General features: G+C 66.1%; 38 protein-coding genes, 2 rRNA genes and 1 riboswitch (2 of these 41 cut by a window edge). Of the genes, 13 read left to right on the forward strand and 27 right to left on the reverse strand.

Annotation, left to right across the window (positions count from 1 at the left end):
- The 9 genes from ACZLIB_RS22515 to ACZLIB_RS22555 all read right to left on the reverse strand — a co-directional run.
- Positions 1-508, reverse strand: the beginning of a protein-coding gene (locus tag ACZLIB_RS22515) for a DUF885 domain-containing protein (protein WP_478468800.1). 1,265 nt of this gene lie to the left of the window's left edge; only the first 508 of its 1,773 coding nucleotides appear in the window; its start codon is at positions 506-508; the stop codon falls past the left edge of the window.
- A gap of 258 nt (positions 509-766) precedes the next feature.
- Entirely contained in the window at positions 767-1,114 is a 348-nt protein-coding gene (locus ACZLIB_RS22520) for a lipid-A-disaccharide synthase N-terminal domain-containing protein (RefSeq protein WP_005414908.1), read from the reverse strand.
- On the reverse strand, positions 1,114-1,836 hold the full coding sequence (locus ACZLIB_RS22525) for a glycosyltransferase family 2 protein (protein WP_005420380.1): 723 nt from the start codon (positions 1,834-1,836) through the stop codon (positions 1,114-1,116). Before ACZLIB_RS22525 ends, ACZLIB_RS22520 begins: the two co-directional genes overlap by 1 nt.
- An 89-nt stretch (positions 1,837-1,925) precedes the next feature.
- On the reverse strand, positions 1,926-2,891 hold the full coding sequence (locus ACZLIB_RS22530) for an NAD-dependent epimerase/dehydratase family protein (protein ID WP_049424262.1): 966 nt from the start codon (positions 2,889-2,891) through the stop codon (positions 1,926-1,928).
- A gap of 46 nt (positions 2,892-2,937) precedes the next feature.
- Complete coding sequence (locus ACZLIB_RS22535) at positions 2,938-3,678, reverse strand: suppressor of fused domain protein (RefSeq protein WP_032128474.1); 741 nt, start codon at positions 3,676-3,678, stop codon at positions 2,938-2,940.
- Positions 3,679-3,804: 126 nt separating this feature from the next.
- The gene (locus ACZLIB_RS22540) at positions 3,805-4,728 is read right to left on the reverse strand and encodes a ParB/RepB/Spo0J family partition protein (RefSeq protein WP_008267278.1); all 924 of its coding nucleotides are present in this window, start codon (positions 4,726-4,728) and stop codon (positions 3,805-3,807) included.
- Positions 4,728-5,525 (reverse strand): ParA family protein, encoded by a 798-nt coding sequence (locus ACZLIB_RS22545; protein WP_478468801.1) that lies wholly within the window; start codon positions 5,523-5,525, stop codon positions 4,728-4,730. Before ACZLIB_RS22545 ends, ACZLIB_RS22540 begins: the two co-directional genes overlap by 1 nt.
- 112 nt (positions 5,526-5,637) lie before the next feature.
- A complete protein-coding gene (gene rsmG, locus ACZLIB_RS22550; RefSeq protein WP_012512505.1) occupies positions 5,638-6,276 on the reverse strand; it encodes a 16S rRNA (guanine(527)-N(7))-methyltransferase RsmG in 639 nt (212 codons plus the stop codon).
- A 39-nt stretch (positions 6,277-6,315) separates the two neighbouring features.
- Positions 6,316-6,915, reverse strand: coding sequence for a 4'-phosphopantetheinyl transferase family protein (locus ACZLIB_RS22555; RefSeq protein ID WP_180847340.1), 600 nt, complete (start codon positions 6,913-6,915; stop codon positions 6,316-6,318).
- 84 nt (positions 6,916-6,999) lie between these two features.
- Between ACZLIB_RS22555 and ACZLIB_RS22560 the strand changes: the two genes are divergently transcribed.
- A complete protein-coding gene (locus ACZLIB_RS22560) occupies positions 7,000-7,251 on the forward strand; it encodes a GlsB/YeaQ/YmgE family stress response membrane protein (protein ID WP_005411656.1) in 252 nt (83 codons plus the stop codon).
- 72 nt (positions 7,252-7,323) lie between these two features.
- On the opposite strand, the gene xth is transcribed toward ACZLIB_RS22560, so the two are convergent.
- From xth to ACZLIB_RS22580, 4 genes are all read right to left on the reverse strand, one after another.
- A complete protein-coding gene (gene xth, locus ACZLIB_RS22565) occupies positions 7,324-8,091 on the reverse strand; it encodes an exodeoxyribonuclease III (protein WP_478468803.1) in 768 nt (255 codons plus the stop codon).
- Between the two features lie 119 nt (positions 8,092-8,210).
- On the reverse strand, positions 8,211-9,620 hold the full coding sequence (locus tag ACZLIB_RS22570) for a coniferyl aldehyde dehydrogenase (RefSeq protein WP_478468804.1): 1,410 nt from the start codon (positions 9,618-9,620) through the stop codon (positions 8,211-8,213).
- Positions 9,621-9,665: 45 nt separating this feature from the next.
- Complete coding sequence (locus tag ACZLIB_RS22575) at positions 9,666-9,896, reverse strand: hypothetical protein (protein WP_478468805.1); 231 nt, start codon at positions 9,894-9,896, stop codon at positions 9,666-9,668.
- A 70-nt stretch (positions 9,897-9,966) separates the two neighbouring features.
- Positions 9,967-10,146 carry a hypothetical protein gene (locus tag ACZLIB_RS22580; protein WP_478468807.1) on the reverse strand — a complete coding sequence of 60 codons (180 nt, stop codon included), beginning with the start codon at positions 10,144-10,146 and terminating at the stop codon, positions 9,967-9,969.
- A gap of 74 nt (positions 10,147-10,220) precedes the next feature.
- On the opposite strand from ACZLIB_RS22580, the gene ACZLIB_RS22585 reads away from it, so the two are divergent.
- Positions 10,221-10,643, forward strand: a complete 423-nt coding sequence (locus ACZLIB_RS22585) for a hypothetical protein (RefSeq protein ID WP_478468808.1) — start codon at positions 10,221-10,223, stop codon at positions 10,641-10,643.
- A gap of 14 nt (positions 10,644-10,657) precedes the next feature.
- Positions 10,658-11,335 (forward strand): hypothetical protein, encoded by a 678-nt coding sequence (locus ACZLIB_RS22590; RefSeq protein ID WP_478468809.1) that lies wholly within the window; start codon positions 10,658-10,660, stop codon positions 11,333-11,335.
- A 140-nt stretch (positions 11,336-11,475) separates the two neighbouring features.
- Here ACZLIB_RS22590 and ACZLIB_RS22595 read toward each other — a convergent pair whose 3' ends face one another.
- Positions 11,476-13,140, reverse strand: coding sequence for an MFS transporter (locus ACZLIB_RS22595; protein ID WP_422352856.1), 1,665 nt, complete (start codon positions 13,138-13,140; stop codon positions 11,476-11,478).
- Positions 13,141-13,271: 131 nt separating this feature from the next.
- Positions 13,272-14,699 (reverse strand): DcaP family trimeric outer membrane transporter, encoded by a 1,428-nt coding sequence (locus ACZLIB_RS22600; RefSeq protein ID WP_049399159.1) that lies wholly within the window; start codon positions 14,697-14,699, stop codon positions 13,272-13,274.
- A gap of 245 nt (positions 14,700-14,944) precedes the next feature.
- Here ACZLIB_RS22600 and acs point away from each other — a divergent pair, with 245 nt between their 5' ends.
- The 4 genes from acs (at position 14,945) to ACZLIB_RS22620 (ending at position 19,215) form a co-directional block, all read left to right on the forward strand.
- A complete protein-coding gene (gene acs, locus ACZLIB_RS22605) occupies positions 14,945-16,888 on the forward strand; it encodes an acetate--CoA ligase (RefSeq protein WP_032128463.1) in 1,944 nt (647 codons plus the stop codon).
- A 121-nt stretch (positions 16,889-17,009) separates the two neighbouring features.
- Complete coding sequence (locus ACZLIB_RS22610) at positions 17,010-17,675, forward strand: response regulator transcription factor (protein WP_005420420.1); 666 nt, start codon at positions 17,010-17,012, stop codon at positions 17,673-17,675.
- Positions 17,676-17,843: 168 nt separating this feature from the next.
- Complete coding sequence (locus ACZLIB_RS22615) at positions 17,844-18,215, forward strand: hypothetical protein (protein WP_478468811.1); 372 nt, start codon at positions 17,844-17,846, stop codon at positions 18,213-18,215.
- A gap of 246 nt (positions 18,216-18,461) precedes the next feature.
- Positions 18,462-18,551: riboswitch (yybP-ykoY riboswitch) on the forward strand.
- 88 nt (positions 18,552-18,639) lie between these two features.
- Positions 18,640-19,215: a manganese efflux pump MntP gene (locus tag ACZLIB_RS22620; protein ID WP_032128462.1), complete on the forward strand. Its 576-nt coding sequence runs from the start codon at positions 18,640-18,642 to the stop codon at positions 19,213-19,215.
- 72 nt (positions 19,216-19,287) lie between these two features.
- Here the strand turns inward: ACZLIB_RS22620 and ACZLIB_RS22625 are convergent, their stop codons facing one another.
- From ACZLIB_RS22625 to glyQ, 6 genes are all read right to left on the reverse strand, one after another.
- Positions 19,288-22,734 carry a hybrid sensor histidine kinase/response regulator gene (locus ACZLIB_RS22625; protein WP_032128461.1) on the reverse strand — a complete coding sequence of 1,149 codons (3,447 nt, stop codon included), beginning with the start codon at positions 22,732-22,734 and terminating at the stop codon, positions 19,288-19,290.
- Between the two features lie 135 nt (positions 22,735-22,869).
- Positions 22,870-25,017, reverse strand: a complete 2,148-nt coding sequence (locus ACZLIB_RS22630; protein WP_049462250.1) for a S46 family peptidase — start codon at positions 25,015-25,017, stop codon at positions 22,870-22,872.
- Positions 25,018-25,188: 171 nt separating this feature from the next.
- Positions 25,189-29,049, reverse strand: a complete 3,861-nt coding sequence (locus ACZLIB_RS22635; RefSeq protein WP_478468813.1) for a translocation/assembly module TamB domain-containing protein — start codon at positions 29,047-29,049, stop codon at positions 25,189-25,191.
- Positions 29,046-30,842 (reverse strand): autotransporter assembly complex protein TamA, encoded by a 1,797-nt coding sequence (locus ACZLIB_RS22640; RefSeq protein ID WP_478469962.1) that lies wholly within the window; start codon positions 30,840-30,842, stop codon positions 29,046-29,048. The genes ACZLIB_RS22635 and ACZLIB_RS22640 overlap by 4 nt, the downstream gene beginning before the upstream one ends.
- 256 nt (positions 30,843-31,098) lie before the next feature.
- On the reverse strand, positions 31,099-33,174 hold the full coding sequence (gene glyS, locus ACZLIB_RS22645) for a glycine--tRNA ligase subunit beta (protein WP_164080011.1): 2,076 nt from the start codon (positions 33,172-33,174) through the stop codon (positions 31,099-31,101).
- A gap of 71 nt (positions 33,175-33,245) precedes the next feature.
- Positions 33,246-34,157, reverse strand: coding sequence for a glycine--tRNA ligase subunit alpha (glyQ, locus tag ACZLIB_RS22650; protein ID WP_006403404.1), 912 nt, complete (start codon positions 34,155-34,157; stop codon positions 33,246-33,248).
- An 83-nt stretch (positions 34,158-34,240) separates the two neighbouring features.
- Here glyQ and ACZLIB_RS22655 point away from each other — a divergent pair, with 83 nt between their 5' ends.
- Genes ACZLIB_RS22655 through ACZLIB_RS22665 form a run of 3 tightly spaced genes read left to right on the forward strand, consistent with a single transcriptional unit; the run spans position 34,241 to position 37,756 of the window.
- The gene (locus ACZLIB_RS22655) at positions 34,241-36,076 is read left to right on the forward strand and encodes a GspE/PulE family protein (protein WP_106469549.1); all 1,836 of its coding nucleotides are present in this window, start codon (positions 34,241-34,243) and stop codon (positions 36,074-36,076) included.
- Positions 36,048-36,794, forward strand: coding sequence for a glutamine amidotransferase (locus ACZLIB_RS22660; protein WP_032128456.1), 747 nt, complete (start codon positions 36,048-36,050; stop codon positions 36,792-36,794). The genes ACZLIB_RS22655 and ACZLIB_RS22660 overlap by 29 nt, the downstream gene beginning before the upstream one ends.
- 50 nt (positions 36,795-36,844) lie before the next feature.
- The gene (locus tag ACZLIB_RS22665) at positions 36,845-37,756 is read left to right on the forward strand and encodes a BPSS1780 family membrane protein (RefSeq protein ID WP_110714191.1); all 912 of its coding nucleotides are present in this window, start codon (positions 36,845-36,847) and stop codon (positions 37,754-37,756) included.
- 86 nt (positions 37,757-37,842) lie between these two features.
- Here ACZLIB_RS22665 and tatC read toward each other — a convergent pair whose 3' ends face one another.
- The 4 genes from tatC to ACZLIB_RS22685 form a co-directional block, all read right to left on the reverse strand.
- Positions 37,843-38,592 (reverse strand): twin-arginine translocase subunit TatC, encoded by a 750-nt coding sequence (gene tatC / locus ACZLIB_RS22670; protein WP_478468815.1) that lies wholly within the window; start codon positions 38,590-38,592, stop codon positions 37,843-37,845.
- Positions 38,589-39,050 carry a Sec-independent protein translocase protein TatB gene (gene tatB / locus ACZLIB_RS22675; protein WP_032128454.1) on the reverse strand — a complete coding sequence of 154 codons (462 nt, stop codon included), beginning with the start codon at positions 39,048-39,050 and terminating at the stop codon, positions 38,589-38,591. Before tatB ends, tatC begins: the two co-directional genes overlap by 4 nt.
- Before the next feature lie 15 nt (positions 39,051-39,065).
- Entirely contained in the window at positions 39,066-39,293 is a 228-nt protein-coding gene (gene tatA / locus ACZLIB_RS22680) for a Sec-independent protein translocase subunit TatA (protein ID WP_032128453.1), read from the reverse strand.
- A gap of 75 nt (positions 39,294-39,368) precedes the next feature.
- Entirely contained in the window at positions 39,369-40,262 is an 894-nt protein-coding gene (locus ACZLIB_RS22685) for a lipid-binding SYLF domain-containing protein (protein ID WP_049399149.1), read from the reverse strand.
- A gap of 165 nt (positions 40,263-40,427) precedes the next feature.
- Between ACZLIB_RS22685 and hemH the strand changes: the two genes are divergently transcribed.
- From hemH to ACZLIB_RS22700, 3 genes are all read left to right on the forward strand, one after another.
- A complete protein-coding gene (gene hemH, locus ACZLIB_RS22690; RefSeq protein WP_049462244.1) occupies positions 40,428-41,390 on the forward strand; it encodes a ferrochelatase in 963 nt (320 codons plus the stop codon).
- Complete coding sequence (locus tag ACZLIB_RS22695; RefSeq protein ID WP_478468816.1) at positions 41,387-42,241, forward strand: alpha/beta fold hydrolase; 855 nt, start codon at positions 41,387-41,389, stop codon at positions 42,239-42,241. The genes hemH and ACZLIB_RS22695 overlap by 4 nt, the downstream gene beginning before the upstream one ends.
- A gap of 290 nt (positions 42,242-42,531) precedes the next feature.
- Positions 42,532-44,637, forward strand: a complete 2,106-nt coding sequence (locus ACZLIB_RS22700; RefSeq protein WP_478468818.1) for a methyl-accepting chemotaxis protein — start codon at positions 42,532-42,534, stop codon at positions 44,635-44,637.
- Between the two features lie 451 nt (positions 44,638-45,088).
- Here the strand turns inward: ACZLIB_RS22700 and rrf are convergent.
- Together rrf and ACZLIB_RS22710 are read right to left on the reverse strand one after the other, a co-directional pair.
- A 5S ribosomal RNA gene (rrf, locus tag ACZLIB_RS22705) occupies positions 45,089-45,203 on the reverse strand.
- Between the two features lie 127 nt (positions 45,204-45,330).
- Positions 45,331-47,657 (reverse strand): 23S ribosomal RNA (locus tag ACZLIB_RS22710) (it continues 553 nt past the right edge of the window).

Consider the following 47,657-nt stretch of genomic DNA (forward strand, 5'->3'; position numbering starts at 1 on the left):
GCGGCACATCGTTCAGGCGGGCGATGTAGTTCTGGTAATCCTGCGCGGTCTTCATCTCGCGCCGGGCCATGAAGGACAGGTTGGACCAGAACGAGGAGTCGGCGTTGAACGGCATCTCGTAGCCACGCAGGCGCACTTCTTCGGCCAGGTTGAACACCTGATCGCGGTAGATCGCGTAGTTGATCTGGTTGTCGGGCGAGAGCGTCTTCGGGTCGATCTTCTTCAGTGCAGCCAGGGTCTCGTCCCACACCTTCAGGCGCGCCTGCTGCGCGGCCGGGCCGACGTCGGGCATGCGGGTGGCGTTGGCTGGCGCGTCCTCGTCCTCGCTGGCCTCGCCGCCGCCCTCCTGGCGCCACTTCCATTCCTTCTCGTACAGCGCGCGGAAGGCGGCATCGGCGGGCGATTCGGTGGCCACGCTGGCCGGTGCGGCGGCGGCGGGCGGCGCGGCCAGGGCCATGGCGGGGGTGGACAGGGCGAGCAGCAGGGCAACGGCAAGACGGGTTTTCACGAGCACAGGTTCCCGGGAAGGCAGACCCCGATGATGGCACCGCCCACGGCCCGTGGCATGGGACGAAGGTCCTGCCTGCGCAGCAGACCGGGGCCCCGGTAGCGGCCAACCTTGGTTGGCCCCCCAACCCCAGCGCCGACCAAGGTCGGCATCTACCGTAGCGTGGCAGACCGGGGCTCCGGTAGCGGCCAACCTTGGTTGGCCCCCAAACCCAGCGCCGACCAAGCTCGGCAGCTACCGGATGAGGCCCCGAAGACCTTAGTGGCTGGCCTTGTCCCGCTTCCAGCCCCGGTGCTTGATGTCCAGCTGCAGGCTGTACAGCGCGGTGAACGCCGGGAACAGGTTCTGCAGCACGCCCACCGAGTCCTGCTTGGCCGAGAACAGGAAGTAGCTCAGCGTCATCAGGCTGCCGACCACGCTCATGTACCAGAACAGGCGTGGGATCACCGGCTTGCCCGCACGCTTGGAGGCGATGAACTGGACCAGCCAGCGGCCCCCGAACATCAGCGCGCCGGTATAGCCGATCAGCTTCCAGCCGGTCACATGCAGGCCGGTCCAGTACAACCAGGTCAGCGGCTGGTCGAGCCAGTGCAGCTCCAGATCCATCAACGCTCCTCCACCGCGGTGCGCTTGCTGCGGGTGATCAGCCAGGCCACGCCACGCAGGTCACGGATGCCGACCAGGGCGCGGCCGAGGTTGTTGTACTTGGAGACACCGGCGGTACGGTGGCGGTGGTTGACCGGCACGCTGGTGGTCTTCCAGCCGGCGCGCTGCATCAGCGCCGGCAGGTAGCGGTGCATGTGGTCGAAGTAGGGCAGGTCGAGGAACGCGCTGCGCTCGAACAGCTTGATGCCGCAGCCGGTATCGGGCGTATCGTCGCGCAGCATGCGTGCACGGATGGCATTGGCCCACTTGCTGGCCCAGCGCTTGCTGCCGCTGTCCTGGCGGTTGACGCGCCAGCCGGCAAACAGCTTCACCTGCGCCTCGGCCGCATCGCGCGCCGCCAGCAGCTTGGGAATGTCGGCCGGATCGTTCTGCCCGTCACCATCCAGGGTCGCGATCCACGGCGCACGTGCGTGCTTGACGCCGGTGCGCACGGCGGTGCTCTGCCCGCTCTGGTTCACATGGTGCAGCACGCGCAGTTCCGGGGTGGTCGCCTTCAGGCCCTGCAGCACCGCCAGGGTGTCATCGCGCGAGTGGTCGTCGATGTAGACGATCTCGAACGGAAGCCGTCCACGCAGTGCGGCGGTGATTTCGGCAACCAGCGGGGCGACATTGTCGCGTTCGTTGAACACCGGGACGACAACGGAAAGCTCGGGTTGGCTCATAAGGCACTCGGCCAAAGGGGGACAAAGACCGCGCATTCTCCGAAGCCGAGGTTATCCGAAGATGAATCCGGCTGTGTGAGGATCCCTCCTCAGGCGCGGTCGCCAAAATACTCGCGGCACCACTGCACGACGGGGGGCAACCCAGCTTCGATCGGGGTCACCGCGTCGAAGCCGAATGCGTCATGGGCGCGCCGGGTATCGGCCATCGTGCGCACCATGTCGCCCGGCTGCATCGGCTTGTAGACCTTCTGCGCGGGGCGACCGGCGGCCTGCTCGATCACGCTGATGAAGCGCTCCAGCTCGACCGGCGTATGGTTGCCGAGGTTGAACACCCGGTGCGGTACCGGACCATCGGCCGGATGCGCGAGCGCGCCGAGAATACCGGACACGATGTCGGAGACATGTGTGAAGTCGCGCTGCATGCGGCCTTCGTTGAACACGTCGATCGGCCGCCCGGCCAGCACCGCGCGCGAGAACAGCAACGGTGCCATGTCCGGCCGGCCCCACGGGCCATACACGGTGAAGAAGCGCAGGCCGGTGGCATGCAGGCCGTACAGCTGCGCGTAGGTGTAGGCCATCAGCTCGTTGGCCGCCTTGGTGGCCGCATACAGCGAGCGCGGCTGGTCCACGCGCTGGTCCTCGGAGAACGGCGGCGTGGCCGAATCACCGTAGACCGAGCTGCTCGACGCATACACCAGATGCTGCACGCCACGGTGGCGGCACAGCTCGAGCATGTTGACGAAGCCGACCAGGTTGCTGTCGACGTAGGCCTGCGGATTTTCCAGCGAATAGCGCACGCCCGCCTGTGCAGCCAGATGGATCACCGCGGTCGGCTTCACCTCGTCGAACAGCGCAGCCAGGCCCTGCTGGTCGGTCAGGTCCAGGGTGCGCAGGTCCAGCGTCGGGCACAGCGCGGCCACGCGGTCGCGCTTGATCTGCGGGTCGTAGTAGTCGTTGAAGTTGTCCAGGCCGACCACCGGCTGGCCCGCCTCCAGCAGCGCGCGGGCGGTGTAGGCACCGATGAAGCCGGCAGCGCCGGTAAGCAGGATGGTCATGGCAGGGGCCCGGAAGCAGAAATTCAGGCCCCTGATGTTACCGGTCTCAGAACAAACCGAAACGCTTCCTGGCGACGTTGACCCGGCCCGGCTCGATCACATCGTTGATCTGCTTCGCATCGAAGCGGTCGAGCAGGGCGTCGGCGCCCTTCTTCAGCTTCAGGTCCATCTCTTCCGGATACAGCGGAACCAGGCTCATGAAGCTGATGGTCCTGCCATCCTCCAGCTCCAGCGTGGCGAAGTCCTCCGGAGCAGTCACCGGCATCAGCACGATGGCACCGTCGAAGCCTGCTCCGGGCGCATAAGGCTCGCTGGGATGGCCGTTGGGAATGGTGTGGCCGAAGCCCAGCCACGTGTCGTACTCGTGCGGCAGCCGCGCCATGCCCTTCAGCAGGCGCACCGGCCAGTAATTGCGCTCGTCCTCGAAAGCGTCCTGGGACATCGGCCAGTCGGCCGGCAGGGTCACCATCAGCTCCATGTAGCGCGGCACATCCGCGTCCACGTCGGCGGGCACGGTCATCGGCAGGTCGCTCATGCCGGAGGTGACCAGGCGCAGGTACGGGCAGTGGTCATTGGCCGGCACCACGTGCACGTCAATGTGCACCAGGTCGGAAATGAGTTCGTGCAGGACCGTGGCGATCGGTCCGAGATGGCGCTCGATATGGCCGCTGATCGCTTCGATGTGCTGCTCTTCGCCGATGGCGAGCACAAAGTCCTTTTCGCGCCGGTGCCTCAGTATCTGGGTACCGTCCGGGCTGACGTCCTCGTACTCGTATTCGTTGCTCATGTCCTGTTCCCTGGATGAGGCCACGGACCGGAGAGCAGTGCATCCCCCGGCACGCGCGGCGGTGCGTTCCCTGTCATCTGCAGGACGCGGCGGGAACAGGCCGCACCCCCTGGCGCTGCGCCGGGCTCAGCCCTGGCGCGTACGCAGCTTTTCCAGCACGCCGTCCAGGGTATCCAGATCGGTGTAGTGGATGATCAGCTTGCCCTTGCCACCGCGGCCGTGGTTGATCGCCACCTTGGCACCCAGTGCTTCGGACAGTTCGGTTTCCAGCGAGGCGATGTCGGCCTGCTGCACCTTCGGCGTCGCCACCGGGCGGTTGCTCGGCACCTTGCCGGCGGCGAAGGCCTGCGCACGGCGCTCGACCTCGCGCACCGACCAGCCTTCATCGGCCGCTTCCTGCGCCAGCTTGCCAGCCAGCTCGGGGGCCAGGGTCAGCAGCGCGCGGGCATGGCCCATTTCCAGGCGGCGGGTTTCCAGCAGCAGGCGGATTGCCACCGGCAGCTCCAGCAGGCGCAGCAGGTTGGACACCGCCGCACGCGAGCGGCCGACGGCCTCGGCAGCCTCGGCATGGGTCAGGGTGAATTCGCTGATCAGGCGCTGCAGCGCTTCGGCTTCTTCCAGCGGGTTGAGGTCTTCGCGCTGGATGTTCTCGATCAGCGCCATCGCGATGACGGTGCGGTCTTCCAGCTCGCGCACCACCACCGGCACTTCGTCCAGGCCGGCCAGCTGCGATGCGCGCCAACGGCGTTCACCGGCGACGATCTCGTAGTTGCCCGCCGGCAGCTGGCGCACCAGGATCGGCTGGATCACGCCCTGCGACTTGATCGAATCAGCCAGCTCGGAGAGCTTGCCCTCGTCCATCTCGCGGCGCGGCTGGTACTTGCCCGGCTGCAGCTGGCCGACGGCCAGCTTGCGCAGCACCTCACCCGGCAGCGGCTCGATCACCGCAGTGGTGGCCTGCACCTGGCTGACCGCCCCCTTGGGACCGAGCAGGGCATCCAGGCCACGGCCGAGGCCTCGCTTCTTGGCTGCCGGCTTGCTGCTGGTCATCAGGCGGTCTCCACGGCCTTGGCGGCCTTGTTGCGTTCGTTGTTGCGGCGGATGATCTCGCCGGCCAGGCCCAGGTAGGCCACGCCACCGCGCGAGGCACGGTCGTAGCCGACGATGCTCTGGCCATGGCTGGGTGCCTCGGCCAGGCGCACGTTGCGCGGCACGATGGTGCGGAACACGCGGTCGCCGAAGTGCTCGGTGAGCTCGGCCGAGACCGCGTTGGCCAGGTTGTTGCGCACATCGAACATGGTGCGCAGCACGCCTTCGATCTCCAGCGCCGGGTTGAGGTTGGCACGCAGCGCTTCGATGGTTTCCACCAGCGCGCTCAGGCCTTCCAGTGCGTAGTACTCGCACTGCATCGGTACGATCACCGAATCGGCGGCGGCCAGCGCGTTGAGCGTCAGCAGCGACAGCGCCGGCGGGCAGTCGATCAGGATGTAGTCGTACTCGTCGCGGATCGGTGCCAGCGCGCGCTTCAGGCGCTGCTCGCGCTCGCTCTGCGCCATCAGCTGGATCTCGGCCGCAGTCAGGTCGATGTTACCCGGCAGCAGGTCGTAGCCTTCGGCGGTCTGCACGCGCACATCGGCGGCGCTGGACTCGCCCAGCAGCAGATCGTAGGTGGAGGAGACCAGCTCGCGCTTGTCCACGCCACTGCCCATGGTCGCGTTGCCCTGCGAATCCAGGTCGACCAACAGCACGCGCTTGGGTGCGTTGGCCAGGGAAGCGGCCAGGTTGACGGCGGTCGTGGTCTTGCCGACGCCACCCTTCTGGTTGGCGATGGCGATGATGCGGGCCATGCGGGTGTGCCTCGTCGACGTGTGCTGGGACCGGTCATTATGCGTACAACCGGGCCCTTGCGGAAATCGTGGATCGCCAACCTCTTGTTCCACAAGGGGCTGGCGACGGGAATCAGGGACCTGTAACAGTGACCAGGTGGCGTTCGCCGGCCAGGCCGGGCACGCTCAGCGGGGTCACCTCGCGCACCTGCCAGCCAGCCGGCAGCTCCGCGATCTCTTCATGCGGGTAGACGCCCTTCATGGCCAACAGCACGCCGCCGGGGCGCAACAGATGGCCACCGACGCGGACGATGCCGGCCAGGGTGTCCATCGCACGCGCGGTCAGCTGGTCGTAGTGGCCAGCTTCGTCCAGCGCCTCGGCGCGCGATTCGGCCACGCGGGCATTGCCCAGACCGAGCTGGCGCACGGCCTCGCGCATGAAGCGCGCCTTCTTGCCGTTGCTCTCCACCAGAGTGACCTGCAGGCCCGGGCAGGCGATCGCCAGCGGGATGCCAGGCAAGCCGGGGCCGGTGCCGAGGTCGGCCAGGCTGCCGTCAGCCACGAACGGCTGCATCGCCAGCGAGTCGAGCAGGTGACGGGTGACCATCTCCTGCGGGTCGCGGATTGCGGTGAGGTTGTAGGTGCCGTTCCAGCGGTGCAGCAGGGCCAGGTAGCGCAGCAGCGGCGGCGCCAGCGCGGCGTCCAGGCCCATGCTGGCCAGGCCCTGTTCCAGCGTGGCAGCCACGCTGGCGGGAAGTGGGTGTTCGCTCATGCCGCCATTATCGCCGGTTTTGCGCGCTGATTCCCCGCTTCAGTGTGGATACCAGGCCAATGCCGCACGGAACTGGCCGGTGGCCTGCCATTCGTGCAGGTGCCAGCGCGCGGCCTCACCCAGTTCCGGGTCGCACCAGCGCAGGTGCAGGGCGCCATCGGCCCCCGGTGCCAGCTGCAGGCGGTGCAGGCCGAACGAGATGCCTTGCCCGTGCGCCTTCAGGATGGCTTCCTTGACGCACCACACGCGGAAGAACCAGTGCTCGCGCCCGGCCTCGTCCAGGCTTTCCAGCCAGGCCACTTCCTCGGGGTGGAAGAAGCGCTGCACGATTTCCAGAAGACGCGGCCGCGGGCGCAGCAGTTCCAGGTCCACGCCCAGCCGCACGCCCTCGCCCAGCGCCACCAGCAGCACCTCGCCGCTGTGGCTCCAGCCGGTGCCGTAGTGGGCCAACGCGCCGCTCAGCTCCGGCCGGCCCTTGTCATCGCGGACCAGCGGCAGCGTCTCCGGGTCGGCGCCCAGCGCCTGCGCCAGCACCTGCCGCGCCTGCGGTTCGCCGCGCTGGCCCGGCACGTGCGGGCGCCGCCAGACCGTCACCGGACCAAAGCGCCACGGGCCGTCGAGGGTGGCTGGCAGGCTCATCCGCACGCGCCCATCACGCAATTCCACGACGGGTTCACGGCCGTGCGCGTCAACTGGTCACAGTTCCCCACCGGAGGTTCGATCATGGGCATCATCATCTGGCTGATCGTCGGCGGCATCGTAGGCTGGCTGGCCAGCATCATCATGAAGCGCGATGCCCAGCAGGGCATCATCCTCAACATCGTGGTCGGCATCGTCGGCGCGCTGATTTCCGGCTGGCTGTTCGGCGGCGGCATCAACGAAGCGATCACCATCCGCACCTTCCTGTTCTCGCTGATCGGTGCGGTGATCCTGCTGGCGATCGTCAACCTGTTCACCCGCAAGAGCATACGCTGACGCGGCAGTCGTGCCGGACGCTGGCCGGCAGACGCATCACAACGGGCCCGGCAATCGTCGGGCCCCGTTCGTTCAACCGATCTGCACCCACGCCGGCGCGTGGTCACTCGGGCGTTCCCAGGTGCGCGGCTCACGATCAATGCCCGAGGCGATCGCGCTACCCTTCAGCGCATCGGAGACCAGGGTCAGATCGATGCGCAGGCCCAGGTTGCGGCGGAAGCCCGCGGCACGGTAATCCCACCAGCTGAAGGTGCCCGCCTCGTCATTGTGCAGGCGGAAGCCATCGTGCAGGCCCAGCTGCAGCAGCTTGTTGAGCGCGCCGCGCTCGGCGGTGGAGGTGAGGATGTGGTTGTCGTTCCACACCTCCGGGTCGTGCACATCGCGCGCGTCCGGGGCGATGTTGAAGTCGCCCATCACGATCAGCTTCGGGTGCCGCTGCAGTTCTTCGGCGATCCAGGCATGCACCGCTTCCAGCCAGCGCAGCTTGTAGTCGTACTTGTCGGTGCCGATGTCCTGGCCGTTGACCACGTACAGGTTGATCACCCGCAGGTCGCCGAAGGTACCGGCGATGACGCGCTTCTGCTCGTCCTCGAAGCCGGGAATGCCGATCTGCACGTCCTGCGCCGGCTCACGCGACAGCAGCGCCACGCCGTTGTAGGTCTTCTGGCCGGCGAACACGCTGCGGTAGCCCGCGGCGATCAGCGCCGAATCGGGGAACTTGTGGTCCTCCAGCTTGGTTTCCTGGATACCGACGATGTCCGGGCCGAAGTCCTTGAGCCACTGCTCCAGGTGCGGCAGGCGGACATTGAGCGAATTGACGTTCCACGAGGCGATCTTCATGGGGGCCATTCTACCCGGGTGGGCCTTGATGGGCGCCCATATACCCCCGTAGACGCCAACCTTGGTTGGCGCCAGCAATCACCGTGTGCCAACCAAGGTTGGCAACTACCGGAACCCGATCACCGCAAGAGGAACTTCAACAACCCCGCAATCTTCGAATACGGCGGCCGCAGCCGGTCACTGGCAGCCCAGCGCGACTGCCACAGCACCGGCAGCCGCTTGCTCATCGCATCGAACCCGGCCCGGCCGTGGTACGCGCCCATGCCGCTGGCGCCCACGCCGCCGAACGGCAGCCCGTCGGCAGCGAAGTGCAGCAGCGTGTCGTTGACCGTCACCCCACCGGCCACCACCTGGCCGAGGATGCGCTCGACCGTGGCCCGGTCATGGCTGAAGGGATACAGCGCCAGCGGCCGGTCGCGGGACAGTACGTCGGCCAGCGCAGCATCCAGATCCGGGTAAGCCCGCACCGGCAGGATAGGCCCGAAGATCTCCTCGCGCATCAGGTCCAGGTCGTCCGGCGGGTCCAGCACCACGGTCGGCACCAGCAGGCGCTCGCGGTCGGCGCGCGCCTCATCCACCTGCGCCAACGGAATCACCGGCACGCCGCGTTCGCGCGCCTGCGCCAGATAACCCTGCAGGCGCCGGTACTGGCCTTCGTTGATGATGCGCGTGTAGTCGTCGGCGCTGCTGAAATCGCCGTAGCGCTCGCGTACCTGCTGCTGCAACGCCTGCACGAACTCACGCTGGCGCGCGGTATCGATCAGCACGTAGTCCGGTGCGATGCAGGTCTGCCCGGCGTTGAACCATTTTCCGGTGGCGAGCCGCGCTGCGGCTTTATCCAGCGGGAAATCGCGACAGACAATCGCCGGCGACTTGCCGCCCAGTTCCAGCGTGACCGGTACCAGATGTTCGGCCGCTGCGGCCATCACCTTGCGGCCAACCGCCGTCGAGCCGGTGAACAGCAGATGGTCCAGCGGCAGCGACGACACCGCTGCGGCCACGTCCGCCTCGCCCTGCACCACCGCCACCCGATCGGGCGGAAACACACTGGCCAGCAGATCAGCCAGGAACGCGCTGGTGCGCGGCGTGTGTTCCGAAGGCTTGAGCAGCACGTGATTGCCGGCGGCGATGGCGGTGGCCAGTGGCACCAATGCCAGCGTGACCGGGTAGTTCCAGGGCGAGATCACCCCGACCACGCCCAGCGGCGTCGGCCGCAGCTGCGCGCGCGCCGGCCACAGTCGCCAACCGGCGCCCACCCGCTGCGGCTTCGACCAGCGCCGCAGATGGCGGCGCAGGTGGTCGATGGCCGACAGCACGCTCATGCCATCGGCCAGTTTCGATTCAACGTGGGCGCGATGGCCGAAGTCTTCGGCGATGGCCTGGGCCATTTCGTCCAGACGCGGCTTCAACGCCTCGCGCAGGCGGCGCAGGTCGGCCTCGCGCTGGTCGAGTGTGGGCCGCTGCGACTGCCAGGCGCTGCGCAGGGTGTGCAGGATGGCGGGGAGCTCGGTCGGCGTGGTGGTGGTCATGGGCCGATTGTAGAGTCGAGCCGTGCTCGACTCGCATGCCAACCTTCACGCCGTGGCGCGTGGCCACATTGGCCGGGATGGGTTCAATAACGTCATCCGATCCAAGAACACTAAGAAAACGTGCAATTTCGTACTTGCTTCATAGCCAAGCTGGTTTATCCGCATCAGGGTAATGATCTTGCCGAAACCAGATGATGGAAAAATGCGAATGATCTCCGCATGCTTGGCTGGCTGGGTTCTGATTAATGGAACCGCCATCGCAGCAAGTCCACCCATTGATTACACCCGGGTCGTCAAAGCCAAGACCTCAAAAATGCAGGGATATTGGGTTCGATTCTTTGAATCCTCAAGTTCCCCATGCTTCGCGATCCAGATCTTCAATTCTGCCTCGCTGGATACGCCCATCCACCAGAAGGAAATCTGCTCGATCGGGGGAATGAAATTTTCGAATGATTTCAGTTCCGTCGAAATCACGAACGTCGAGTTCAAAGCCGATCGTCTGAGCCTGGAAATCGAAATCATACATGCTCCTCCCAGCTTTGATGATGTACGAACCTGCTCAGTCCCGATACGAAATGGCACCATTGGAGATCTGGTGTGTTGAGTCGGCTGCTGACTCCTCCAGCTTCGATGCTTGTTATTGGTGTTGCTCTGCTCAGCAACACCACCAAGGCCACCGAACACCCTATCGACTATTCGAAGGTCACCAATGCGGAACTGGGAGGGGCAGGGAATCTCCTGGTCAGATACCTGCTGACAACAGACAATCCGTGCCTGACGATCCAGTACCTGAAACCCGGTCATCCAGGCGTCTTCCTGCGCGAACGGACCATCTGTTCTCTCGGCGAGACCCGATTTGATCGCGACTTCGCCTTGGTCGACTTCAAGACCCTCGATTTCCACGATGATCGTCTGGATGTAGAAGTGGAATTCACTCCCTCGCGAAGGGGGCGCAAGGCGATCAGGCGGTGCTCCATCGCCCTGCAGCCTGATTCCATTGGCGATCTGGTGTGCAATCGATGATGGTGGCTCTAGCGATGGCCGCAGTACTGTCTCTGTCTGCGGCGTCGACTGCACCGCCGCCGCCCCATGCCCATTTCGTGCTGGATGCAGAGCGAGAGTACATTCCGATGGTTGGCGACAGCCTGGCGTCGCTTGTGGGCGAGCTGGACGGCGAGCCCACCTCTGGCGCCACCATCGATCGGGTGCTGGCTGCATTGGAGGAGCGACTGAACCGCATCTCATGCAAGCCAACAGAGCCCGATGACGCGCAATCGCTGCCACGTGACGTCACCTGCAGCGCACCTGATGCAGAGCACCTTTTTTCCTACTACGCGGCCTTGCGGCGGGCAGAGACGCCGGCAGAACACGATGGTCATGGCCGTCGCTTTCTGGATGCCTATGAGATGTTGCTCAAGGACTCACCGGATGTCGCCCTCACGCGGCCACGCAAAGATGAAGCGGTGGACGGGCTGTTGCACTTGCTCTTTCCGTTCGAAGCCTGGAACGAGAGGCTGAACATCCCTCGCAATGAGGTGCACTTCCCGTTCGTTCCTGTATGCAACCTCGTTGTCGCTCGCGCTGCGCGTTGTCCGGGAGCCGACCAGTTGCGCAGGCAGATCCGCCAGGCAGGCGATGAGAGCGCGCAGCGTCGGTTCTGCATCGAAGCGTTTTCAAGGCGACAGCTTGAGCTGAGCGATGGATGCTCGGAGTAGCACGTCCTGCGGTTGGGGTCGGAGCCCATTCGCGCGCGAAAGGGATCCGACCCCAGTCGCCACCCCACAAACAGAAAGGCCGCGGTCTGCACCGCGGCCCCTGAAACCCGGTGGGTGCCGACCGTTGGTCGGCACGCCGGTTACTTGGTGATATCCACGTCCTTGGTCTCGCGCAGGAACAGGCCGCCGATCACCACCGACATCAGCGCGATGATGATGGGGTACCACAGGCCGTAGTACAGGTTGCCGGTACCGGCCACCAGTGCGAACGAGATCGCCGGCAGGAAGCCACCGAACCAGCCGTTGCCGATGTGGTACGGCAGCGACATCGAGGTGTAGCGGATGCGGGTCGGGAACAGTTCGACCAGGTAGGCGGCAATCGGGCCGTAGACCATGGTCACGTACAGCACCAGCAGCCACAGCATGAAGATCGTGCCGGCGATGTTGATGCGTGCGCCATCGGCCTTGGCCGGGTAGCCGGCGGTGGTCAGGGCGGTCTTCAGTTCCGCACCGAACGCATCGGCCTTGGCCTTGCCCTCTTCCTTGGTCAGGCCAGCGGCTTCATACGAAGTGACGCTGGCACTGCCCACGTTCACCATCGCCAGCGAACCGGCGGCGGCGGGCTGCACGTCGTACGGCACGCCGGCCTTGGTCAGCGCGGCGGTGGCCACGTCGCAGGAGCTGGTGAACTTGCGCAGGCCAACCGGATCGAACTGGAACGAGCAGGTGGCCGGATCGGCCACGACCAGGGCCGGCGAGCTGCTGCGGGCTTCTTCGATGGCCGGGTTGGCGAAGTGGGTCAGGCCCTTGAAGATCGGGATGTAGGTGACGGCGGCCAGCAGGCAGCCGGCCAGGATGATCTTCTTGCGGCCGATACGGTCGGACAGCCAGCCGAAGAAGATGAAGAACGGCACGCCCAGCGCCAGCGCGGCGGCGATCAGCAGGTAGGAAGTGGTGGCATCGACCTTCAGCATGCTGCTGAGGAAGAACAGCGCGTAGAACTGGCCGCCGTACCACACCACCGCCTGGCCGGCCGCAGCACCCAGCAGGACCAGCAGCATCAGCTTCAGGTTGCCGCCCTTCAGGCTGTCACGGAACGGCGTCTTGGAACCCTTGCCCTCGGACTTCATCTGCTGGAACAGCGGCGACTCGCTCAGCTGCAGGCGGATCCACACGGACACACCCAGCAGCAGGATCGAGACCAGGAACGGAATACGCCAGCCCCAGGCTTCGAAGGCTTCGTTGCCGAGGAAGTAGCGGCAGGCCAGGATGATCAGCAGCGACATGAACAGGCCGAGCGTGGCGGTGCACTGGATGAAGCTGGTGTACAGGCCGCGCTTGTCGTCCGGCGCATGCTCGGCCACGTAGGTGGCGGCACCGCCGTACTCGCCGCCCATCGCCAGGCCCTGGGCCAGGCGCAGGATGATCAGGATCACCGGTGCGGCGAAGCCGATCGAAGCGTAGTTGGGCAGCACGCCGACCAGGAAGGTCGAGATGCCCATGATCAGGATGGTGACCAGGAAGGTGTACTTGCGGCCGATGCGGTCGCCGAGGCTGCCGAAGAAGGCCGCGCCGAACGGACGCACGAAGAAGCCGGCGGCGAAGGCCAGCAGGGCGAAGATCATGCCCGTGGTTTCATTGACACCACTGAAGAACTGCTTGGCGATGATGGCGGCGAGTGAGCCGTACAGGAAGAAGTCATACCACTCGAAGACCGTACCGAGGCTCGAGGCGAAGATGACCTTCTTGTGGCCCTTGGTCAGGGTGCCCGCTGGATTGTGCGGGCTTGATGCAGTGCTGGACATGGGACGTTTTCCCTCTGTAGATGCCGACCTGGGTCGGTGGGTGCCGACCGTTGATCGGCACACAATTCGGTAGGTGCCGACCGTGACCGGCACCCTATCTCGGTAGGTGCCGGCCGCTGGCCGGCACGCTCTTAGAAGCTGTACTTGGTGGTGAACTGCAACCGGGTGATGTCACCCTTGTTGCCGTTCTCCACTTCGCGACGGCCGTACATCAGCTCCGCACCGATATCGACCTTGGGCAGCGGCGAGTAGAAGATGTTGCCGCGGATGCTCTGCACGCTCTTGGTCACCAGCGGGCCGAGGATGCTGTCGTTGTCGTAGTCGCTGCGCGCGTAGATCAGGTTGGTGCGCAGCTTCGGCGAGAACGCATGCCGCCAGCCCACGTAGCCGGCAAGCACGCCGGTCGGGTTGAGCTCGTCGCGGGCAACGTCGTAGGCACTGTCGGCGGTGATGCCCAGGCCGATGTAGCGGGCGATGCCTTCGCCGCCGGTCAGCTGGTAGTGCAGCGAATCGCTGTCGCCCATCACCCACTTGCCGCCCAGGGTCAGGCCGCCGGCCACCTTGTCGGCCTTGGCGCCGGTGGCCTGGTTGTCGACCTTCAGCTGGCGGACGATGCCGCCGACACCGAAGGTGCCCCAGTCGCCCTTCCAGCCATAGCGCATGGTCAGATCAGGCAGGCTGCCACGATCGGAGTTGGCGCTGGCGTTGGTCCAGGCGCCGGTGACCGGGTTGCGGGTACCGGTGAGCGTGGTGGTTTCCGGGTTTTCCAGCGCGACGCTGAAGCCACCCTGGGTGTAGCGCACCTGGGCCTGGCGCACGAAGATCACGCCGTCGGTGGGACCGACGAAGTCGACCGCTTCCGGCAGTGCGGCCGCGTCCATGAAGTTGGACCAGGTCTGGCCGGCCATCCAGTTGTTCCAGTACATGTAGGCGTGGCGCAGGGTCACACCGTAGGTATTGGTCGCGGTCTGGTTGCCCAGCGAGTTGCCGAAGAAGTCCATCTCGAAGAACGCACCGGCCTTGTTGCCCGATTCGCTCACGTTGTCGATGCCCAGGTTGAAGCGCGAGAACTTGGCGTGGGCATTGAAGTCGGTACCCGAACGCTTGCCGCTGCCGCCGGCGCCTTCCACCGGGGTCTGGCCCGGCAGGTACAGCGAGCGGCCGGTGGCGTCGTCGGCCAGCTGGCCATCGCTGGTCTGGGTGGCGAGGAAATCGGCCTTGATGAAGCCGCCGATCTTGACCGTGGTGCCCGGCGCGGCGCCCGGGGTGATGGTGGTGACCTGGATCGGCTGCTTGCCCGCCGGCACCGAGGCGACCGGCTTCTGCTCGGCCTGCACCGTGCGGACTTCGGTCACCGCCTGCTGGGTCTGGCTGATCTGGGTCTGTTGTTGTTGCTGCGAAGACAGCAGCAGCTGGACCTGGCGTTCCAGTTCGGCAACGCGTGCTTCCAGCGCTTTCTCTTTGGCGGTCTCAGCGAACGCCATGCCCGGTGCGACCAGGGCGACCAACAGGCAGGCCGCCAAAGGTTTGCGCACGGCTTTCAACGTACGGTGGCTCATGTTGCCCTCTCTCCCAAGTGGCAAGGTGATGCCGCGCGTGGGGCACGGTCGAGCCGAGACTGCGGGGCGATTATGTATAGCGGCTATTCGCCATTGGTCGAACCCGGCCCTGCTGGGCGCTCACTTTCGACCATGGTCTAACCAGAGTGGTGACGCGGCCGGGGGTGGATGGGGCAAACTGAGGGGGATCGGTCGCTGCGATGCTGCGACCGCACATACAAAGTCAACGTGCAAGTGAGGGTGCCATGGCTGATATCTACCCCGTCGATCCGCAGTTCGCCGCCAAGGCACGCATCGACAAGACGTCGTACGAACAGCAGTACCAGGCTTCGGTGACCGACCCGGATGGTTTCTGGGGCAAGGCCGCCGAGCGCCTGGAGTGGATGCGCAAGCCGACGAAGATCAAGAACGTCAGCTACGACCTGTCCGATTTCCACATCAAGTGGTTCGAAGATGGCGAGCTCAATGCCAGTGTGAACTGCCTGGACCGCCAGCTGGAGAAGCGTGGCGACAAGACCGCCCTGCTGTTCGAGCCGGACGGCCCGGACGCACCGGCGCAGCACGTGACCTATCGCGAGCTGTACGAGCGCACCTGCCGCCTCGGCAACGCGCTGCGCAACCTCGGGGTCAAGAAGGGCGATCGGGTCACCATCTACCTGCCGATGATCGTCGACGCCGCCGTGGCCATGCTGGCCTGCGCACGCATCGGTGCGATCCACTCGGTGGTGTTCGGTGGCTTCGCACCGAACTCGATCGCCGACCGCGTCAGCGACTGCCAGAGCAAGCTGATCATCACCGCAGACGAGGGTCTGCGCGGTGGTCGAAAGATTCCGCTGAAGGCCAACGTCGATGCCGCGCTGAAGCTGCCCGGCACGAACACGGTTGAAACCGTGCTGGTAGTGCGCCACACCGGTGGCGCGGTGGACATGCAGGCGCCGCGCGATCGCTGGTTCCACGATGTGGTGGACAGCCAGCCGGCTACCTGCGAACCGGAACGCATGAACGCGGAAGACCCGCTGTTCATCCTCTACACCTCCGGTTCCACCGGCAAGCCGAAGGGCGTGCTGCACACCACCGGCGGCTACCTGCTGTACGCTGCCTACACCCATGAAGCGGTGTTCGATCTGCGCGAGGACGACATCTACTGGTGCACCGCCGACGTCGGCTGGGTCACCGGCCACAGCTACATCGTGTACGGCCCGCTGGCCAACGGCGCGACCTCGCTGATGTTCGAAGGCGTGCCGAACTACCCGGACACCTCGCGCTTCTGGAACGTCATCGACAAGCACAAGGTGAGCATCTTCTACACCGCCCCGACCGCAATCCGCGCACTGATGCGCGAAGGCGAGGAGCCGGTGAAGAAGACCTCGCGCGCGTCGCTGCGCCTGCTCGGCAGCGTCGGCGAACCGATCAATCCGGAAGCCTGGCGCTGGTACTACGAGGTGGTCGGCGACAGCCGCTGCCCGATCGTCGATACCTGGTGGCAGACCGAGACCGGCGGCATCCTGATCTCGCCGCTGGCCGGCGCGATGGACCTCAAGCCGGGCTCGGCCACCCTGCCCTTCTTCGGCGTGCAGCCGGCGCTGGTCAATGCCGATGGCGAGATCCAGGACGGCCCAACCGAGGGCAACCTGATCATCCGCGATTCCTGGCCGGGCCAGATGCGCACGGTGTACGGCGACCACCAGCGTTTCATCGATACGTATTTCCGCACCTACCCGGGCAGCTACTTCACCGGCGACGGTTGCCGCCGCGACGAAGACGGCTACTACTGGATCACCGGCCGCGTCGACGACGTGATCAACGTGTCCGGCCACCGCATCGGCACCGCCGAAGTGGAAAGTGCGCTGGTCTCGCACCCGAAGGTGGCCGAAGCGGCCGTGGTCGGCTTCCCGCACGACGTGAAGGGCCAGGGCATCTACGCCTACGTCACCCTGGTGGCCGAAGAAGCACCGAGCGATGAGCTGCAGAAGGAACTGGTCGCCTGGGTGCGCAAGGAGATCGGCCCGATCGCCACGCCGGACCACCTGCAGTGGGCGCCGGGCCTGCCCAAGACCCGCTCGGGCAAGATCATGCGCCGCATCCTGCGCAAGATCGCCGAGAACGCACCGGACCAGCTTGGCGACACCTCGACCCTGGCCGATCCGTCGGTGGTGGCGTCGCTGGTGGACGAGCGCAAGGTGCGCTGATGGCGTGACCGCAGGCGCAGGACGCGCCAGGGACGTGGCCGGGAGGAGGGACCCGGCCGTGTCCGACCCGTCCTGCACCTGCCATCACGTCGCTCTTTTTCCTGATCGATAAGCTCGACCCATGACCACCCTCCTGATTGCCGATGACCACCCGCTGTTCCGCGAAGCCCTGCGTGGGGCGGTACAGCGGGTCATCCCCGGCGTGCAGCTGTTCGAAGCCGACAGCGTGGAAGCGCTGTACGCGCTGGCCGACCAGCACAACGACGCCGACCTGGTCCTGATGGATCTCAACATGCCCGGTGCGCAGGGTTTCAACGCGCTGGTGCACATGCGCTCGCTGCATCCGCAGCTGCCGGTGGTCGTGGTGTCCGCGCGCGAAGAAGCCACGGTGATGCGCCGCGCGCTCGACCACGGCGCGCTGGGCTTCATTCCGAAGTCTGCGGATTCGGACACCATCGGCCACGCGCTGGGCACCATCCTCGATGGCGAGACCTGGGCACCGCCGGAAGCGCACAACGTGCCGCCCACCGGCAGCGAGGAACGCGAAGTCGGCCAGCGCCTGCGCGAGCTGACCCCGCAGCAGTTCCGCGTGCTGCAGATGCTGGGCGCCGGTCGCTTGAACAAGCAGATCGCCTACGACCTCAACGTGTCCGAAGCGACGATCAAGGCCCACGTCACCGCCATCCTGCGCAAGCTGGGCGTGACCAACCGCACCCAGGCCGTGCTGATGGCCGGCAAGCTGGCGATCGACGACGACGCCATCGTGCTGCCGCCGGAAGAAGACTGAAGGTAGTGCCGGCCGCTGGCCGGCATTGGCCTGAAGCCGCCTGAAATCGCTTCGGTAGGTGCCAAGCTTGCTTGGCACTTTTGCCCAGCCCCGCCGATGACGCAATCAGCTCTGGCGGGATGATGGATTCGGTCTCAAGCTGGACGTTCCAACTTCCCGCCCGGAACGATGGACACCTGGACACTGATCGATACCGACGGCTTGAAGATTGGTGTAGTCCAGCGCTTCCGATATGAATCCTGGCGCGTGAGTGGCAGGTTCATGCCTGATCTCGGCTATTCAAGGTACCAGCGGCTCTTCGCCGATCTTGAATGTGCAGCCAATGAGCAGTTGCTCACCCATGTCGACGATCTCGAGAGAAGCATCGCTGCATTGCGCATTCGTGCAGTGGGGCCCAGCGGGGAGGACGATCCGCAGCGGGTCTCGAATCTGCAGATCATGCGTGACTGGTGTCAGTTCCAGATCAGTTCAATGACCCGCCCAGCCGATGAGCAACCTCTCACCCTGCCCTCAACAGAATCGAAAGTATCCGCACGTTGATCGCTTTCGTTCGCGAAGGCTGTCCGGATGGTCCCAGGCCTCCAGGCATGGCACAGCACCATCAGGCACTGCTCCGGTAGGTGCCAAGCTTGCTTGGCACGCTTTTGATGGTGCACCTGCCGGCCAGCGGCCGGCACTACCAGGCACCGCTGCGCTCTCGATATAGCCATCGCTATACAAACCAGCCCTGCCTGCGCGTTTCGCTGGAAATGCGCCATGCGCGAATCGCGATGCTAAGCTGCGCGTCCCCTTGGGGAGTAGCCGGATTCCTACGCAGGAATCGTCCACGTCAACATACTCGGCCAGTGCGCCGTGGCGTGGACAACCATGATGGTTGGCGAGACCAGCGGCCCGCGCGCGCAACGTCAGGTTGGGCGCGAGCGCAGGCCGTGCGTCCGTCCTAGCCCGACCTCAGCCGCCGCCCATGTCCCCCATTTCGATCCTCCTGATCGGCTTTGCCATGTCCACCGATGCCTTCGCCGCGGCGATCGGCAAGGGTGCGGCCATGCGCAAGCCGGTGTTCCGCGACGCACTGCGTGCCGGCATCATCTTCGGCGTCATCGAGGCGATCACGCCCATCATCGGCTGGCTGCTCGGCCGCGCCGCCCTGCAGTATGTCGAAGCCTTCGACCACTGGATCGCCTTCGGCCTGCTCGGCGCACTGGGCATCCACATGATCTACAACGGCCTGCGACCGGACAGTGCCGACGAAGACGAAGACCCCTCGCAGCACCACGGCTTCTGGAAGCTTGCGCTGACCGGATTCGCCACCAGCATCGACGCGATGGCGGTGGGCATCGGCCTGGCTTTCATGGACGTGCATATCGGCGTGATGGCAGCGGTCATCGGCCTGTGCACGCTGACCATGGTCACTGTCGGCATCATGCTCGGCCGCGTGCTGGGCAGCATGGTCGGCAAGCGTGCCGAGATCATCGGCGGCGTGATCCTGGTGATCATCGGCGCGACGATCCTGTACGAACACCTGCACGGCCTGGGGTAACGCTTCCGCGATTACGTGGTTGCCGGCCAGCGGCCGGCACTACCTGACGTCACATCCACGCATGGCGTGGATCTACTGCGCATCGCGCAGCGCGCCCAGGAAGGCGCGCAGCGAGGCCGGCTTGATCGGCTTGGTCAGCACGCGGTAGCCCCGTTCGCGCGCCATCCGCTTCAGCTCGTCGCGACCATCGGCAGTCAGCAGCGCGCCAGGCAGCGGGTAACCGGCGGCTTCGCGCAGCGCCACCAGCGCATCCAGGCCGTCCATGCGGTCGTGCAGGTGGTAATCCACCAGCATCACCTGCGGGCGCTCGACGATCTTCTCCAGCGCCTGGTCGACGGTGGCCGCAGTGATCACCTGCACCTGCCAACGGCCCAGCAGCGCGCGCATGCCATCAAGGATCTCCTCGTCGTTGTCCACGCACAGCACGCGCAGGCCCGCCAGCGAATCGCTGCGTACTGGCGCGGCGACGGTCTGTGCGGGTGTGGCCAGCTCGGTGTAGCCCGGCAGCGGTGCCACCCGCGGCAGGATGATCGAGAACATCGAGCCCTTGCCGACCCGGCTGCGTGCGTTCAACCGATGGTCGAGCAGGCGCGAGATGCGCTGGCAGATCGACAGGCCCAGGCCCAACCCCTGTTCGCCCCAGTCGAATGGTTGCTGGTAGCGGTGGAACTCGTCGAAGATCTGACGCATATGGTGCTCGGGAATGCCGGGGCCGGTATCCCACACCTGCAGTTCCACTTCATCGCCGCGTTGCCGCACGGCCAGCACGATGCGGCCCTGGCGGGTGTAGCGCAGCGCATTGGCCAGGAAGTTCTGCAGCACGCGGCGCAGCAGGCGGCGGTCACTGCGCACCCACGCAGGGCGTGCGAACAGGTCCAGGCGCAGGCCGCGGCCAGCCGCGACCGGGGTGTACTGCGCGGCCAGCTCACGCATCAACGCGCTCACGTCGAACTCGCCGATCACCGGATGCAGGCCGCCGGCATCCAGCCGCGACACATCCAGCAGGCCATCGAGCAGCTCTTCGGCCGCACGCAACGAAGCGTCCACACGCTCGGCCAGATGCTTCTGCTCGTCACTCACGTGATCACTGTCGCGCAGTGCCGAAGCGAACAGGCGCGCTGCGTTCAACGGCTGCAGCACGTCGTGGCTGATCGCCGCCAGGAAACGGGTCTTCGACTGCTGCGCGACCTCGGCCTCATGCGAGCGCTCGGCCACGCGCTGCTCCAGCGTCTCGTTGGCTTCCAACAGTGCTTTTTCCGCATGCTTGTAGTCGGTGATGTCGTTGTAGCTGGTCACGTAGCCGCCACCGGGCAGTGCCTGGCCGCGCATCTCGATCACCTTGCCGTCGCTGCGGGTGCGCTCGAACACGTGCGGTGAACCGGCGCGCATGTAGCCGATGCGGCGGTTGATCTGCACTTCGATATCGCCCTCGCCCAGCTCACCGCGCTCGGCGTTGTAGCGGATCAGGTCGGCCACCGGGCGGCCCACGTAGAGCATGCCGTCGGGGTAGCCGAACATGTCCTGGTAGCGGCGATTCCATGCGGTCAGCCGCATGTCCGGATCGACCACGCTGACCCCGGCGCTGATGTTCTCCAGCGTGGTCGACAGGATTTCGCGGTTGAAGCGCAGCTCCTGCCCGGCTTCGTCCAGCACGGCCACCACTTCGCCCAGATCCATGCCCGAGCCACGCAGCAGGCTGGTCAGCAGCAGGCGTGCCGATGCCGCACCGATCGATGCGGCCAGCAGGCGCTCGGTGAACTGCACCCACGGCCGGTCGGCAGGTGCCGAGGATTGCAGCTCACGGCCCAGTGACTGCGCCTGTTCGAAGAACGAGCGCCGTGCGTGACGTTCACCGACCACCCGCGAGGCCAGTGCCAGCAGGTCACCCACGTGCACGTGACCCGGCCAGCCACCGGCCACCGATGGACGCTCGGCATACGGATCGAGGAACGGCGCGGCGCGAAGCCGCTCGTCGACGCCGGGCCGCCAGCGCGCGGACACCAGCATCATCGTCGCCGCGTTGACCAGCAGCGACCAGAACGTGCCGTGGGTCAGCGGGTCCCAGCCGGTCATGCCGAACAGCTGCTGCGGGCGCAGCCACTCGATGCCGAACGGGCCGTGCTGCACCCAGCCAGCATCGACCCAGCCGGCCATCGTCATCGCCGGCAGCAGCAGGGTGTACAGCCAGGTGGCAAAGCCGAGCAGCATGCCCACCTCGACGCCGCGCCGGCTGGCACCACGCCAGTACAGGCCGCCGATCAGGCCCGGCGCAAACTGCGCCACCGCTGCGAACGCCATCAGGCCATACGAGGCCAGCGTGCTGTCGTTGCTGCTGGTGCGGTAGTAGCTGTAGGCCATCAGCGCCAGCAGCAGGATCGCCAGGCGGCGGATCCACAGCACGCGCGAGGCGACGTCGGCGGCCTCCTGGTGGTCACCGCTCCGGCGCAGCAGCACCGGCATCACCAGATCGTTGCTGACCATGGTGGCCAGCGCGATCGACGACACGATCACCATGCCGGTGGCCGCCGAGAAACCGCCCACATAGGCAATCAGCGCCAGCGCGTTGCGGCCCTCGGCCAGCGGCAGCGCCAGCACCATCGAATCGTCGGCAACACTGCCACCGGTGCCGAACAGGGTCACGCCGGCGGTGGCGATCGGCAGCACCATGCCCGAGATCAGCACCAGGTAGCCGCCGAACATCCAGCGCGCGCGGCGCACGTCGCGCACATCGCCGCACTCGACCACGGCCACGTGGAACTGGCGCGGCAGGCAGATGATGGCGAGGAAACTGAGCAGGGTCTGCGAGATGAAACCCACCGGCGGCAGGCCGGTGAACAGCGTATGCACCGATTCGACCACCGCGTCGGTGCGGTTGCTCAGCCACAGGTAGGCGAACACGCCCACGGCCAGCATCGCCAGCAGCTTGATCACCGATTCGAAGGCGATCGCCAGCATCATGCCGTGGTGGTGTTCGGTGGCATCGACCTGGCGGGTACCGAACAGGGTGGCGAACAACGCCATCAGCAGCGCCACGTACAGCGCGGGATCGGTGAAGAAGCCAGTGGGGCCAGTGTTGCCGGTCAGTACCTGCAGGCTCATCGCCACTGCTTTGTACTGCAGGGCCAGGTACGGAATGATGCCGATCAGCGCGATGATCGCCACCAGCGCCGCCAGCCGCCGCGAGCGACCGAAGCGCGAGGAAATGAAGTCGGCGATGGACACCACGTTCTGGCTGCGTGCGATCAGCGCCAGGCGCTCGATGATGCGCCAGCCGAACAACAGCAGCAGCAACGGACCGATATAGATCGGCAGGTAGCCCACGCCGTTGCGCACGGCGGTACCGACCGCACCGTAGAACGTCCACGACGAGCAGTACACGGCCAGCGCCAGGCTGTAGACCACCGGCCGCAGCCACGGCCGGTCGGGGTACATCGGCCGACGGTCACCCCACCACGCCACGCCGAACAGCAGCGCGGCATAGGCAACCGAGACCAGCAGCAGGATCCAGCTGGAGACCACGCGCGCGTTTCCGTCGGAAGAACCCGCAGTGTAGGCCAGGCGTGGCCGGGGGTGCGGGCTCGTTGGGGGCAACCACCCCCACCAAGGTGGGGGCCTACGCGGTGCGGGCCACGACCATTGGTCGTGGCCGGCTTCTTACTGGGCCGGAACGCCCATTTCCTTCAGCAGTTCCGGCGCCGGGTAGACCTTGGCCAGCAACCAGCGCAGGTAGCGCATGTCCACGTGCACGGCGCGCTTGTAGCGCGGGTCGAACCACCAGCTGGCGCTGACCGATTCCCAGTTGCTGTCGAAGTTCAGGCCGATCAGTTCGCCCTTGGCGTTGAGCACCGGCGAGCCGGAGTTGCCGCCGGTGGTATCCAGGTTGGTCAGGAAGTTGACCGTCTGGGTCTTCAGCGCCGGGTCGGCGGTGCTGCCGAAGTCACCCTTGGCGATCGCGGCCAGCAGCGGCTTGGGGGCATCGAACGGATAGGCGTTGGTGTTCTTCTCGACGATGCCGGCCACGGTGGTCACCGGCGAGTAGGTCACGCCGTCGCGCGGATGCAGCGCTTCGACCTTGCCGTAGCTGATGCGCAGGGTGCGGTTGGCATCCGGGTACACCGCACGGCCCTGCTTGGCACGCCAGGCGAACAGCGCCTGCATGTACGCCGGGCGCAGGCGCAGCTGCTCGCCTTCGCGGGTCTTGCTTTCGTTCTCGATGCGCAGCTGCGCGGCCACCAGCGGGGCGGCCACGGTGATCAGCGGATCGGCAGCCAGCGCCTTGCCTTCGCGCGCAGCAGCGAAACGGGACAGGCGCTGTGCCTCTTCACCCAGCTGGGTGCCGGCGTACAGGGTGTCCAGTGCCTTCGCCAGCTGCTCCGGGGTACGGCCGAAGGCCGTATCGAACTCGGCCACGCGCTGCGCGTCCGGCAGCTGCTGGTAACGGGTCAGCAGGGTGGTCAGCAGCGCCTTCTCGACCTCCGGCGCGTAGCGGCGCTGGACCTGCTTGAGCACGCCTTCGATCATCGCCTGGTCGCGCTGCTGGAAACCACTCTCGCGCTGCGCGTCCGGCTTGGCCGATTCGATGCGCAGGCGTTCCAGCAGCAGCGCCGAGCGCAGCAGCTGGCTCTGTGCGGCCATCTGGTCCAGCAGCAGGTCACGCTCGCCCACCGCCGCACCCTGCGACAGGTTGGTCAGCAGCGCCTTGATGTCGCCCTGGTACTTGCGGTCGGTGGCAGCCAGCATCGCCGTCTCGTCGGCGGCACGCTGGGCCTTGGCGTCGCTGCGCAACAGGCCTTCCAGCTCACCAGCGGCGCGCTTGCGGTTGTTCTTCAGCGACTGCAGCTGCGAGGCGTAGCGGGTGCGCGCCTGCGCGTCCTTGGCGCTGGCGGCCTCGATGGTGTCGATCATCTGCTGGAACACCGATACGCGGCGCGGCAGCACGGTATCGATCTGGCCAGCGAATTCGGCCGCGGTACGGTGGCGATAGGTGATGCCCGGGTAACCGGCCAGCATCGCGTAGTCACCTTCCTTCGGACCTTCCACCGACATCTGCAGGTGCGCCGGCGCCTGGTAGGGCACGTTGTCCTTGCTGTACGCGGCCGGCTTGCCGTCCTTGCCGACATAGGCGCGCAGCAGGGTGAAGTCGCCGGTGTGGCGCGGCCACATGAAGTTGTCGATCTCATCGCCGTAGTTGCCGATCGCACGCGGCGGCGCGTAGACCAATCGCACGTCGCTCAGCTCCAGCTGGGCAATGCGGTAGAAATCGGTGCCGTAGTACATGTTGGCCACCGAGCAGCGCACGCTGCCGTCCTTCTCGCACTCGGCCACGATCTGCTTGCTGGCCGCATCCACCGCATCGAAGTAGGCACGGCCGGTCTTGCCACGCGCCTGCGCCAGCACCTGGTCGGTCACCTTGTCGAAGCCGACGGTGACCAGCACGCGGAAGTCCGGGTTGGCCGGGCGCTCGTCGGCGCGGTCCCTGGCGATGAAGCCACCATTGATCAGGTCGTGCTCGGGCGAGCTGTTGTACTGGATCACGCCCATCGCCACGTGGTGGTTGGTCAGCAGCAGGCCGTCCGACGATACGAACGAGCCGGTGCCGCCACCGGCACGCACCACCGCGCTCAGCGGCGGTGCGGTGACATTGGCCAGGTCGGCCGGATTGCCCTTGAAGCCTGCGGCCTGCAGCGGCTTGGCCAGCTCCGGCAGCTGGGTCGGCATCCACATGCCTTCATCGGCGTGGGCGCCGGCGGCGAGGGTCAGGCCCAGGGCCAGGGCGGTGGGAAGGGCTTTGCGTGGTGACATGGGGCAATCCGGTACGACAGAACAGCCCGGGACCATAGCCGCTGGGGGCGGAAGGGGCAACGGCCGATGGTTGGGGGCGTCGTGCACGGTAGTGCCGGCCGCTGGCTGGCAACCCACGCAACTCGGGAGATACGGTGCAGTTGCCGGCCAGCGGCCGGCACTACCGCATCGTTACTTCTCCCGCCGCCAGTTGATCGACCCACGGTTTTCCACCGTGCTCGATTCCACTTCCACGTCGAAGCCGCGGCGCAGCAGGTACTTCAGCGTGATCACCGAACCGGCACCGACCAGCGACACGCCGTAACCGACGTACAGCTTGGGCGAGATGTACTTGCCGACGCCGATCACCGAGCCACCCAGCGCGCGCGACTGGCTCACGCCGGCATCGTCCAGGCCCAGCTTGGCACCCAGCTGCGAGGCCAGCAGGCCGCTGCCGGCCGACAATGCCGCCGAGGCCGCATTGACCTGCTGCGTCTGGTCGCTGCTGGCGCCGGTCAGGCTGCGTCCCAGCACCAGATAAGCCAGGGCTTCGGACTGCGACATCGCCGGATCAGACCACACGTCCGCACGCGGCTGCTGCGCACGCCCGGTCACGTCGATACCCGCGGTGACATCACCGATCCGGCGCTCGGCACGGATGTTGATGCGCGGGTCGGACACCGCGTTGTAGTTCCAGGTGAGGTTGCCGCGGGTAATGGTCAGGTCCTGGCCATAGGCCTTGTAGCGGCCACTCACTTCCAGCCCACCATTGGCGGTCATTTCGCGGCCAGGCTTGGCCCAGACCTGCATCTTGCCGGTCAGCGCGCCCTTCAGGCCGAAGCCGGTCATCTTCACCTTGTCACCGAGGCTGACGGTCAGCTCCATATCCAGCGGCGAGGTACGCGACTCTTCCGGATCGGCCGGGTCGAGCACCACCACGTCTTCGGACACCGAGGTGCCGCGGTCCAGGCGCTCCAGATCGATGTCGGCCTCGGGCACGTGCACGGTGCCACGCAGCTCCATCGCGGCCTTGGCCAGGGTGAAGTCGAGGTTGGGATTGGCGACGATGCGCAGCTCGCTGGTGTTGGACAGCAGCACGTTGTCGCCGTGGATCTTCAACTGCAGCGGCTGTGCATCGCCGAACCACGACAGGCCACCATCCACGTACAGCGTGCCCTGGCCGGAGTTGGCCTGCGCGGTGATCTTGGCCGAACCATCGGGCTGGGCCACGAAGCTGCCCTTGCCCTGGTCGAAGGTCAGGCCCAGCGCCGGGAATTCACCCTTGAAGTTGCTCAGCTGCGCGTCACCGCCCAGCGACGGCTGGCCACGCGTACCGCGCAGGCTGACGTGGCCTTCGATCAGGCCGGTCGGTCGCACGATGTCCGGCGAGAACAGCTCCAGCCAGTACAGCCGCGACATGTTGAGGTAGAGCTCGCCGTTCAGCGGTGCGCTGGCTTCCCAGCCGGTCTGCATCCTGGCGTCGACGAAGCCGTTGCCCTGGAAGCCCATGCCCAGGTAGCCCTTGATGCTGGCCGGGGTCATGTCGAGCTTGAGCGAGAACTGGTCGTAGCGCACCAGCTCGCCACGGGTGGTGTCCCCCACGGCATTGCGGTTCTCACCCAGGCGCACGCCGCCTTCCTTCGAGCGCACTTCCACATGGCCTTCCCAGGCGTTGCCGCGCGGGCGGATCTGCGCATCCAGGCTGACATCGCCACGCAGGTAGATGCGACGGCCGGACTGCGGCGGCAACCACGGCTGCACCAGCGCCAGCGGCAGCGCATCACTGCGCACCACCAGGCCCTCGCGCGGCCAGTTGGCCTGGGCGCACAGTGTGCCGCTGCTGGCGGCGGCCAGGCAGGCTTCGCCCAGCGTGTAGTTGCTGCCGTTGATCGCGAACGCCGCCGGTGCACGCAGCGACCAGGCATCGCCCTTCACCGGTGCGATGCGCAGCGCGGCCAGCTCGCCGCGCCACTGCGCGCCCTGCTGGCGCACGCTGCCCTGCAGCTCGATCGCGCCCATCTCATTGCGGGTCTGCGCGGCCAGGCGCAGGTTGGAGACACTGCCCTGCGCATCCACGTTCAAGCGTTCCAGCAGCATGCCGGCATTGACCTGCTGGCCCTGGATCGCCAGCGTGCCGCTGTCGCCACGCCACGGCAGGTGGCCCTTGATGCTCACGCTCTCGGCGCCGTAGCCGTCCCAGTTGAGGTTGTTGCCGACCAGGTCGGCGGTGATGTCCGGCGCATCGCGCGGGCCCTTCACCTGTACCTGGCCACGCAGGCCGCCATCGGCGCCCGGCAGCAGGTCACTCAGCTGCAGCGGTTCGAAACGCGCATCGATGTCGAGGCGGTCACCGACCTTGCCCGAAGCGGTCACCCGGCTGCTGCCCAGCGAAAGCTTCAGGTCACCCTGGCCCTGCGCGCCCTGCAGCGCGAACTTGCCCTGCGCGTCCAGGTTGCGCTGACGCAGCACGCCCTTCAACGACGGCAGATCGACTGTGGCTTCCAACGTGCCGGCGGTACCCGGCGGTGCGTTTGCCGGCGGCGGCAGCTGGCGGCCCTTGGAGGCCAGGTTGCCGGACAGGCGGCCATTCCAGCCCGGCACGAAGTAGCCGGGGTCGAAGTCCTTCAGTGTGGCCTTGGCATCCCAGTCCAGCTGCGGTGCCCACGCCACCTGGCCTTCCACCTGCAGCTGGCCACCCGGGGTCTGCGCCTGCAGCTGATGGATCGACGCGGCCTGATCGTTGCCGCGCACATCGAAGTGCAGCTGTGCCTTCTGCGCGTCGCGCTCGACCTCGGCGCGGCCGATCGCCGCCCAGGCCTTCAGGGTACCGGCCAGGCCGAAGCGTGCTTCCTTCAAGGTGACCGGCACCGGGGCGCTGCCGGCGGTGTTCGGGTCCGCCGCTGGCACGTAGGTCAGGTCATGTGCGACCACCGAGAAGTTGAGCTTCTGCTGGTCTTCCTGGCTGAAATCGGCGGTGCCTTCCAGCCGCGCCTCACCGCCAAGACCCTTCACCAGCAGCGGTGAGACTTTCAGCACCTGGTCCTGCAGCGACACCACCGACGGTGCCAGTTCCAGTTCCTGATCGCCCTGTTTCACCTTGCCACGCAGGTTGGCGTTGCCGCCCTTGCCGGCGGCGGTGAAGTCCAGTGCCAGCGGCGCGATCGCCGAGCTGGCCAGTGCCGGCGACAGCAGCGCCAGATCCAGCTCGTCACTGCGGATGCTGGCGCTCCAGCTCGGATCGGTGCGGCCATCGAACACCAGCATCGCGTGCAGCGGCTTCGGCGCGCGCCCGGCTACGGCCACTTCCATGTGCGACAGGTCACCGCGGGCGACCAGGCCGACGGTGGCGGCCGTGCGGCCACGCGGCGCCGGCAGCACCGCGGTGACGGTTACATCGGTGTCGTAGTCCTTGGCCGGGATGTAACGACCCTGGGCGGTGAAATTGCCCATGTCGCTGTCCACCACCAGTTTGTGTGCCTGGAACTCGCCATTGGCGATCTCGATGCCGCCACGCACACGGCTGATGTCGATCACCGGCTCGTTGGCCTGGCTGATGCGGAAGCCGTCGATGGCGATGGTATCGGCCTGGATCGCCAACGGCATTTCGATCTGCGGCAGCGAATCGGGCCACGACGGCAGCTTGAACGGCTCGTCACTCTTGGCCAGGTTCAACGTCGCGTTGGTCAGCTCCAGCTTGTCCAGCAGCAGCTTGCGGCCCAGCAGCGGGCGCAGGTCCGGCTCCAGATGGGCGCGCTCGGCGTGGAAATGGATGTCGTCGTAGCGGAAGTCGACGTTGTACAGGGTCAGCGGACCGGCCACCGGGCCGTCCACCTTGTCCCAGGTGAAGCTGGCGCCCACCGGCAGCCGTGCCACCACCTGCGCCAGCAGCACGTCACGGCCGGCCACGGTCTGCAGCAGCCAGTACACCGCCAGCAGGGCCAGCAGCACCAGGCCCAGCACGCCCACACCGGACCAGGCCCAGAAGCGGCGGCGGCGGTAGAAGCGCACGCGCGGCGGCGTGGTCGGGTTCGGAGTGGGTGCGGGCGTACTCACAGGTCCGCTCCGATGTTGAGGTACAGCTGGAACTGCGAATCCGGGTTGTTCAAGCCATGCGCGATATCCACGCGCACCGGGCCCACCGGCGATTTCCAGCGCACGCCGAAGCCGACGCCGGTATGCAGATCGATGGTGTTGTCGAAGGCGCTGCCGGTATCGACGAACACCGCCGCACCCCAGGGGCCACCATTGAAATAATGCTCGTACTCGGCCGAGCCGATCACCAGGTTCTTGGCGCCCAGCGCGTACTTGTCCGGTGCCGGGGTCCGCGGGCCCACCTCGCGATAGGCATAGCCACGGATGCTGCGGTCACCACCGGCGAAGTAGCGCAGGCTGGGCGGCATCGCCACCAGATCACTGGTCCAGGTGGTGCCACTCTCGCCGCGCAGGATCAGGCGGTTGCTTTCGCCCACCGGGATGTACCAGCGCAGCACGGCATTGGCCTGCACGAAGCTGTTGTCCGAACCGGCACCTTCAACGCCGGCACGCATCGTCGCAGTACCGCTGATGCCCTTGCGCGGGAACAGTTCGTCATCGACGTTGACGTAGTCGGCGACCATCTGCGGGTACACCAGCGTCGACGTGTTGTAGACCGCGTCGGTGAATTCGGTGCCGGAGGCATAGCGCCAGCGCTCGCGCAGCGCGTTGATCGAGGCGATCGCGGTCCAGTGTTCGTTGATCTCGCCGCTGCGGCTGGCGATCAGCTTGAAGTTGCGCAGGTCGATGTAGTCGGTCTGCTCGTCGTAGGCGCTGGCAGCGAAGGTGTACCAGCCATCAAGCCAGTTGAAGGCCGGAATGCGGTAGCTGGTGACCAGGCTCTTGCGCTTCTGCGCATAGTCCAGCTGCGTGTTCATCTTGTGGCCGCGGTTGTTCAGCCACCGCCGTTCGATGCCACCGCGCACACCCGGGCCACTTTCGCTGCCGTAGCTCAGACCCGCGGTGTAGATGGTGCGCTTGGCACGGGTCAGCTTCACATCCACCGGCACTTCGCCGTTCGCATCGGCCTGGTCGGGCCGCGGCTGGATGTCGATCACGCTGAAGTAGTCCAGCTTGGTCAGCGACTCGCGCAGGCGGTCCAGCTTGCCCTCGTGGAAGTAGCTGCCCTGTTCCCAGTACACCAGCGGATCGAACAGCTTGTCGACGAAGTAGTCCTGCTCGAAACGCACCGGTCCCATGTTGTAGCGGCGGCCGCTGTCCCAGGTCAGGTCGATGTCGGCGGCGTTGTCGGCACGGGTGATCTGCACCTGACGCTGGGTGTAGTCGGCATCGAAATAGCCACGTTCGGCCAGGCGACGGGTGACGGTGATCTTGCTGGCTTCGTACTGCGTGTGTTCGAAACGCTGGCCCTTGCGCGGCTTGAACGCGGCCAGATCGTCCTGCAGGTACTGGTCGTACATCGCCGGCCCGGTGATGTCGATGTGCTCGCGGCGGACGGTCACCGGGGTGCCCTTGTCGACATGGATCAGCACGCGCACGTGCTCGTCCTCGCGCGGCGCCTCGACCTTGATCACCGGGTTGTAGTACCCGAACGGTTCCAGTGCCTGGCGGGTCTGCCGCTCGGCCTGTGACAGCAGGTACTCCAGGCGCGATTCGCCCTGTTCCTTGCCGATCGTGTCGTACAGCGACAGCGATTCCTGGATGTTCTCGATGATTGCGGCGTCGTCGCCCTTGTCCAATCCCTTGATGTCCACCTTGTCGATGGTGCCGCGCGCGTGGGCCACGGAGGTGGCGGCCAGCGACAGGACCATCAGCGGCAGGGCGTATTTCTTTGGCTGCATGCGGCACAGCATACCGACCGAAGGTGACGATGCGAAATGCATCACGTCATTGGGGATCGGTTGTTAAGTGGCGGTCAAAATACGCGCCTTTGTGGCGATCGTCGTGATCGCAGCCGAGGATGCCGGCATCGTGCGCGATGCCGGCAATGACCCCGATGGACATCCGCCAGCGGTGATCCGGTAGTGCCGGCCACTGGCCGGCAACCCACAGATCGATCCGATGCGCGGTGGCAATGCCGGCCAGCGGCCGGCACTACCGATACGGGCGTCAGCTCGACAGATGCTCGATCGCTGCCACCTTGCCCAGGCGCTCGCCCAGCATCGTCAGCAGCGCCAGGCGGTTGCCACGCAGCGCCGGATCCTCGGCATTGACCATCACGCCATCGAAGAACGCGTCGACCTGCGGGCGCAGGCGTGCCAGGCGCGCCAGCACAGCCACATAGTCCTTGTGCTGCAGGCTGGCGCCGGTGTCGTCGATGGCCGCGGTGACCGCTTCAGCCAGCGCGCGCTCGGCGTCTTCCTGCAGCAGCGCCGGGTCGATCTGGGCCGGGATGTCGCCTTCGGCCTTGCGGAGGATGTTGCGGATGCGCTTGTTGGCCGCAGCCAGCGCCTCGGCTTCCGGCAGCGCGGCGAAGGTGCCGATCGCATCCAGGCGGCGGTCGAAGTCGTACAGCGAGGCCGGCTTCAGCTCGGCCACCGCATTGAAGTGCGTGGCCGGCACGCCCTTGTCGGCGTAGTAGCCCTTCAGGCGGTCGAGGATGAAGTCGTACAGCTCGCCGACGTCGGCCTGCACGTTGCGTGCGGCCAGGCCGGCGTTGGCGCTGGCCAGCAGCGCGCGCAGGTCCAGCTCGAAGCCGCTTTCGATGATCGTGCGGGCCAGGCCCAGCGCGTTGCGGCGCAGGGCGAACGGGTCCTTGTTGCCGGTCGGCTTCAGGCCAGCGGCGAAGCCACCGGCCAGCGTGTCGACACGTTCAGCAATCGCCAGCACCTTGCCCAGCGGCGACAGCGCGATGTCGTCACCGCCGAAGCGCGGCTGGTAGGCCTCGTCGATGGCCAGCGCTACCTCCTGCGATTCACCACCGGCCACGGCGTAGTGGCGGCCGGCGATGCCCTGCAGTTCCGGGAATTCGTTGACCATGCGCGACTGCAGGTCGTTCTTGGCCAACTGCGCGGCCCGCTTGGCCTGCGCGGCGTCGGCGCCGACCTGGGGGGCGATCACTTCGGCCAGAGCGGCCACGCGCGCCACCTTGTCGGCCACGCTGCCCAGCTTGGCCTGGTAGGTCACCGTCTTCAGGCCGTCGCCCATCGACACCAGGCCCTGCTTCAGGTCCTCGTCGAAGAAGAACTTGGCATCGGCGAAGCGCGGGCGGATCACGCGCTCGTAGCCCTTGGCCACTTCGGCCACGTCCTTCGATTCGATGTTGGCGATGCCGATGAACTTCTCGGTCAGGGTGCCAGCGGCATCCAGCACCGGGAAGAACTTCTGGTTGATCTCCATCGTCTCGATCAGCGCTTCCTGCGGCACCGCCAGGAACGCGCGTTCGAAGCTGCACAGCACTGCCGACGGCCATTCGACCAGGTTCACCACCTGCTCCAGATTGTCGTCGGTAATGCGGGCGCTGCCACCGGCCTTGGCCGCAGCGGCCTCGACCTCGGCAACGATGCGCGCACGGCGTTCGCTCGGGTCGACCAGCACGAAGGCGGCACGCAGGGCTTCAACATAATCCTGCGGCTGGGCCAGCGACACCGCCTGGTCGTGGTGGAAACGATGGCCACGGCTGACGCGACCGGCCTGCAGGCCGAACAGCTCGGCTTCAACCACGTTGGCACCGTGCAGCAGCACCAGCCAGTGGGCCGGACGCGCGAAGCCCCAGGCGTGGTCACCCCAGCGCATCGGCTTGGGAATCGGCATCGCCGCAATCGCCTCGCGCAGGATCTCCGGCAGCAGGCTGGCGGTGCTCGCGCCCGGGGTCACCGCGCGGTGCACGAAGCGCTCACCCTTGTTGTCGGTGGTCTTTTCCAGCGCGGTCCAGTCGATCCCGGCCTTGGCGGCGAAGCCCTGCAGGGCCTTGGTCGGCTGGCCTTCGGCATCCAGCGCGATGTTCAGGTACGGGCCCAGCACTTCGCTGTGCTGTTCCGGCTGTTCCAGGCCGACGCCCGGCAGCAGCACGGCCAGGCGGCGCGGAGTCGACAGCGGGCGCGCATCGCCCAGTTCCAGCGCGACGCCGCGCTTGCGCAGGCCGTCGACAACGCCATCGAAGAACGCCTGGGCCAGGCCCGGCAGCGCCTTGACCGGCAGCTCCTCGGTGCCCAGTTCGATCAGCAGGGGGGACAGTTGGCTCATCGTTTCAATCCTGTGGTGGGGGCGCAGCGCGCGACGCGTCCGGCGCCCCGGAGTAAGGGGGGGAGCGGCCGTCAGGCCTTCTTCGCGCCCGGGAAGCCCAGCTTCTCGCGCTGCTCGTAGTACGCCTTGGCCACCGCCTGGGCCAGCGCGCGCACGCGCAGGATGTAGCGCTGGCGCTCGGTCACGCTGATCGCGCGGCGCGCATCCAGCAGGTTGAAGGTGTGGCTGGCCTTCATCACCTGCTCGTAGGCCGGCAGCGGCAGGTTCACTTCCACCAGCTTCTGCGCTTCACGCTCGCAGGCATCGAAGCGGTGGAACATTTCTTCCACGTCGGCGTATTCGAAGTTGTAGGTGCTCTGCTCCACCTCGTTCTGGTGGTAGACGTCGCCGTAGGTCACCGGCTGGCCGTCCGGGCCGTAGGTCCAGACCAGGTCGTAGACGTTGTCGCAGTTCTGCAGGTACATGCACAGGCGCTCGAGACCATAGGTGATCTCGCCCAGCACCGGGCGGCACTCCAGGCCACCGGCCTGCTGGAAGTAGGTGAACTGGGTCACCTCCATGCCGTTGAGCCAGACTTCCCAGCCCAGGCCCCAGGCGCCCAGCGTCGGCGATTCCCAGTTGTCCTCGACGAAGCGCAGGTCGTGCACCAGCGGGTCGATGCCCAGTGCCTTCAGCGAATCCAGGTACAGCTGCTGGATGTTGTCCGGCGCCGGCTTCATCGCCACCTGGTACTGGTAGTAGCGCTGCAAACGGTTCGGGTTCTCGCCGTAGCGGCCGTCGGTCGGGCGGCGCGAGGGCTGCACGTAGGCCGCGTTCCAGCTCTCCGGACCGATCGCACGCAGGAAGGTGGCCGGGTGGAAGGTACCAGCGCCCACCTCCAGGTCGAGCGGCTGGATGAGCACGCAGCCCTGCTGGGCCCAGAACTGGTTCAGGGTCTGGATCAGGCCCTGGAAGGTGATCGGAACGGTCGGGGTCGCGGACATGCGTACGAGTCTTGGCCGGCAAGGGGGTGCGCTAGTATAACGGCCGACCTGCGGGGCATTCCGTACCCGGGAGGAGCAGGCAGATGGAACATCGGCTGCCGGTGGGCACGCCCGGCGAGGCTGGCGGCGTACCGCTGCCGTGGGGTCGCCTGCAGTTCGAGCAGATTGCCGCGGCCCTGATCGCCGATGGCCTGGTGGCCGAGCAGGACCGCGAGCGCATGCGCTTTTCCGCGCAGGGCGCGCGCAATGCCAGTGAAGTGCACCCGCTGGTGCTGCTGTCCAACCTCAAGCTGGCCGCCAACGGCGGTGGCGAACTGACCCTGGAGCGCCTCACCGAGTGGCTGGCGCAGCGCACCGGTAGCCGCTACCTGCGCATCGACCCGACCCGGGTCGACGTCGCCGCGGTCACCGCGCTGGTCTCCCATGCCTACGCGCGCCGCCACCGTTTCCTGCCGTTGGCGGTGGATGCCGAGCGCGTGCTGGTGGCCACCAGCGAGCCACTGGTGCAGGAATGGCGCCGCGACCTGCAGCACCTGACCCGCCGCCGCATCGAGCTGGCGGTGGTCAACCCGCTGGACCTGCACCGCTACACCATGGAGTTCTACGGGGTGACCCGCTCGGTGCGCGGCGCCCGTGGCGACGTGCGCGGCGAGGCCAGCACCACCCTGCCCAGCTTCGAACAGCTGGTGGAGCTGGGCCGCACCGGCGACGTCAATGCCGACGACCAGCACATCGTGCATATCGTGGACTGGCTGCTGCAGTACGCCTACGAGCAGCGCGCCTCGGACATTCACCTGGAGCCGCGCCGCGAAATGGGGCGCATGCGCTTCCGCATCGACGGCGTGCTGCACAAGGTGTTCGAGGTACCGCCGGCGGTGATGACCGCGGTGGTCAGCCGCATCAAGGTGCTCGGCCGCATGGACCTGGCCGAACGCCGGCGCCCGCAGGATGGCCGCATCAAGACCCGTTCGCCGGGCGGCCGCGAGGTCGAGATGCGTCTGTCGACCATGCCCACCGCCTTCGGCGAGAAGTGCGTGATGCGCATCTTCGACCCGGATGCCGCCTTCAAGAGCATCGACCAGCTCGGTTTCAGCCCGCAGGAGGCGGCGGGCTGGAATGCACTGGTCGAACGCCCGCACGGCATCGTGCTGGTCACCGGCCCGACCGGCTCGGGCAAGACCACCACCCTGTATTCCACGCTGAAGCGCCTGGCCACGCCGGACGTGAACGTGTGCACGGTGGAGGACCCGATCGAGATGATCGCGCCCGAGTTCAACCAGATGCAGGTGCAGACCAACATCGACCTGGATTTCGCCAGCGGCGTGCGCACGCTGCTGCGGCAGGACCCGGACATCATCATGATCGGCGAGATCCGCGACCTGGAAACCGCGCAGATGGCGGTGCAGGCCTCGCTGACCGGCCATCTGGTGCTGTCCACCCTGCATACCAACGACGCGCCCTCGGCGGTCACCCGCCTGCTCGACCTGGGCGTGCCACACTACCTGCTGGCCAGCACCCTCAACGGCATCCTCGCCCAGCGCCTGGTGCGCACGCTGTGCCCGCACTGCAAGCAGCCGCACAGCCTCGGCGCCGCCGACTGGGCGGTGCTGGCTGATAGCCATGCCGCATATCCAGATGCCGCCACGCCCTGTCGGCCGGTCGGTTGCCTGGAGTGCCGGCGCACCGGATTCCTCGGCCGCATCGGCCTGTATGAGTTGCTGCCATTGGGTTCGCGGCTGCGCGGGCAGATCCGTGCCGACATGGATCTGGCCGGTTTCAGCCGTGCCGCACGGGCTGAAGGGCTGCGAACCCTGCGCCAGGCCGGGCTTGAAAAGGTGGCGCAGGGGCTGACTACAATCGAGGAAGTCCTGTCAGTCCTGCCGCCCCCGGATGAACCCAGCCCCGTTCCTGATCCTTGAAACCGGCCGCCCGGTACCGTCGCTGCGCCGCTACGGGCGCTTTCCGCACTGGATCCGCGTCGCCGCCGGGCTGGAAGAGCACGAGACGGTGGTGGTCGATGTCGAACACGGTGGCGCCCTGCCCGACCCACATGCCTTCGCCGGCGTGCTGGTGACCGGCTCGGCCGCCTTCGTCACCGACCACGCCGAGTGGAGCGAGCGCAGCGCCGCATGGCTGCGCCAGACCGCCCACGACGACCTGCCGGTATTCGGCATCTGCTATGGCCACCAGCTGCTGGCGCACGCGCTGGGTGGCGAGGTGGCCTACAACCCGGCCGGGCGCGAGTCCGGCACGATCGAGCTGGAACTGCAGCCGCAGGCCGCGCAGGACCCGTTGTTCCAGGGCCTGCCGCAGCATTTCGCCGCCCACGCCACCCACCTGCAGACGGTGCTGCGCGCGCCGGAAGGTGCCGAAGTGCTGGCACGCTCGCCGCTGGACGGCTGCCACGCCTTCCGCTGGGGCCGCCAGGCGTGGGGCGTGCAGTTCCATCCGGAATTCGCCACCCACCACATGCGCGGCTACGTGCGCGCCCGCGCCGACTGCATCGGCCGCCACGGCGGCTGCGCCCGCAGCATCGAGCGCGCGGTCAGCGCCGCACCGCTGGCCCGCCAGCTGTTGCGCCGCTTCGTCCGCCAGGCGCGGCTGTCTTCAGCCCAGCCGGTGGCAAAACAGGGATAATCGGCGGCACGGGCAGCCGCCCGGCCCCCTCCTGTCCTTCCCGGATGTCCATGAAAGAGATTCGCAAGCTGCCGGCCTCGGCGGGCGCCCAGTGGTTGCTGGATACGTTCTCCCTGTACCGGCGTGCGCCGCTGCAGCTGGCCCGGATCGGCCTGACCTGGCTGCTGGTGAGCTGGGTGGTGACCCTGCTGTCGACCTTGATTCCCGGCGCCGCCGGCATGGCCGTGCAGCTGATGACCCTGGCCATTTCGCCGATCATGTTCGGCGGCATGCTGTACGCCGTGGGCGAAATCGACGAAGGCCGCCCGGGCCTGGCCTCGCACCTGCTGCAGCCGATCCGCGACCACCGCGTCAGCCACCTGCTGGTGCCGCTGGCGATCCAGGTGCTGGCGGTCCTGCTGCTGGGCGCGCTGTTGTTCATGATGATCGGCCGCGAGGGCTTCACCGCCTTCAGCGAGGTCATGACCAAGATGGAAGAGATCAGCCGCAGTGGCCAGCAGATCAAGCCGGATGATGCGGCCGCACTGGTCGCCAACCTGCCGGCCAAGCGCATCGCGCTGTGGATGCTGCTGGTGTTCCTGAGCGCGGTGGCGCTGTCGCTGGCGATGTTCACCCAGCCGGCGCTGGTGGTGTTCGACAAGCAGAGCGGCATGCATGCGCTGCGCCTGAGCCTGCAGGGCTGCATCGAGAACATCGGCGCGATGTTCGTGTTCGCCGTACTCGGCCTGATCGCCGCGTTCTGCATGTACATCCTGTTCGTGATCGTGATCCAGATCGCGATGCTGATCGGTGGCCCGCTGGCCGCCGCCTTCATCGCCCAGCTGGTGCTGACCACGGTGCTGATGCCGCTGTATGTCGGCGCGGTCTACGCCGCATGGAAGCAGATGTTCGTGCACCGCGGCAGCCGCGCGGCCCCACCGATCCCGACCACGCCGACCTCAAGCGACGTGTTCCACGCCTGACGGAAAAAGGGGACGGAGGGGATTAAGTCGTTAATGCCCAGTGTGTGCAGCTAACGACTTAATCCCCTCCGTCCCCTTTTTGTCTTTCAGGCGGCGGGTTTCTTCACTACCGATGACGGCACCAGCCAGCGTGCGGCGTGGATGCCCAGCTCGTAGAGCAGGCACATCGGAATCGCCAACATCAGCTGCGAGACCACGTCCGGCGGGGTCAGCACCGCCGCCACCACGAAGATGCCGACGATCGCGTAGCCACGGCCTTCCTTGAACTGCTGCGGCGTCACCCAGCCCAGCAGCACCAGGATCACCATCGCCACCGGCAGTTCGAAACTGCCGCCGAAAGCGAAGAAGATCGCCAGCACGAAATCCAGGTAGGCGTTCGCATCCGGGGTGATCGCGATCACGTCCGGGCTGAAGGTGGTGAGGAAGTGGAACACCGCCGGCAGCACCAGGAAGTAGGCAAAGGCACAGCCGGTGTAGAACAGCAGCACCGAGGACACCAGCAACGGCACCGCCAGGCGCTTCTCGCGCGCATACAGGCCGGGCGCGACGAAGGCCCACAGCTGGTACAGCAGCCACGGCACGGCCACGAACAGGGCCACGAAGAAAGTCAGCTTCAGCGGTGCGAAGAAGGCACCGGCCGGATTGGTGGCGATCATCGTCTGCCCGTTCGGCAGCTGCGAGACCAGCGGTTCGGCCAGTGCGTTGTAGAGCTTCTGGGTAAACGGCAGCAGGCCCAGCAGCACCACGCCCAGTCCCAGCAATGCGCGTACCAGGCGGCCACGCAGTTCCACCAGATGCTCAACCAGCGAGTTTTCGCCGAAATCCTGTTCACTCATGGCTGGCGCTCCGGGCTGCTCTGCGGCGGCGGCGCACCGGCTTCAGGGGGTGTCGCCGGCGTCGGCTCGGGAGCAACGCTCTCCTGTGCCGGCGCATCGGCGTCGGGCACGGCGCTCATGTGCGGCGGAAGATCTGCGGGCGCCGGCGCGCGTACTTCCTGCGCCAGCGTATCGCCCTGCTGCTGGGCTTCCTGCGCTTCGCGACGGATCGCTTCACCGCTGGCGCGCAGCTGGTTCTCGGTGTCCTGCATGCCCTGGCGCACGTCCTGCATCTGCCGCTTGATGTCCTCGGCCTGCAGTTCGCGCTCCAGTTCCTGTTTCACCGAATCCCACTGATTACGGGCACGTCGCACCCACAGGCCGGCGAAGCGGGCCGCCTTGGGCAGGCGCTCGGGACCGAGCACCACCAGGGCGACCACTGCAATCACCAGCAGCTCGCTGAAGCCGATATCAAACACCGCGACCGCTCCGGATCAGCGAGCGTTACGGTCGTGCTCGTCCTGCGCGGCGCGCGAGGCGTCCTGGCTGCGCGATTCATCGCCCAGCTGCGCGTTCGGCTTGTCCTCGTCGCGCATGCCCTTCTTGAATTCCTTGACCGCCGAACCGAGATCCTTGGCGCCACTGGTCAGGCGCTTGGTGCCGAACACCAGCAGGACGATGGCCAGCACGACCAACCAATGCCAGATGCTGAAACTGCCCATAAAGACGCTCGTTACGTTAGTGATCAGGCTGTCGAGCATAGCGCACCGGGTGTTAGGCGGCGCGCGTGACGAAAGTCAGTTTCCGCCCAGCGTTTCCGTGCGGATTTCGCCGTCGTTGACCGGCTGGAAGCCCTGCTGCTGCGGCGGCGGGTTCTGCGGCACGTTCTGCAGCGGTGCGGTAGTGGCTTCGGCCGGGGCGGCCGGCGCTGCCTGAACAGGCGCCGGAGCAACCGTCGGGGCCGCTGCCGGACGCGGCGCGTTGCCACCGTTGCCGTTGCGGTTGTTGCGCGCGGCGTAGGTGGCCTCTTCCAGGCGGTCGCGGAACGTGACCACATCCATCGACGGCGAACCGGCCGCACGGCCTTCGAAGATCATGCGCGGCGTGGTGTTGCTGCCGTAGGCGTCCAGATTGGCGGCATCGTCGATCTGCAGCACCGCACCATCCAGGGCGACACCGGCGAACAGGCCGCGGGCGCGCGACCAGGACCAGATTTCGGCCTTCAGCTGACCGTCGGTGGCGGCGGCGGCATTGCGGCCGACCGGGCCGGCGGCGACACCCGCATCGGCGCCCAGCGTGAACTTGCCGTTGACCAGGTTGTCCAGGCTACGGTCGTTGCGGAACACCAGCACCACATCGGAGGACTGCACGCCGGCCTGGAAGCCGATGCTGCCGCCGGTGAGCTTCACGAACACCGGGTTGGACCAGGCACCGTTGGGCATGCGCACGGACATCAGGCCGTGGCCACGACGACCGCCAATGACCAGACCGGCCTTGATCGTGTCGGGAATGACGATGACCGCGCGGCCTTCGTCGAGCAATTTGTCCGGAATGCCCTGTTCAGGGATTTCCTGGATTTCAGCCAGCACGCGCACGGCATTGCGGGCACGCTGGTCTTCCTGCGGTCCGGCCATGGCCTGGCTGGACAGCAGGCTGGCGGCGATCAGCAGGGCTTGGATCGGGCGACGCATGGCAGGCTCCAGAAGTCAGTCCATAGGAAGATATAGCAAGTGACTGAAATTAGTAGTGTTGTCATGAATCCCCAATGAGCGTTCCCTGCTCACATTGATGCGCGCTATGCCTGCAATCCGAACCCTGCATCCCGGCGCGGCACCGGATCGGCGACAATACCGCTCATGCTCGACGCACCCGATACCGCCGTGCTGGCGGTCAACCTAGGCACGCCCGAGACGCCGACGGCCCCCGCCGTACGCCGTTACCTGGCTGAATTCCTGTCCGACCCCCGCGTGGTCTCGATCCCGGCACTGCTGTGGCAGCCGTTGCTGCGCGGACTGATCCTGCCGCTGCGCAGCAGCCGTTCAGCGGCCAAGTACGCCCAGGTCTGGCTGCCGGAGGGCTCTCCGCTGATGGTGCATACGCGCCAGCTGGCGCAGGCCATGCAAGCGCTGTTGCCGACCCTGACGGTGCGCCATGCAATGCGCTATGGCGAACCGGCGCTGGCCAGCGAACTCGACCGGCTGGCGGCCGACGGTGCGCGCCGCGTCGTGGTGCTGCCGCTTTACCCTCAGTACTCCACCACCACCACCGCCTCGGTCGAAGACCGCGTCGATGCCTGGCAGCGCCGCAATCCGGGCGTGACCGTGAGCCTGGTACGCGACTATTCGGTCGATCCGGGCTGGGTGGACGCCGTTGCCGGCTCGATCCGCCGCTACTGGGAACAGCACGGTCGTGGCCAGAAACTGATGTTCTCCTTCCACGGCATTCCGCAGCGCCTGGCCGATGCCGGCGATCCGTATCCGCAGCGCTGCGAGGCCAGTGCGCAGGCCATCGCCAAGGCGCTGGAGCTGGGCAGGGACGACTGGCAGATGGGCTATCAGTCGCGCTTCGGCCGCGAGCGCTGGCTGCAGCCGTATGCCGAGCCCAGCCTGTGGGCGCTGGCCGAATCCGGCGTGAAGCAGATCGACGTGGTGTGCCCGGGCTTCGCCACCGACTGTCTGGAGACGCTGGAAGAAGTGGCACTGGGCTTCACCGAAACACTGGCCGAGCGCGGCGCGACGATGCGCTACATCCCCTGCCTCAACGCCGAACCGGAGCACGCGCGTGCGCTTGCGCGGCTGGCCGTGGCCTCGCTGGCATGAGTCTGCAACCGTTTGAACTGGAGGTCGGTGGCGCGCGCGTCGCCGGCCTGCGCAACCACGGTGACGGCCCGCGCGTGCTGGCCCTGCATGGCTGGCTCGACAACGCGGCCAGCTTCGTGCCGCTGGCGCCGCACCTGTCGTCGTTGCAGCTGGTAGCCATCGACCTGCCCGGCCACGGTCACAGCGCACATCTGCCGGCCGGTGCCAGCTACACCACGGCCGCCGCCATCTGCCACGTACTCGATGTGGCCGATGCACTGGGCTGGGACCGTTTCAGCCTGCTCGGCCATTCAATGGGCGCCGGCATCGCCAGCCTCACCGCCTCGGTCAGTGATCGCGTCGAGCGCCTGGTGGCGATCGAAGCACTCGGCGGCCTGCGTGGTCCCGAGGAAGAAACCGCCAACCGCCTGCGCGAGCATGTGAATGCCACGCGCGCACTGGCACGCAAGCAGCTGCGCGTGTTTCCCGATCTGGCCGCACCCATCCGTGCGCGGATGATGACCAACCAGCTCAGCGAAGGCTGCGCACGCCTGCTGGTCGAGCGTGGCGTGGAACCGGTTGAAGGCGGCTACCGCTGGTGCAGCGATCCACGCCTGATGCTGCCCACCGCGATCCGCCTCAGTGAAGGCCAGATCGACAACCTGCTGCAGGCCATCGCCTGCCCGACACAGGTGATCTATGCCACGCCGGCGCAGTCCTATTATCCCGAGCCGATGCGCAGCGATCGCCTGCAGCACCTGCGTGATGGACGGCTGGCGGTGTTTCCCGGCAATCATCACCTGCACATGGAAGACCCGCAACAGATCGCGGGCGTGATCCTGCACTTCTTCAGCAACGGCAACGCGGGCTGAGCAAAGGTATCCGCGCGCTTCACTCCGCGCGTTTGCGGCCGATACATCAGTTGCGGGCCCCTGCGTCCGCAGCACGCAGGTCCGGTCGGACCTGCGGCGTGTGTCTGGTCCTGCAAGGAAGTCCGCATGCCTGCTCCATTGCACCGTCACCCACAGGATGTGGTCACGGTGCCCCGTCTCCGCGACGTTGATTGCGTCGCATTCCCCGAATTTCCGGTCCCTGCCCTGGCCACGCGCTCATGCGTGCGCCACCGCGTGGCCGCTGTCGTCTGCTGATCCAGGAGTCGCCGATGTCCGCTGCATCCTCCCGTCCCCCCGATACCGTTCGCCTGCCGCATCTGCAGCAGCTCGCTCACCGCGCTGACCGTCGACTGCTGATCGGCAGTGCGGCGTTGGCTATGGCTGGCCTGGTGCTGGCCCTGCGTGGGCCCCACGTACCGGGCGCCGCGTTGGCGGCGGCCGCCGTGCTGCCCGCCCTCTGGCTCGCCGGTCCACAGGCGGGCCGCAGCATCGCCCGCAACGGCCTGGCGTTGCTGCTGTCGCTGCAGTTGGCATTGCTGTGCGCGATCGTCGGCCTGTCGCCAGCGTTGCCGATCGCGTTGCTGCTGGGCGTGCTGCTCAGCCACCGCGATCGCCTGCCGGTATGGCTGGCAGGTGGTGTTGGCACCCTCGCCCTGCTGGTACCGCTGCTGCACGGCGCAGCCGTGGGACCGACGTTGCTGCAGGCCGGCCTGTTCGCCAGCCTGACCGTGTTCCTCGGCCAGGTCGCGCTGCGCCTGCGCCAGCAGACCGAGGCGCTTGGCCACGGCCCGCGCCGCCTGGCGGCACTGGCGCGCGATATCGCTACGGGCACCGATCTGAGCGCACATGCAGATACCGCGGCCTATGCACCCGGTTCGCTGGCCCATGCGCTGGCCGATACCGCCCGCCACGTACAGGCGCAGCGTGGGCGCGAGGCTGAAGCGCATGCCGAGAATGCGCAGATCCGCCAGGCGCTCGATGCCTCGCGCACCGCGATGATGATTGCCGACAACGACCACGTGATCCGTTACGTGAACCGCTCGGTGGTGGCCCTGCTGCGCAACCAGCAGGCAACACTGCGCCAGGCCTTCCCCGACTTCGATGCCGAGCGCCTGGTCGGCAGCAGCATCCACCGCTTCCACGCCAACCCGGACCGCATCCGCGCGATCCTCAACGGCCTGCAGGTCACCCACAACGGCAAGGTGCAGATCGGTCCGGTGCACTTCGCGCAGGTGGTCACGCCGGTGTTCGATGCGCAGGGCCTGCGCCTCGGTTTCGCCGTGGAATGGCATGACCGGACGCATGAACTGTCGCTTGAGAACGCAGTGGCCGGCATTGTTGCCGCCGCTGCCGCCGGCGATCTCGACCAGCGTCTGCAGGCGAGCGAAGGTGCGAGCTTCCTGGATGGACTGACCGGTGGCATCAACCAGCTGCTGGATACGCTGGGCGGCACTGTCGACGAGGTGCGGCAGATGCTTTCCGCCTTGGCCAATGGCGATCTGGACCGGCGCATGCACGGCGAGTATCACGGCGCCTTCGCCGCGATCCAGCGCGATGCGAATGCCACGGCCGGCCAGCTGGCGCGCATGGTCGGGCGCATCCAGGAATGTGCGGCGTCGATCAGTACCGCCGCCAGCGAGATTGCCGCCGGCAACGGCGCGTTGTCCGAGCGCAGCGAGCGCCAGGCCGCGCACCTGCAGGAGACCGCAGCATCGATGGAGGAACTCACCGCCACCGTGCGCCAGAACGCCGCCCATGCGCGTGAGGCCAGTGCGTTGGCAGCTTCCACGCAGAGCGCTGCCAGTGACGGCAACACAGCCATGCAGCGGGTGGTGAATACCATGCAGGCCATCGAAGGTGCCTCGAAGCGGATCGGCGACATCACCGGCGTCATCGACGGCATTGCCTTCCAGACCAATATCCTGGCCTTGAACGCAGCCGTGGAGGCGGCACGCGCCGGCGAACAGGGCCGAGGCTTCGCGGTCGTGGCCAGCGAGGTGCGGGTACTGGCGCAGCGCTCTGCGGCGGCGGCCCAGGAGATCAAGAAGCTGATCGACGAAGCCGGCCGCCAGGTGGGTGAGGGTGCCCAGCTGGTAGCTGACGCCGGCCAACGCATGCAGGGCATTGTTGGCGGCGTGGAGGATGTCAGCCACCTGATGCGCGAGATATCCGCGGCGTCGCAGGAGCAGTCGATCGGTATCGAGCAGATCAACCAGACCGTGGTGCAGATGGATCAGGCCACGCAGCAGAATGCCGCGCTGGTGGAAGAAGCCACCGCCGCCGCACGCGAGCTGCAATCGCAGGCGGGTACGCTTACCGAGGCGGTGTCGGTGTTCCGCCAGCAGGAACCGCACGAGGTCTCGCAGGCCGCCTGATCCGGGCCTTCAGTTCGATCCTGATCAAGACGGCGCCCGCAGGGCGCCGTCTTTTTGTTGCGTAGGCCTTGCTGCCAGTAGCTGCCAACCTTGGTTGGCGCCGTGGTTCCTCACGGAGGGCATCCACGCATGGCGTGGATCTACTGGTAGTGCCGGCCGCTGGCCGGCAATCACAGCGACGCGCACTGTCTGGCCTGCTGCCGGGGTTGGCACCGATCTTCGCAGGGACAGCCCATCCACGCATGGCGTGGACCTACTGTTGGTCCGCATGCCCTCGGTAGACGCCAACCTTGGTTGGCGCTGTGGCTACCCGCGGAGAATATCCGCGTATGGCCTGGATCTAACGGGCGATGTAACGCCATCGGGTTGCCGGCCAGCGGCCGGCACTACCCGCATTTCGCGCGCACAAAGAAAAACCCCGCTGCGTAAGCAGCGGGGTTTTGGGTGTAAACCCTGGCGATGACCTACTCTCGCATGGCTTGAGCCACACTACCATCGGCGCAGCTGCGTTTCACTTCCGAGTTCGGGATGGGATCGGGTGGTTCCACAGCGCTAATTTCACCAGGGAGGCGGTTGGAGCGTCGCCATCCGATACGGCTGGATAAGGCGCCTGCCTCTCGTAGTTCTTGTGACGTAGCGTGCACTTGGATGCTCTTACGACGTTGTCGTAAAGCCAAGGCAACTTGAGGTTATATGGTCAAGCCTCTCGGATCATTAGTATCAGTTAGCTCAATACATTGCTGTACTTACACACCTGACCTATCAACCACGTAGTCTACATGGTTCCTTCAGGGGGCTTGTGCCCCGGGAGATCTCATCTTGAGGCGCGCTTCCCGCTTAGATGCTTTCAGCGGTTATCGCTTCCGAACATAGCTACCCGGCAATGCCACTGGCGTGACAACCGGAACACCAGAGGTTCGTCCACTCCGGTCCTCTCGTACTAGGAGCAGCCCCTCTCAAATCTCCAACGCCCATGGCAGATAGGGACCGAACTGTCTCACGACGTTCTGAACCCAGCTCGCGTACCACTTTAAATGGCGAACAGCCATACCCTTGGGACCGACTACAGCCCCAGGATGTGATGAGCCGACATCGAGGTGCCAAACACCGCCGTCGATATGAACTCTTGGGCGGTATCAGCCTGTTATCCCCGGAGTACCTTTTATCCGTTGAGCGATGGCCCTTCCATACAGAACCACCGGATCACTAAGTCCTAGTTTCCTACCTGCTTGATCCGTCGATCTTGCAGTCAAGCACGCTTATGCCTTTGCACACAGTGCGCGATGTCCGACCGCGCTGAGCGTACCTTCGAGCTCCTCCGTTACTCTTTAGGAGGAGACCGCCCCAGTCAAACTACCCACCATACACGGTCCCCGACCCAGATAATGGGCCCAGGTTAGAACGTCAAGCACGACAGGGTGGTATTTCAAGGATGGCTCCACTGCAGCTAGCGCCACAGTTTCATAGCCTCCCACCTATCCTACACAGACGAACTCAACGTTCAGTGTAAAGCTATAGTAAAGGTTCACGGGGTCTTTCCGTCTTGCCACGGGAACGCTGCATCTTCACAGCGATTTCAATTTCACTGAGTCTCGGGTGGAGACAGCGCCGCTGTCGTTACGCCATTCGTGCAGGTCGGAACTTACCCGACAAGGAATTTCGCTACCTTAGGACCGTTATAGTTACGGCCGCCGTTTACTGGGGCTTCGATCAAGAGCTTCGCCTTGCGGCTGACCCCATCAATTAACCTTCCAGCACCGGGCAGGCGTCACACCCTATACGTCCACTTTCGTGTTTGCAGAGTGCTGTGTTTTTGATAAACAGTCGCAGCGGCCTGGTTACTGCGACCCTCTTCAGCTATAGCTCGCACGAGCCACCAAAAAGGGTGCACCTTCTCCCGAAGTTACGGTGCCATGTTGCCTAGTTCCTTCACCCGAGTTCTCTCAAGCGCCTGAGAATTCTCATCCTACCCACCTGTGTCGGTTTACGGTACGGTCTGCGTAAGCTGAAGCTTAGGAGCTTTTCCTGGAAGCGTGGTATCAGTGACTTCGCCTTAAAGGCTCGTCTCGGTGCTCGGTCTTGAAGGATCCCGGATTTGCCAAAGATCCAAACCTACCGCCTTTCCCCAGGACAACCAACGCCTGGTACACCTAACCTTCTCCGTCCCTCCATCGCACTTACGCGAGGTGCAGGAATATTAACCTGCTTCCCATCGACTACGACTTTCGTCCTCGCCTTAGGGGCCGACTCACCCTGCGCCGATTAACGTTGCGCAAGGAAACCTTGGGCTTTCGGCGTGCGGGTTTTTCACCCGCATTATCGTTACTCATGTCAGCATTCGCACTTCCGATACCTCCAGCAGACTTCTCAATCCACCTTCAACGGCTTACGGAACGCTCCTCTACCGCGCATAACAAAGTTATGCACCCCAAGCTTCGGTTCACTGCTTAGCCCCGTTAAATCTTCCCCGCAGACCGACTCGACCAGTGAGCTATTACGCTTTCTTTAAAGGGTGGCTGCTTCTAAGCCAACCTCCTGGCTGTCTGTGCCTTTCCACATGGTTTTCCACTTAGCAGTGAATTTGGGACCTTAGCTGTGGGTCTGGGTTGTTTCCCTTTTCACGACGGACGTTAGCACCCGCCGTGTGTCTCCCATACAGTCCGTCTCGGTATTCGGAGTTTGCAATGGTTTGGTAAGTCGCGATGACCCCCTAGCCATAACAGTGCTCTACCCCCGAGAGGATACATATGAGGCGCTACCTAAATAGCTTTCGAGGAGAACCAGCTATCTCCGGGTTCGATTAGCTTTTCACTCCTAATCACACCTCATCCCCTACCTTTGCAACGGGAGTGGGTTCGGGCCTCCAGTGCGTGTTACCGCACCTTCACCCTGGGCATGACTAGATCACCCGGTTTCGGGTCTACTGCCCGCGACTATGCGCCCTTATCAGACTCGGTTTCCCTTCGCCTCCCCTATACGGTTAAGCTTGCCACGAACAGTAAGTCGCTGACCCATTATAC

This window comes from Stenotrophomonas sp. 220_Sma, from assembly GCF_056487375.1.

Excerpts from the sequence above, each read along its gene's own strand:
- ACZLIB_RS22525 (WP_005420380.1), bottom strand. The coding sequence starts at position 1,836 with ATGAGCCAACCCGAGCTTTCCGTTGTCGTCCCGGTGTTCAACGAACGC.
- ACZLIB_RS22600 (WP_049399159.1), bottom strand. The coding sequence starts at position 14,699 with ATGAGCCACCGTACGTTGAAAGCCGTGCGCAAACCTTTGGCGGCCTGC.
- ACZLIB_RS22630 (WP_049462250.1), bottom strand. The coding sequence starts at position 25,017 with ATGTCACCACGCAAAGCCCTTCCCACCGCCCTGGCCCTGGGCCTGACC.
- glyQ (WP_006403404.1), bottom strand. The coding sequence starts at position 34,157 with ATGTCCGCGACCCCGACCGTTCCGATCACCTTCCAGGGCCTGATCCAG.
- tatC (WP_478468815.1), bottom strand. The coding sequence starts at position 38,592 with ATGAGTGAACAGGATTTCGGCGAAAACTCGCTGGTTGAGCATCTGGTG.
- ACZLIB_RS22535 (WP_032128474.1), bottom strand. The coding sequence starts at position 3,678 with ATGAGCAACGAATACGAGTACGAGGACGTCAGCCCGGACGGTACCCAG.
- ACZLIB_RS22530 (WP_049424262.1), bottom strand. The coding sequence starts at position 2,891 with ATGACCATCCTGCTTACCGGCGCTGCCGGCTTCATCGGTGCCTACACC.
- ACZLIB_RS22580 (WP_478468807.1), bottom strand. The coding sequence starts at position 10,146 with ATGTATGATTTCGATTTCCAGGCTCAGACGATCGGCTTTGAACTCGAC.
- ACZLIB_RS22660 (WP_032128456.1), top strand. The coding sequence starts at position 36,048 with ATGAACCCAGCCCCGTTCCTGATCCTTGAAACCGGCCGCCCGGTACCG.
- ACZLIB_RS22610 (WP_005420420.1), top strand. The coding sequence starts at position 17,010 with ATGACCACCCTCCTGATTGCCGATGACCACCCGCTGTTCCGCGAAGCC.
- ACZLIB_RS22540 (WP_008267278.1), bottom strand. The coding sequence starts at position 4,728 with ATGACCAGCAGCAAGCCGGCAGCCAAGAAGCGAGGCCTCGGCCGTGGC.
- ACZLIB_RS22555 (WP_180847340.1), bottom strand. The coding sequence starts at position 6,915 with ATGAGCCTGCCAGCCACCCTCGACGGCCCGTGGCGCTTTGGTCCGGTG.
- ACZLIB_RS22640 (WP_478469962.1), bottom strand. The coding sequence starts at position 30,842 with ATGCTGTGCCGCATGCAGCCAAAGAAATACGCCCTGCCGCTGATGGTC.
- ACZLIB_RS22620 (WP_032128462.1), top strand. The coding sequence starts at position 18,640 with ATGTCCCCCATTTCGATCCTCCTGATCGGCTTTGCCATGTCCACCGAT.
- ACZLIB_RS22575 (WP_478468805.1), bottom strand. The coding sequence starts at position 9,896 with ATGGGTGGACTTGCTGCGATGGCGGTTCCATTAATCAGAACCCAGCCA.
- acs (WP_032128463.1), top strand. The coding sequence starts at position 14,945 with ATGGCTGATATCTACCCCGTCGATCCGCAGTTCGCCGCCAAGGCACGC.
- ACZLIB_RS22520 (WP_005414908.1), bottom strand. The coding sequence starts at position 1,114 with ATGGATCTGGAGCTGCACTGGCTCGACCAGCCGCTGACCTGGTTGTAC.
- ACZLIB_RS22665 (WP_110714191.1), top strand. The coding sequence starts at position 36,845 with ATGAAAGAGATTCGCAAGCTGCCGGCCTCGGCGGGCGCCCAGTGGTTG.
- ACZLIB_RS22570 (WP_478468804.1), bottom strand. The coding sequence starts at position 9,620 with ATGACCACCACCACGCCGACCGAGCTCCCCGCCATCCTGCACACCCTG.
- hemH (WP_049462244.1), top strand. The coding sequence starts at position 40,428 with ATGCTCGACGCACCCGATACCGCCGTGCTGGCGGTCAACCTAGGCACG.
- ACZLIB_RS22560 (WP_005411656.1), top strand. The coding sequence starts at position 7,000 with ATGGGCATCATCATCTGGCTGATCGTCGGCGGCATCGTAGGCTGGCTG.
- ACZLIB_RS22695 (WP_478468816.1), top strand. The coding sequence starts at position 41,387 with ATGAGTCTGCAACCGTTTGAACTGGAGGTCGGTGGCGCGCGCGTCGCC.
- ACZLIB_RS22655 (WP_106469549.1), top strand. The coding sequence starts at position 34,241 with ATGGAACATCGGCTGCCGGTGGGCACGCCCGGCGAGGCTGGCGGCGTA.
- ACZLIB_RS22685 (WP_049399149.1), bottom strand. The coding sequence starts at position 40,262 with ATGCGTCGCCCGATCCAAGCCCTGCTGATCGCCGCCAGCCTGCTGTCC.
- ACZLIB_RS22700 (WP_478468818.1), top strand. The coding sequence starts at position 42,532 with ATGTCCGCTGCATCCTCCCGTCCCCCCGATACCGTTCGCCTGCCGCAT.
- ACZLIB_RS22595 (WP_422352856.1), bottom strand. The coding sequence starts at position 13,140 with ATGTCCAGCACTGCATCAAGCCCGCACAATCCAGCGGGCACCCTGACC.
- ACZLIB_RS22590 (WP_478468809.1), top strand. The coding sequence starts at position 10,658 with ATGGCCGCAGTACTGTCTCTGTCTGCGGCGTCGACTGCACCGCCGCCG.
- rsmG (WP_012512505.1), bottom strand. The coding sequence starts at position 6,276 with ATGAGCGAACACCCACTTCCCGCCAGCGTGGCTGCCACGCTGGAACAG.
- xth (WP_478468803.1), bottom strand. The coding sequence starts at position 8,091 with ATGAAGATCGCCTCGTGGAACGTCAATTCGCTCAATGTCCGCCTGCCG.
- ACZLIB_RS22545 (WP_478468801.1), bottom strand. The coding sequence starts at position 5,525 with ATGGCCCGCATCATCGCCATCGCCAACCAGAAGGGTGGCGTCGGCAAG.
- tatA (WP_032128453.1), bottom strand. The coding sequence starts at position 39,293 with ATGGGCAGTTTCAGCATCTGGCATTGGTTGGTCGTGCTGGCCATCGTC.
- glyS (WP_164080011.1), bottom strand. The coding sequence starts at position 33,174 with ATGAGCCAACTGTCCCCCCTGCTGATCGAACTGGGCACCGAGGAGCTG.
- ACZLIB_RS22615 (WP_478468811.1), top strand. The coding sequence starts at position 17,844 with ATGGACACCTGGACACTGATCGATACCGACGGCTTGAAGATTGGTGTA.